Here is a 41,261-nt window from a genome sequence, read left to right on the forward strand (position 1 = left end):
CCCCCCCCCCCCCCGCCCCCCCCGGGCCCCCCCGCCCCCCCCCGGGGGGGGGGCCCCCCCCCCCGGGCGGGGCGCCCCCCCCCCCCCCCCCCCGGGGGGGGCCCCCCCGGCCCCCCCACCCCCGGGTTCGTCTTTCAGTCGGTCGCCGGCACCTGCACGGCGGTCAGCACACCGTCACCGAGGTGCAGGTACGCGCGTCCCGGCTGGGCGGTCTGGCCGACGATGCCCCGGGGGATCCGCATGCCGATGAGCTCGCCGTCGGTGATGCTCTGCGGCGCGATCAGCAGGCCGGCGCGATTTCGCTTGAGCTGCGTCAGCCAGCCGGCCAGGCCGAGGCTCAGCGCCTCCGCGTTGCCCGCGACCACCAGGCCCCACCCGTTTCCGGCCGCGCCCCGGGCCAGGGTGTTCAGGTCGCTGTCGATGTCCGACTGAGCCAGCAACTCGGCGTCGTCGACCACCACCGCCCCGGTCTCCTCCGGGAGGCTCTGCAGCATCTTCCGGAAGTCGGCGGCGGCCACCCCGGCGTCCTGAATGACGGAGCACACGCCCGGCGTCCCCGCCAGATCCCGCAGCGGCGAGCGCCGCGGGGCCACCACCAGCAGGCCGGTACCGCGCTCCAGCAACGACCGGGCCACCGTCAGCAGGGCGGTGCTGCGACCCGAACGCGGCGGTCCGCCGATGGCGAACGTCGGGATGTCGACGAAGTCCGGCCCGATCGGAAGGACCTCGTCACCGCCGACACCGACGAACGCCGTCAAAGCACGGCCGTTCTCCGGAGCGAGCCGCCGAGCCTCCGAGTACGTGATGAGGTCGGGCAGCGCCACGAACCGACGCGGCCGGGCGTACCCGGGCACTCCGGCATCGCGCGCCGTGATCTGCCTGGCCCCCTCGATGAGGGCCGCCGCCTGAGCCTGCCCCGACGTGTCCGGTCCCAGCACGGCGATCTGCGCCTCGGCGTTGTCGGCGAGCCGGATCGCCCGCCCCGGGCCCTGGTCCGGCGGCACGTCCCTGAGGTTGAGGCCGACCAGTGAGTAGTCGGTGCGATCGTTGAGCCGCAGCACCAGTTTCTCCTCGGTGGCGCCGGCGAACCGGCTCGCGCCCAGGACCTTGTCCCCGGCGAGCAGAACGTGGATGCCCACGCCGGCGCCGTCGCGCAGCAGCCGGGCCAGTCGCTCCAAGTAGCTGCCGTTGTCGTAAGTCGCGAAGTCCCGCTCGAACACCTCGAACCGGTCGACGAGCAGCATCAGATGCGGCAACCGCCGCTCCACCGCCGCGCCCCGCCGCTGCTCGGTCAGGTCCGCGACCCCCTGCTCGCCGAACATCGACTGGCGCCGGGTCAGCTCGGTGGTGAACCAGGTCAGCATCCGGTCCAGTCGCTCGAGCTGAAGGCGGTCCACCACGGCGCCGCAGTGCGGCAGCCCGGCCAGTGGCAGGAGGGCGCCGTTGCCGCAGTCGATCGCGTACAGGTGAAGGTCCGCGGTGGAATGCCGGGCCGTCAGCGCGGCCGTGAGCGTGCGCAAGACCTGTGACCGGCCGCTGCGGCTCGACCCGATGAAGAAGGCGTGCCCGGTGCGGTCGACGTCGAACATCAGCGACTCGCGGCTCTGCGCGGCCGGCAGATCGACGATGCCGTAGGCGACCGCTCCCAGGTCACCGGACGCCGCCGGGGCGGGAGCCTGCGGCAGCTCGGCCCACTGCGCCACGTCCGGCAGAGCCGGCAGCCACGGGCTGGGCTGGCGGGGCACACCGGTGCGCTCGGTCGCCGCGACAATCGCCCGGACCAGTTCCTTCAGATCCGTTTCAGCCGGGCCCGCGGAAGCCGCGCCGGAGCCGGGACGCGCGGGGACCGGATCGCCGAGGTCAGCCCAATTCACCTGGGAGACTTCGATGCGTACCTCGTTTGCCCGCTCGCCGAGCACCGGCCGTTTCCCGCCGATGCGCCCGGCTTGGAACGGCAGCAGCGCGGCATACCCGAGACGGGCGTACGCCCGGCCCGGCGTACGCGGTGACAGCTCGCCCGCATCGGGCGCGTCGATGATGTCCCGGCTCTCGCCCTGATCCGTGGTGCGCAGCGCGATCCGCAGGTTGGTGTTGGCCCGGATGTCCGCGGTGACCGCGCCCGACGGCCGCTGCGTCGCCAGCACCAGGTGGATGCCGAGCGACCGGCCGCGCTGCGCGATGTTGACCAGACCGGCGACGAAGTCCGGCAGCTCCCGCACCATCGAGGCGAACTCGTCGATCACCAGCACCAGCCGCGGCATCGGCGGCATGCTCGAGTCCCGGGCCCGGCTTTCCTGGTAGCGCACGATGTCGGAGGCGCCGGCCCGGGCGAGCACGTGCTCGCGCCGGCGCAGTTCCGCGCCGAGCGAGGTCAGTGCCCGCTCCACCAGGTGCGTGTCCAGGTCGGTCACCATGCCCACGGTGTGCGGCAGGTCGGCGCACTCGGCGAAGGCACTGCCGCCTTTGTAGTCCACCAGCACGAACGTCATCTCGTCGGGCCGGTTCGCCACCGCCAGAGTGGCTACGAGGGTCTGCAACAGCTCCGACTTGCCCGCACCGGTCGTTCCCGCGATCAGCGCATGTGGCCCGTCCCGGACCAGGTCGATCGCAAAGGCGCCGTCCATCCCGACGCCGAGGATCGCCTTGGTGCTACGCGGCCGTGCCGCCCAGCCGGCCTCGATCCCCTCGGGCCTCGGCGGTTCCAGGCTGAGCACGTCGAGCAGGCGCGCCGATTGTGGCAGGACCACCTCGTCGCCGTCACCGGTGACGCTCAAGGGGGACAGCCCGCGCGCGACCCGCTCGTACCATCCAGGATTCGGCTCGTCCGCGCGGATACCGGCGATCTGCGCCGCGCGGGCAGTACGGACGGACGCCGCTCCGGCCCCGGCGACCACCACGGCCCGGCATTCCTCGGGCAGCAGCCGCTCCTCCACCTCGAGGCAAAGGACATAGACACCGACGGCCGGACCGTCCCGCAGCACCGTGACCGCGCCGGGCAGGGAGCGCAGACGTCGCGCCCCGTCGAACACGACCAGCACGTCCGGTTCTCCGGTGCCCGCTCCGCGCTGCCCGGCCTCCGCGCGCCCCGCGCCGGCCCGCGATGCGATCAGGCGATTGAGCTCGGCGATACGCCGCGACACCGACTCCATGGTGGTGCCGATCAGCGCGTACGCCTCCTCGCCCTCGGCCCGTACGTGCGGCAGCCAGCGCAACCACGACCAGCGGCGCTCACCTGACGAGTCGGTGAGCACCCTGATCCGCAGATCGTCCGGACTGTGCAGGGCCGCTGCCTGCGCCAAAAGCCACGGCGCGAGGCGGTACAGGCTGTCCCCCGCCACCCCCGCCACCCCGCTCTCACGTACGTCGACGGCGACCGGGACCTGGCCGAGCTCGGGGATGGTGGTCCGCCGGTGCTCGTCCTCGGCCGGGTCCTCGACCCGCACCGCTGACGGCACCGAGCTGGTGCCGACCCGCAGGGTGAGGAAGTCGTCGTCCGCCCAGCGGCGTTCCCACAAGCGTTCGCCGGGCAGCGTGGCGATACGCCCGATGAACGCGGGGTCGGGGTACGCGTACCGGCGGGCACGCTGTTCCTCGAGGACGGCCTCGTCGATCTCTGCCCGCATCCGGGCGAGCTTCTCCTCGTAAGCCTCCATCTGCTCGTCGAAGGTCTGCTGTTTACGGCGCTTGGTGCCGAACAGCGTGAACAGCGCGGCGACGGGGGACGCCAGGGCGAGGAAGATGAACCGCCAGTTGCCGGTGGCGATGATGCCGACCAGCGCGCCGATCGCCGGAGCCAACAGCAGCGACGCCAGCGGGAAGGTGCTCTTCTCCGGCTTGGCCGGTTCGGTCGGCAGCCGGAACTGGCCACCCGGGATCTGCGGGAAGAACCGCGGAGGACGGTTGAACTCCCAGGTGAAGCCGTCAGCGGCCCGGTTCAGCGGGGCCCGCGCCGGCACCCCGACAGCCAGTTCCAGCAGCGTGCCGCCGATCGCCAGTTGCCGGCCCGCCGGCCAGTCCGCGACGCCGTCCAGCACCGTCCCGTCCATCTCCATGGCCGACAGGGCGGTGACCTCGACCTTGCGGTCGGCGGTGACCAGCAGCCGCGCGGCAACCGCGGGAACGTCCCCGGCCAGACGTACCCGGCAGCGGGGTGAGCTCCCGACGTCGTACTCGCCCGGCGGCAGCAGCACGATGCCGCCGGCACTCGGCCCGCCGACCAGCCGAACCTCGACCGCGCCGACCTGACCGGCCGGCGGCCGGGACGGACGGTTCAGGCCGAGTTCGGCGCCGGGACCGAGCCGGGCGTCCGCCAGCGACAACCGCGGGTCGAGGGGGGTGACACCGTGAAACAGCGTTCCCGGGCGGTGGCCCAGAGCGCTCGCCACCTCGGCGGTGAAAGCGCCGACGGAGACACCCGGCTCCGCGTCCACCACCAGAAGCTCCGCCGACGGCGACACGTCGGACGTCAAGCTGACGTTGAGACGCACGTTCGTTTTCTCCTTTCCTCTACAGGCGGCACGCCCGGCGCAGGTCAGCTCCGGGCGTGTCCGATGTGGCGCCGGCTGATCAGCCGAGGCGGGAGCCGAGGTCCTGGTCGGTCGAGGAGAACGCCTCGCCGACCGAGCGGACGTAGTTGCCGATTCCCTGCAGGCCCTGGTTCACCTGGTCGAACCCGCGGGCGAACTCGTCGAAGAACGGCTGGAACTTCTGCTGCGCGGCCGGGGTGCGATAGCCCTGAGCAAGCAGGTTCTGCACCTTGCTGCGAACTTCGGTCAGCTTGTCCTGAAGCTGGGTGAAGTCGTTGAGCAGGGCAGCCGAGGTCTGGGCCGTCTCGTCGCTGTTGACCGCGAAGTCGGGCATGGTGGAACTCCTTCGTCTCTTTCATGGGACACGCCGGCGGGCTGCCGACGCGGGTTATCTAAGGGACTTGCGGGGGAAACCTTGCGGCCCTTCACCGGCGAACCTTTCGCCGGCGGCGAGCACAGCGCCTGCCTTGGCCGCCGCTCCGAGCAAGGCGGCGCCCGGGTCGTCGTCCTCCCCGTCCTCCACCGCGGCCTTGGTGGCCTCCTCGGCGCCGGCGGCCAGCGCGTCCTGCGCCGCGTCGGCCGCGCGCTCCCGGATCTCGTCCGCAGACGTCGAAGCCTCGGACTCCGCCTCGATGACGATCTTCTCGATGTGCAACTCGCCGTCGTCGGGCGCGCCGTCCGCGCCACCGTCCGCCGGGGTGGCGGGAGCACTGCCAGCCGGGACCGCGGCAGCACTGCCAGCCGGGGCCGCGGGAGCACTGCCAGCCGGGACCGCGGCAGCACTGCCAGCCGGGACCGCGGCAGCGGGTGCGGCACTGGCGGAGTCACGGCTGGAGGAGCCGGCCGGGGGACTGCCGTCAGCCGAGCCGAGGACGGGAGGGGGCTGCTGACCCGCGGGTCGCGCAGTGCCGGCCCCTGGTGTTGCCTGCGCGCCGCCGGAACTGCTGGACGCCGCGGGCGACGCCGGCACCGACGTGACGGCAGGGTCGCCTGGAGCCGGGGCGTCGGATTGTTGCGTCACGCCCGAGGACGCCAGCGGGTTCGTGCCCTGCTGCACGCCCGCCACGCCGGACCCAGGGGTTCCCGCGCCGGCAGAGCCCGCACCTGTCGCGCTGCTGGCGGGTTGCGCAGCGTTCGTGCTGCTGGTGGGGTCGGCAGTGAGTGTTGTACTGCTGGGGTCGGCACTCGGCGCATTGCTCGGCGGCTCGGGCGATGCAGCGCCGGCGCCGGCCGGCGTGTCCCCGGGGGCGCCGGACGAATCCGATGTGGGGCCGCTGGTCGCCGGCGTGTCGCCACCGCCCAGGCCTGCCGGTGCCGGTGCCGATCCGGCCGCTTCCGGGGCCGTGCCACCGGCGCCGACCGGAGCGTCAGGCCGGTCCGTACGCTCGAACTTGATGTCGGTGTCCGGCGCGTCGAAGGACTTGCGGAATCCGTCGATCCCACCGTTCACGGCGGCGCCCGCCGCCGCGCCGGCGAAGATGGATGCGGCGTTGAAGCCGTCGGCGTCCTTGTTGGCGGCTTTGTTGAGCCCGACGGTGGCGACCTCCTCGACGACGCCCTGGGTGAACTCTTTCGTCGTGTTGCGGGCGAAGGTGACGGCGCCGGTCCGCGCCGTGGTGGCGCCCTTGATCAGCTTGGCGTTGTCGGCCAGCTCGCCGAAGGCCTTTCCGGAGCCGCGGACGGTGACGGCGAGCTGGGGCGCGGCCTTGCCGGCGAACTTGACGACCGGGCCGAACAACACGGCGGCCGGGACCAGGCTCACCAGGCCCACGAGCAACGTGCCTAACTCGAAATTCCCGTTCGCGGCCTGGACGACGGCCGTGACGACCACCGACACCGCGGCGAGCACCAGGCCGACGACCGGCAGAACCACCGCGACGACGGCGATCAGGATGTCGACGATCAGCCGAGCGATCGGGTTGTTCCGGAAGAAGTCGCCGATGCGCTGGAAGAAGTTGCGCCGGGGCGGCGGCTTGATCGCCTGGGCGGCGGCGTCGTCGAGCTCTCGGTTGCAGCGTGCCGAGGCCGCCTCACGCAACCGCCGGGCGTCCTCGGCGAGCCGGCGAGCGGCGAGAGTCTGTGATTGTGCTTCGAGAACGTCGTTGGCTTGCCGAAGGATCGCGGTGCGTTCCTCGACGGTGGCGGTGGCTGCGGCGCGGGGTACGGGGGCACGCGCGATCGAGGCGACCGATCCCGCCTGGTCCATCGCCGTGTCGATGCGGGTCTGCTGGTCGCGCAGGATCCGGGCGTAGGTCCGATACGCCTGCGCCGCGGTATCGAACGAGTTGACCGTCCGCTGGAGCTTGCCCGGAAGACTGTCGAGCATGTCGCGCAACTTGGTCATGGAATCGCCGCGGGCCCGTGACAGCGAGCCACCGCGGCCGAGCACCCGGAGCGCGGTCTGCGCGTCGTCCCGGATCTCCTCGTATTCCCGGGCCAGTTGGTCGATCTGGTCCGGGTCACCGGGGGTGGGATCCGTGCTCATGCCGAGGATGCCGAATCCTGACGTGTGCCGCCTGGTCACGAGTTTCCTTTCGAACGGGACGACAAGGGGATCAGGACGCGGCGGCCAGCTCGGCGCGGAGGGCCCGGACCGCGTAGTGAGCCCGCGACTTCACGGTTCCGGGCGGAATGCCGATCGACTGCGCCGCTTCCTTGACGGTGCTGCAGCGGTAGTACAGCTCGAAGAGCACGTGCCGGTGTTCCGCGGTGAGGCGGCGCAGAGCGGGCATCAGCACAGCATTGGTGACCACGGCGTCGGCATGGTCCTGGATCGGTCGTTGCAGGCTGTCCCACACCTCGTCGGTCACGGGATGGGCGCGGCGCCCTCGCATCTGGTCGACCGCGACGTTGTGCGCAACCGTCAGCAGCCAGCCACGGACCGATCCTTCGCCGTTGGTCAGCGACTGCCGATGGCGCCAGGCGCGCAGCAACGTCTCCTGGAGGACGTCGTCCGCCATGCCACGGTTGCCGGTCAGACGGCGGGCATACGCACGGACCGGTTCACGGTGGCGCGCAACCAATTCCGCGTATTCGTCCTCGGATGCCATCGCCTCGCTCGGAGTGCGATCCCGTGCGCGGCTGCCCGCGGGCCGGCATGCCGAGGCTGAACCGGCTGTGACGGGCGGAGGTGTCACGTTGTGCCGGTTCGGAACGCTTGTGCGTGGGCTCAGCTCACAGGCTCGCCGGGCCGGCGCCTGTCGTTCACGGTTTGCCGTACTGCCGGCTTCGGCAGCAGGTCTGGAGTCCACACTCACCCGCGGTGACCTTCCCTCGATCAGGGCCCGCTGATCGAACCCGCCACAGACTGAGGGACACCACGTCGGCGATGCTTCGGGAAGATCTGAGGAAATTCTGAGGATGCGTTCCTGACCCGGCGCGAAGCGATGCAGTGGCGGGCGGCAGCGGGCATCTGCGTGAAGACCTCGACCGCCGAAGGGCTACAGTAGTTGCACTAGGAGTGCATAATGCTGTCGCGGCAACGATCAGTGAGCTACCAGTCGATCACCCACCTTCGCACCGAGGCCCTGAGCGAGGCAGTGCTCCAGCCGACAGTTCCCTGGGGCCACCGCACCTGACGCTGCTCGCACCGCTCAGGCCAGCTGCGCCCACACCACTTTGCCGCTCGGGGTCTCCCGGCTGCCCCACGCACGGCTGAGCGCCGCTACGAGCATCAGCCCGCGTCCGCCGGGCTGATGCGGCTCCGGCCGCCGCACCCGCGGCATCCGCCGGCTGGTGTCGAGCACTTCGATGGTCACCGTTCCCAGGTGGCTGACGAGGACGAGTTCGCCACCGGCAGCCGTGTGCTGAACGACGTTGTCGACGAGCTCAGTCACGATCAGCAGCAAGTCGTCGATGAGCTCAGGGGTGTGCTCGCCGGCGAGCAATTCGTGGGCGGCGCGCCGAAGGCCGGCACCATCGTTGCTATTGCTGAACGACAGCCGGAGACGTTTCATGACGCAGGCCCCCGCCCCTCCGAAGCACGTGTCCGCGTCAACGCCAAGAGAGCCCCTGTCACGCCTCTTGACGACATCGAGCACGGTCCGGTCTGCTCTGACCACCGCTCAAGCACTGCATGACCCTTCCGACCGGACATGGCATTCATCTCGCAGTCGTACGACAGCCCTGTGACAAAGGAACACCACGCTGAGGTGGGTGGCCTCACCGCTTGGCCGGTATCCGATCCGTCGCAGAAACGTCACGAAGTGGCGGTTCGATCTCCATGTCCGGGCGCGACGTTCGAGGGGTGAGAGCCGGAACCGGACGCTCCTGAGGAGAACATCGTGCTTGTCATCTCGAACAAGGCCGTCGCCACAATTCGCCGCCTGCTCGCCCGGCCGGGCGTACCGGAAGACTGCGGCCTGCGCATCCAGAAGGCAGCCGACCCCAGGAGACTGCGCATCCTTCTCGTCTCCGCTCCCACCGCCGGCGATTTCATCCACGACGCGGAAGGCGCGCGGCTCTACGTCGCCGAGGAGGTTGCCGGTCGCGTCCAGGATCAGACGCTCGACGCCACGCGCAGCGAGGCGGGGCGGGTGCAATTCGTTCTTGACCACGTGTCCGCTCCGCGGATGCGGCGGGACGATAACCAACTGGACCTGTCATCGGACGGCGCATTGCTTTCCGTGTGACTGCGTTCGAACCGAGCCGAACATCACTTCGTCGACGGGCCTCATGGCTCGTCGTCAGGTGCCGGGGACACGGCGTTCCCGGTCTGAGCCCCGGCGCCGCCACCACCGGCAAGGCGGACGGCGATCACGACAGCGACGACCACGATCGGAACGGCGACCAACGCGCCGCGCCAGCCCCACACGACCATCAGGACGGACAGTCCGGCCCACGCGATCGCGGCCACGACGACCAAAGCCACCTGGGCCGCCTTGTTCCACGCGAGGGGGGTGCGGGTCGCCTCGCCGAAAGAAGGATCCCCGGCAACCAGGTGGGTGACAATCTCGTCGAACTTGGGGTCGCGGCGCTCGCCCTCCACTTTCCTGCTCACCATCCTCCGACCGGCTGAACCACTTCGTAGCTGTGCTTCAGAATCACGGCGCTGTGCTTCAGAATCACGGCGCGACAGTCAGCCGGTTACAGACGTCGTAGACCTCCGGAACCGCCCAGGCTACGACGCCGGCGGCCAGCCGCACCTCTTCCGACTCCACCTCGCCGAGCAGAATGACCACTCGATTCTGGACTACCACTTCCAGCCGGCGCCCGCGCACCTCCATGCCGCATGCCAGCGCGGCGGCAACGCTGTCGACGATGCGGATGTCGGCCTCGATGAGCTCTCGAGAAGGCAGCGTAGGGGCTTCGTCCTCGTCGTACGAGGACCAGTCGTCGGGGTCGGAGCCGTACGGTGTCACCGGATCATCACCGTCCGCCGCCCGTAGCGGGAAGGGCCGCCGTGCGCAGCCACGTGACGGCCGACTCGCAGTCCTCGAACGAGGAGAACCGGCTGTCCCCGCCGAGCGCCGCCCTGAGGGAACGGGACGGCGCCACCAGACACAGCCGGGTGCCGCGGCCGTGACCACGTCGACGAGCCCGCATGAGCACATCCAGTCCGGCCGGTGCGATCTCAGGAGCGGCCGACACGTCCAGGACCACCCCGGGGTGATGATCGACAGCCCACGTCAGACTGTCTCGCAGTCCCCGGGCGATCGTGGCGTCGATGTCGCCGCGCAACGTCAGGATCGCCACGTCGCCGGACTCGGCCAACGCGATCCGGCTGCGGTGGGACTCACTGTGCGAGACCTTGTGCACTACGTTCCTCTCGGCGCGCCTCCTGCTTACCGGACCAGAGTGGCGGAGTCGCACAGCAACTACCTCACCAGCGCATGACGGTCCTATGACAGTGCGGGCATTTGCCGTCCCGTCATGGGCTCGGTGTGCTGGTGAGGGTCCAGGCAGTCGTGGCGGTGGCGCTCGAGGCCCCGTCGGCCGGCGACGAGATGTCGCGGGACTGTCATGCGACCGCGCCGTCGATGCGAAACAAGGAGCGGATCTTGGTGGAGGAAGAAGCCGACGGAGTATTCGACTGAAAGAGCGTCGACAATGACAGTGCTGGCCGGGCGGTACCGCCTGGGCGCGGTGATCGCGCGAGGCGGGATGGCCGTGGTGCACCACGCCGACGACGACGTGCTCAAACGGCCAGTGGCGGTGAAGACGCTGGACCGTGGCAGCGCGATGGATGACATGCGGCGCACGGCGGTGCGCCGGGAGGCCCTGACGGCCGCCGGTCTCGTCCACCCGAACATCGTCCGCCTCCTCGACTACGGCGAGTCCAACGCGGACGCGGACACCGCGAGGTTGCCGTTCCTGGTCATGGAGCTCGTTGCCGGCGGGACCCTCTCAGCCCGGCTGGCCGAGGGCGGGGCGATGCCGGTGCGTGAGGCTGCCCGGGTGTGTGCGCAGATCGCCGCCGGCCTTGCCGCCGCGCACAACAACGGGCTGGTGCATCACGACGTCAAACCCGGCAACATCATGATGGCCCGGGCCGGGGCCAAACTGGCGGACTTCGGTATGGCGCGCCGGGCCGGCGAGACGACGATCGACCGCAGCGGGTATGTCTGGGGCACGCCGGCATACCTGGCGCCGGAGCAGTTCTACGACCAGCCGACCACCCCCGCCGTGGATGTCTATGCCCTCGGGCTCGTGATGCGCGCCTGCCTGACCGGCCAACCGGCATGGCCGGGCAGGACCGTCGAGCAGGTCCTGCTCGCACGCGCCTGCACCCCGGTTCCCCGGCTGCCGGACGGCAACCGGGTACCGGACGGGCTCGTCCGCCTCTACCAGAGTTGTCTGGCCCGGGTGCCGGCCGATCGCCCCTCGGCGCGTCGCGTCGCGCGACTACTCACCGACGCTGCCGAAGGCCGGCCGCTGCCACACCGCCACAAGTCCTTCATAGGCCGGGCTCTCACGCGGACCGGCCCATGGAATCAGCATCGATCACAGAAGTCGTAACGGGCACGTCTCCCCCGCCTGGGCGAGCTCTCTGTGGGCGATGCAGACGGAATCGGCGATGTCGGCTGCCGCGTCATTGCTCAGAATCGCCGCGGCCGTCGTCCAAGGCTCGGAACCGGTGGGCCGGACGGGCTTCGGGAGTGGCTCGAGAACATCCGCCAGGCCAGCCAGCAATGATAGCGGGGGGTGCACCGTGCTCGAACCGGTGACCCCGTTCCCCGCCGTCTCATGTGTGCCGCGTCTCGCCGTACCGTAAATGCCTGACGACGGCCGGCTCCGGCGACAGCGCACTGAGCGCTTGCGGCACGGAGTCGAAGACGGTGACAGCTTGCCGGCTGGCTCGGAGCCGGCGTCGCAGCAACAACGGTGGCGCCGCGAACACCAGGGCGCCGCCGTGACGCTGGGCGGCGCCGCTGCCGGCCAGCAAAGTCCGCAGGCCGAGGGATTCCACCGTTCCTGCCCGCGACAGATCCACAATGATCCACGCGCACTGCGTCAACGCTGCCTGCAGCGCCACTCGCAGTTCGGGAACTGTGGACACTTCCACATCGCCGGTGATTCGCAGCAGGCATGCCCCGTCAAGACCGAGCAGTGTCACCCGTTTGCTTACCGGAACAATCGTCACGCGGGCCCTCCCCTTCGCACCCGAGACGCACCGCGCCAAGCGATCTGGGCGGTGTCTGGTGCACGCCCAGCCTCACGCCCGGACATGGCAACGAACACGCGACGGTATGACGGATGGATGACACGCGCCGATTTGTGCTCCTGGTCGGCCGGCAGAAGCGCGACGACGAGGAGGCCGGCCGCGCCGAGCTGATCCACTCGGCGCCGGTGGGCCGCCGCGCTGCACTGGCCGCCGCGTTCGCCCTCACCGGGCCGGCCTGCCGGTCAGCGGGTCAGAGGGGTGGAGGGCGGCACGCCTGGCGGCCATCGCGCCCATTGTCACGACGCCGACGGCGGCGAAGAAGAGCTGCATGGCGACGCTGGATCCGCCGCCGGACGGCTCGGCGCCGACGGCGCGCACCGCGAGACTGCCGGCCAGGGCAGCGACCACACCGATCACCATGGGGAGCCAGACCGGCACGTTTCGCCAGCGCGGCACCAGGCGGCCGGCGAGGCCGACCACCGTGCCGGCGACCACGGCCGAGATCAAACCTGCGAGCACGAGCTGTCTCCCAACGCGATACCCCTGTGACACTTCGGCTCGTTCGACATACCTCAGCCTCGATCTCCGCCATGGCGAGGTTCCGGCGAGCCGACAACAGTTTCATGACGAGCCGGTAGTACGCCTGCCGAGTGCTGGACATCCAGGGTGACGGGTTCCGGCGGCAACTGACACCGAACTGTCACGGCAAGGTGCGGCGACTTTCACATCGGGGCGCAAACGTGGCGCCGAGTGACCGAGTCATGAGCCCTCAGGAGGAAATCGTGCTGTTCGCCCTTTCGAGAGGAGCTGTCCTCGCCGTCCGCCACCTGGCCGCGATGCGGGACGCCCCGCCCGGTGCGAGCCTGCGCATCTCGCCCGGCTCAACGGCGGAAGCCCTCCGTCTGTCCCTGGCCGGGCGACCCCATCCCGGCGACCGAGTGCATGATGCCGACGAGCAGCTGCAGGTCTTCGTCGCCGAGGAGGCCGAGTCCCTGCTGAAGGGCAGGACTCTCGATGCCCGGATCGACGAGGCCGGACAGGTGCAGTTCTCGCTCCTGCCGCCGGAGCAGTGACCCGCCGGACGGTACGGCCGGGTTACAGCGTGGCGAACGGCAGGCGACCGGTGTGATCGATTCCCGGAGGCAAAGCGGGCGATCCGGATGTCATCCGACTGTCACGAACCAGGGGATGTTCCGCCGATTTCGACCAGCACTCTGGAATCCTCACCGCAGGCGAAGGACACCGCTCATGACCATCAGCAGCCTGATCACCGCCCTGGCCGTCGGGACAACCTTCGGCCTCGGCGGGTGGTGGCTCATCCCGGCCGGCCGCAGCGTCCCGTTCTGGGTACCGCTGGCCGTGGCCGTCAGCGCCGCGATGCTGGCCACCGTCGTCGTCCGCCTCGCCGGCATCGACACCTCCGGCGTGACTGCCGTCGAGGTGGTCGTGCAGATGGTCTTCGCCGGCACCGGCGTCGGACTGGTGGCGGCGACCGCCGACCGGCGGTTCGACGGCGCCGGCCGATCCCGGTGACGGTCGTGCCGGCGGGCGACCGCACCGCCCTGGTCATCTGCGACCAGTGCGGCAGAGAGGACACCACCGTCGACGCGACGTCCGACGGTGAACTGGTGTGGCCGATGGTCGCCCAGCTCGGCTGGACCGGCTCGGCATTCTCCACCGGACCGCATCGGTGCCCGGGGTGCAGCTCCGGCACGCCTCCTCCGCCCGAGCCGACGGCCCGGCCCCGCACCCACGGCGCCTCGTACGACGTGCGGACCCTCGGCCCCGCCGCCGTCATCACGCCGTTGACCGATTTCGACGCCGACCTCGCCGAGTCTCTGCGCGACGATCTGATGGCGGCCGCCGCCACCCACCCGCACGTGCTCGTGGATCTGCACGCCGTCGAGTTTCTCGACTCCACCGCTCTCGGGCTGCTGGTACGCGGGCGGCAGGAGGCTCGGCAGCACGGAGCGACCTTCGACCTGTCGGAGCCGTCCCGCTTCGTTCTGACGGTGCTGCACACCATGCGGCTGGAGGGTGTCTTCCGGATCTTTCCCGACCAGCAGGCGGCGCTGGAGGTGCTCGGCGCACCGCATCCCGATTCACCAGCGCTGTCCGATCGTCCTGCCGACTGACGGCCCTCCGCCGCCGAGACGGGTGGCGGTCCATCAGTCACGCTTCTTCCCGGACCTGTCGACGGCCTCGGTCACCTCAACGGCGGGTGTGCTGGGCGGCGGAGTCCGCCGATGTCCGCGTCGTCGTGCCGCTGAGCAGCCGGGCCGAGTTGACCAGGCCCACGAGGCTGAACGCCTGCGGTGTGTTGCCGAGCTGACGCCCGGAGGCCGGGTCGTACTCCTCGGCCAGCATGCCGACGTCGTTGCGCAAGCCCAGCAGCTGGTCGAACAGCCGCTCGGCGTCATCGCGGCGGCCACCGGCGTACAACGCGTCCACCAGCCAGAACGTGCACGCCAGGAAGGCGCCCTCGGTGCCCGGCAGACCGTCCACATTGTCGTGCTCCGGTCGATAGCGCAGCACGAAGCCGCCCTGGCACAGGTCCCGCTGGACGGCCTCCACCGTGCCGACAACGCGCGGATCGGTGCCGGGCAGGAAGCCGACCCGCGGGATGAGCAGGAGTGCGGCGTCCAGCGCCGCGGAGCCGTACGACTGGGTGAAGGTGTTGCGGTCGGTGTCGAAGCCCTGGGCACAGACCTCGGCGTGAATCTCGGCACGCAACGTCCGCCACCGGTCCGCCGGACCGTCCAGGCCGTGGTGGTCGACCGCGGTGACAGCCCGGTCGAAGCCGGCCCACGCCATGATCTTGGAGTGCACGAACTGCCGCCGTTCTCCGCGGACCTCCCACAGGCTGTTGTCCGGCTGCCGCCAATTTCCCTCGAGGAAGTCGAGCAATGCCCGTTGCAGGTCCCATCCGGCGTCCGTGGCGGCGATGCCGGCTTCCCTGGTCAGGTGCAGGCCGTCCAGCACCTCGCCCCACACGTCCAGCTGCAACTGCCCGGCAGCGGCGTTGCCGACCCGGACCGGCTGGGCGCCCTCGTAGCCACTGAGCCAGTCGAGCGTGTATTCGGGCAGCCTGCGGGTGCCGTCGAGTCCGTACATGATCTGCAGGTCGGCCGGATCGCCGGCAACCGCCCGGAGCAGCCACTCCCGCCAGGCTTTGGCCTCGGCGACATAGCCGGTGCCGAGCAGCGCCTGCAGGGTGAACGTGGCGTCGCGTAGCCAGCAGTACCGGTAGTCCCAGTTGCGCGAACCGCCCAGTTGCTCGGGCAGGGAGGTCGTCGCAGCGGCGAGGAGACCGCCGGTCGGGGCGTACGTCAGGGCCTTGAGCAGGATCAGCGATCGCCGGACCGCGTCGGGCCACCGGCCGTCGTAGTCGCAGCGGCCGATCCAATCTTCCCAGTACCGCTGGGTCCGGCTCAGCGCCGGGAAGGGATCGACCGGTTGGGGCTGCGGCAGGTGCGAGAGCTGATGCGTGAGGACGAACGGGACCCGCTCCCCCTCCCGAACGGTGAAGTCCGCGACTGTGGCCCGATCCCGGCCGTCCAGCGTGACGTCGGTGCGCAACCAGACCGCGTCAGGACCCGCGATCGCCGCCAGATCGCGGTCACTCGTACGGACCCACGGCACGACGCGGCCGTAGTCGAAGCGCAGGACCAGGTCCATATGGATCGGCACGGCGCCGGACACGCCTTCGACGATGCGGACGAGGTCGGCGGCTTCGCCCCGTGGCGGCATGAAGTCGATGACCCGGACGATGCCGTCGGCGGTTCGCCACTCCGTCTCCAGCACCAGCGTGTCACCGCGATAGCGCCGGCTCGTGGACGCGCCGGCGCCGACCGGCGCGATGCGCCAGCGACCCGCCGACTCGTCGGCGAGCAGGGCCGCGAAGCAGGCGGCCGAGTCGAACCGGGGCAGGCACAGCCAGTCGATGGAGCCGTCCCGGCCGACCAGCGCGGCCGACTGCAGGTCTCCGATGAGCGCGTAGTCCTCGATCAGTCCGGTCATGGCGACTCCTCCGCTCAGGCGGTCAGGTCGAGGACGACCTTGATGTCGTCGGATCGTGCTTCGAGGGCCTCGGCGAAGCTGTCCAGCGGCAGCCGCCGGGTGATCAGCCGGGACAACCAGCCGATGTCGGCCTTGGCCAGGGCGTCGGCTGCGGCGGCGTAGTGGCTCAGGTTGGCGTTGACCGAGCCGACGACGACGTCGTTCTCCAGCACCATGTCGCGGTTGGCCGCGCCGACGTCCACCGAGATCTTGCGGCCGACCGGTGAGACCCCGGTGAGACAGACGATCCCGTACGAGGCGGTGCTCGCCATCGCTTCGAACACGAGCGGCGAGACCCCGGTCGCCTCGAGGATCACATCGGGTTCGGCCCGCGCCGTCGCGTCGTCGATGCCGGAGGAGTGGTACTGCGCGCCCAGGGCTCTGACCGCTTCCGGTTTGGGCCCGTCGGTGGCGAGATCCAGCACATGCACCTCGAGCCCCCGCTGCGCCCCGAGCAGCGCGGCCAGCAGACCGATCGGGCCGGCCCCGGTGACCAGGACCCGCTCGGGCTGGAACCAGGACCGGGCGCCCACCTTCTCGATCTGTTCCCAGGCCTTGGCGACCACGGTGGCGGGTTCCATCAGCACGCCGACGGCGGCCAGCCGCGGGTCGAGCTTCACCGCGTAGCCGGTATCGACCGTCCACAGCTCGCTGCCGTACCCGTCGATCTCTTTGATGCCACGCTCGGTGTACCGGCCGTTGCGGCACATGTCGAACTCGCCGTGGGCACACGCCCCGCACGGGACCGGGTCCGGGCGGCGCACCACGCCGACGACCAGGTCACCGGGCGCGAAGCTGCTGTCCGGCGGAGCCGTGTGCACGCGTCCCAGCGATTCGTGGCCGAGAACGAGCCGATCGCGGCCGGGCGGCGCCCACCCGTACTCACCGGCGGCAATCTCGCGATCCGTGCCGCAGATGCCCAACGCCAATCCTTCGACCAGCATCTCGCCCGAGCCCGGCTCGGGGTCGGGCACCTCGAGGACTTCGGCCGATCCCGCCTTGAGCGGCTGTACGGTCAACGCTCGCATGGCGGTCTCCTCCTCAAGACGGGCGGACCTGCTCGTCGCTACCCGGCCGGGGAAGGCCCAAACGTGCCGAGGCGCCTTCCATGTCCCGCGGTGCAGTTCGCGGAAGGATTTCGAATCAGCTGTCGCCCTCCGAGCGCGGGGAACCGGACGACCATGACGCCGCGTCCCAGGGGGATGACGAAAACTTTCGCGTCGTTTGCGCTACTGCTGACCATCGTCGTCGCTGGGATCAGCGGCTGCGCCACGCCGAAGATCAGTCCGCCGATCGCTCGCCACACGAGTCCCGCTGCCGCCGGCCCTTCCGCTACCGGCGATGTCCTGCCGCTGGATTTCTCCCGTACGGGAGGCTTGGCCGGCGTCGACGAGCAGCTGCACGTCGAGATCGACGGAACGGTCACCAGCTCGCACCAGAACCGGTTTCGACTCGGCGCCGACCGGCTCGCCGAACTCAAGCAGGTGCTGGCCGACCCCGTCCTGAAAGCCCCGGTCTCCAGGTCCGCTTCCGGGCCCGTCTGCTCCGACGGGTACATCTACCGCGTTCACACACCGTCATGGTCGAGAACCGCCGACGACTGCTCGCCGGACCAGCCTGCGTTCGACCGGGTCGTGCAGCTGCTTCTGCCCCTCGTGCACAGCAACCCCGACGAAACACCTCGACCATCGCGCTCGTCTCGCTGAAGCCGTTGGCCGACGAAGGCTCCGACCCAGGTACCGAGCCGTCACCGCAATGACACGGGACGGTGCAGCAGCCGCACAACTGCCGTCGCACCCTGAACAGGAGAGGCCGCCGGCAGGGGCCTCGTCGTTCTTCCGACCAGCAGACAGGCGGTTCAGCAATGAGTGACAACGCAGGCACGGACGTCACCCGCACCGGCAGCATTCATCTGGGAGTCGCCCAACGAACCATCGGTACATACGACGACTACCCGTCGGCATGCCGGGCGGTCGAGCGGTTGCGGGACGGCGACTTCTCCGTCGAACAGACGACCATCATGGCCGCCGGCCTGCACACGGTGGACCGGGAGCAAGGGCAGGTGTCGACGCCCGACGTCACCCGGCGCGGCGCCGTCTCCGGGATGTTGATCGGCGCGGCGGTCGGCTACATGCTCGGACTGTTCGACTTGACCGAGACCTCGTTGGCCCTGCCGTGGTTGATTGTCAACGCCGCGATTCTGGGCGCGGTGCTCGGCGCCGCGGTCGCGCTGCTCGGCTACGTCATCACGCAAGGCCGCCGCTCTTTCGTGGCGAATCAGCCCGTCCGCGCCGATCGCTACCACATCGTCGTGGACGCTGACTTCGCCGATCGCGCGGTCCGTCTCCTACGCGACGCCAAAGCGACACAGGCGACATCCGACACCACGATTTCCGCCAGGAGATCTCCCGCCTGAAGATCGCTGCTCGGGTGTCAGGTGGGCTGGTGGACGACTTCTGGAGCGTCGGTGTCCAGCGGCACCGCCGGGCCCGGCACCAGCCCCAACTGCACCGCGGGCCGGGAGCTGACGGCGGTGAACAGCCAGTCGGCCACAGTGCGCAGCCGGTTGGCAGGCAGCGCGGTCAGGTGGTAGCCGCGGGTGACGATCCGCGCCGGAAGCCCGGAGAGCGGCACGTGCAGCGGGTTCGCCGCCGCTTGCCAACCGCCGAGGTCCACCACGAACCCCAGGTCACGATGCCGGTACGGCTTGCGCTCACCCACGCCGTACGAGGCGGCGATGTTGTGGCCGGCCAGCCGGCCCTGGCGAACGGCGTGCTGGGCGGTCATCGGCGTGGGACGGCCGGGGTTCGCGGGGTCGGGCACCGCGGCGGCGTCCCCGCACGCCAGAATCTCGGGATGTCCGGGCACGGCGAGATATTCGTCGACCTGCAAGCGGCCCTTGGTCAGGGGCAGGCCGGTGCTCTGCGCCAGCGGGTCGGGACGCACGCCGACGCACCAGACGAGCGTGTGCGACGCGACGAAACGGTCGTCGGTGAGCTTGACCCCGGTGGCGGTAGCCTCGGCCACCGACGTACCCATGTTCACCTCGATGCCCCGGTCGCGCAGCACCCGCTCGGCAGTGGCCGACAACCGTTCATCCATACCCGGCAACACATGGTCGGCGGTGTCCAGCAGCAGCCACTGCGGCCGGACCCCGGCCAGGCGCGGATGCCGGCTCAGCACGTCATGGGTCAGCAACTGGATCTGGGCGACGACCTCCGTACCCGTGTAGCCCGCCCCGACCACCACGAACGTGAGCCGGGCCGCCCGCTCGTCCGGGTCCTCGGCCGCGTCGGCCATCTCGATCTGCCGGACGACGTGGTCGCGCAGGTGCAGCGCCTCGGGGATGCCCCGGAAGCCGCGGGCATTCTCCGCCACACCGGGAATGGGTAGCAGCTTGTTGACGCTGCCCGCCGCAAGCACCAGCCGGTGATAGCCGATCGTCCTCTGCTCGCCCTCCGGCCCGGTGTAGGAAACCGTCCTCGCGGCGGCGTCGACGCCGCCGGCCTGTCCCAGCACGAGCCGAGCACCTGGCAGGGCGTCGGTGAGCGGCACGGTGACCCGGCGCGGGTCCAGCACTCCCCCGGCGACCTCGGGCAGCAGCGGAAGGTAGAGGAAGTAGTCGGTGGGATTGAGCAGGACCACCTCAGCGGCTCCGCGCGCCTTGCGCAGCAGGGTCCGGGCCGCTGCGAAACCGGCGAACCCGGCGCCGACGATGACAATGCGCGCACGCGACATTTCGCACCTCGATCTCGTGGTCGTCTCCTCGAGGTCGCCTACCCGATCAGGGCAAGCGAAAACTGGCGGCTATGTGATCCTCCGGCACCGAACCGCATTCGTCCGGTTAGCGCCACGGATGTATGGGTAGGCGCGTGCTCCACGGGCCGGACTCGGGTCGCGGACCGGACGGAAATGTCGCGGACCGGAAGGAATGCACGTGCAGGCGCTGGGAGTCGTGATCGCCATGGCGGGTGTGGCGGCGTCCGTCGTGGTCGTCGTCTATCTCGTGCACCGGCTCACCGCGGTCGCCGCGGAACCGCTGCGAGCCGGGCCCTTCCTGTCCGGGGAACGCCCGGCGCAGCATGCGGTCTCGCGTTTTCACGTGCGCTGGTACGCGCTGACGATGCTGTTCCTGGCCTTCGACGTCGAAATGCTGTTCATGTACCCGTGGGCGCTGGTCGTCGCGCAGGCCGGTGCCAAGGCAGTGGTCGAGATGTTCGCGTTCCTCGGCGTGCTGATGGCCGGCGTGGTCTACGCCTGGCGGGAGGGTGCGCTGCGATGGTCCTGAGCGCACGGTTGGCGCGATGGGCGGCCCGCCGCCCTCATGCGATGCTCGCCGTGGCGCCAGGAGCGACGGCGGCGCGGCTCGCGGTCGAACGCGAGCTGACAGCGCTCGGCGGCGTGGTCGCGGTCAGTGCGGCCGACGCCGATCTGCTGATCATCATCGGCGAACCGGGGGCGGAGCTGGCCGACGCGCACGAGGATGTGTGGCGGCAGCTGCCCGGTCCCCGTGCGCGCGCGCACGTCGTGCGGCCGGACGAGGCACGGACCGTTCTGGCCGCGGCGACGACCCAGCTGTGTGACCCACGGCAGGCGCAGCAGGCAGGGCAACGACACGACGAGTGGCAAACCACGGACCTGGGCGGCGCCCACGGCGACGATGGCATGCAGATGCCGGGCGGTCTGATGATGGCCGATCGCAGCCCCGACCGCGACGGACTCGGGCTGGACGCGCTGCGAGTGTCCTGGGGGCCGGTGCTGGTGGACTGGCCGGCCGGCCTCGTGATGAACCTGACCCTGCAGGGTGACCTCGTCCAGCAGGCCGAGGCCCGCGTGCTGCCCGCGGCAGGCTCGCCGGCAGAGTCGTTCTGGGATGCCGGTGCGAGCGCGCAGCGGCATGCGGCCGCGCACCTGGATTCACTGGGACGACTGCTCTCGGTGGCGGGCTGGCAGGGTATGGCGCATCGGGGGTACGCCGACTGCGCGACGACATCTTGGCGGACGCCGCGGCCGGCGGGTCGCTGGCCGAACTGAACCGGATCGGGCGGCGGATGCGGCGCTCGCGGACGCTGCGATGGGCCACGGACGGGCTCGGCGTTCTCACCGAGGATGTGATCCGGCAGGCGGGTTTGAGCGGTCCGGCAGCGCGCTCGGCCGCTGCGGGAGTGGATCGCCGGATGCATCGCCGGCGTCGCGCTGGCCGCCTCCCTGATCGCCGGCGCGACGGCCGCGGCGATGCCGGCCCAGATGGTCTACGCCCATTCGTACGCCATCGACACCGCCACCTCCACCGCGCGCGTCGTCGTGCCCGCGGCTGCCCTGCTGATCATCGCCTTGTCCTGGGCGCGGGTGGCGGGCGACCGCCGGCAGAGCGAGTTCTTCGTCCTCGTCCTGCTCGCGTCGCTCGGCGCGGTGCTGCTGTCCGGCGCATCCGACCTGCTCGTGCTCGCCGTGGCTTACCTGCTCGCCACCATCCCCCTGTACGGACTCGCCGGCTGGGCCCGCGACAGCAACGGCGCCGAGGCAGCGCTCAAGCTCTACCTGATGGGCGCCCTCACCGGCGTCGTCATGCTGGCCGGAGTCACTCTGCTGTACGCGGGGGCGGGCGCGACCCGTTATGACGAAATGCTGCCCGGACTGCCGGCGGCGCCCAGAGGCCTCGTCGCGGTCGGCGTGGTGACCCTGCTGGCCGGGTTGCTCTTCAAGGCCGGCGCCGTGCCGGTGCACTTCTGGGTGCCCGATGCCGTCCAAGGATCCACCACCGGCGCGGCGGCGCTGCTGACCACCGTGCCGAAGATCGGCGCTCTCATCGCCGCCTACCGCGTGCTGACCGTCGTCCCCGCTGACAGTCACTGGCCGGTCCTGCTGGCGATTGTCGCCGCGGCCACCATGACACTGGGCAACCTCGCCGCCTTCACCCAGACCGTCCCGCAGCGACTGCTCGCCTATTCCACCATCAGCCAGGTCGGATACCTGCTCATGGCCGTCGCGGTCGCCGGCGACACCGGCCGGGCGCTGCCGGCCCTGCTCCTTTACCTCACCGGCTATGCGGTCACCAACATCGGCGCGTTCGCCGTCGTCGCCGCCCTGCCCGGGCGGAGAACCCTGGACGATTATCAAGCGCTCGCCCGGCGGCAGCCCTGGCTGACCGCGGCCCTCGTCATTTGCCTGCTCGGCCTGGTCGGCACGCCACCGACAGCCGTATTCGTCGGCAAACTCACCGTCTTCTCCGCGGCCTGGGACGGCGGCATGGGCTGGCTCGTCGTGCTCGCCGCCGCCAATACGGTGGCGAGCCTGTTCTACTACCTGCGCTGGTTACGTCCCGCCTTCACCGGCCGGGCCGGCCACTTCACCACTGAGCAAGACCGGACACGACCGGCGACCGTGGTAGCGGTGGCCACCGCAGCTGTGACGGTGGCACTCGGTGCAGCCGCCGGCCCTCTGATCGATGCCGTCAGCAACGGCGTCACTGTCTCGGCGCCGTAGCAGGACATCGGAGGACTCGACGTGCCCCGGCCCGGCTCGAAGCGCCGGGTGCCGCCGCGACTCGGTCGATGCCGTGCGTGTGCCCGGCCAGGGTGCTGCATCTGCCCGTTCGGCCCGGTCGATGCGCGCCGATACCTTCCGGGCGCGCATTCCTGCCGATGCTGCTGTCGGCCGAGCTCACCATCGGAACGGTGGGCGGCCGGGGAGCCTCACCGTCACGTGAGTACCGTCGCACGGGGCATGCCGTTACCCCTCCGTCCGGACAACGCCTGTCGGCCCGGCCACATGACATCACGACTGCTTGACGGTTCTCCCAGACACCGTACGAGGACCATGGGAAAGGCTCAGCCCGTCATCGGAGAAGACCGGCTCAAGGCCCACCAGTCAGGGATGTCATTTCACCCGTCGCGCGAGTGTCCGCCGGCTGTGTGCTGCTCGTCCTCGTGCGTGGTGCGAGCAATCGCGAGCAGGCTCCCGCCCACACCGATCACCGCCAATGCCAGATCGACACTCCACCGGCCCTCCCGCTGCCAGTACACGTCGTCGAGTTCGAGCAGCAACGCGAACTCGTCCACGACCAGGGCGAGGCCGATCCCGTACGCCAACCCCAACCAGGGCCGCCACCGCCCGGCCATCTCCAGGAAGCTGCAAAATCCCACGATCATCAGAAGCAGGATTCCCCACACGTAGTGGTGCAGGTGAACTCCGCCCACGTGCACGTCGCCAAACCCGATACCGGCATGAATGACGAACGTCAGTGCCCGCAGCACCACGAACGCGGTAACGAAACCGAGCCACGCCAGCACCAATGCACGCCGCGTCGGCCCGCACGGAGCAGTACAGCCAGCAGCCCGCGTCCTCCACCGGCCGCCCTGGCCACCACCGCGACACCGATCCCGAGAGTCGCCGCGACGAACGCCACGATAAGCAACGGCGACGGGTCCCACACGACGGTTGCCAGCACCACGACGACCGCCGTGACCCCCACGAGGATGACGGTGCGGATCACGACGTCGAGGCCGGCAAGGTGTGATTCGATGCGTTCATCGCACGACCGTCGGAGCCGGGCAAGGCCCTCACATCACGAACGGCCGGGCCGGGTACATGTATCCCGGCGCCCAGTACGGCGAGTAGCCGTAGTAGCCGTACAGATTTCCGTAGTACTCCTGCTCGTCGACCAGTTCAGGCTCATAGCGCGGCGCGTCGGCGACCTCCTTGCGGACCGGTCGATCCGGACCTCGTCGCCGGTGACATCCGTGATCGCGTCGATCGGGATGAACGACGGCGTAGCGCCGATGCCCAGCAAGCCACCGTGCTCGACCCGCAGGAACCGGATCTTCTCCTGCTCGGTGTCGATCAGCAGATCGTCGACCTTACCGATGTCCTCACCCGTACGGTCCCGCACCGTGCGGCCACGGATGTCCCGGTCAGGGTCGGCAATGGTCTTGTCGGAGTCCTTCATCCTCACCAGCGTGCCCGGAAGGTCGGTCATCATCTCTCCTTCATATCGGGAAAGGGATGGGTTTCCCGGCTGGGAAAGAGGCAAACCCGTCCCGCGCATGCCTGCGGTACCAACGATCGACGCAGACACGCCCGTCTCGTTGCAGCCAATCCCGCCCCCTGGAGGAGGTTGGTGAGCGGATCACCGGGGTAGCACGTCCGATGCGGAAGACCAAACGCGGGCGCAGGTTCCTGACTGCTCTTACGGCCGGTCTGTTGCTTGCCGCCTGCAGCCCCGACCCAGATATCTCGACGTATGACGCCGACGGCATGGGGCCCGACGTTCGGGTAGGACAGATTCGCCTGCAAAGCGTGCGCATCGAGGCGCCTGCGAACACTCGCTACGAAGCAGGCGCCGACGCGAAAGTGTGGCTGACGCTGTACAACGACGGCCGGCAGACCGACACTCTGACAGCGGTGTCCAGCCCGCCGTGTCCAGGTCGACGCAGCGGTGCAACCGACCGTCCCTCGAGCCGAACCGAGCCGGCGGTGCGTGTCCACACCGGCAAGCCCGGCACCGTCGCGCTGACCACACGGCAGCTTCTTCCGTACCGCCGCAAAGCCGCGGGCCGACCTCCGGTTCGGCGGTGGGGCCTCCGTTCGACCCAGAAGGATCTGGCATGGACGACATCCGAGTTACCGGTAGCACGCCGGCCCCGCCCTTCGTGGCTGGGCCGAACGGCAGGCGCGTCTCGTGATCGGCGGACCGCCCTGGCCGTTGCTACCCAGTGTCATCGCGCTGGTCGTGGCACTGAGCGTCATCATCACGGCGGGCCGATCGCTGGCCACGACAGCGGACAAGCTGGCCGACCGCACCGGGATGGGAGAGGCCGTCGCCGGTGCACTGCTACTCGGGGCGGTGACCTCGTTGCCGGGCATCGGCACGACCCTGGTCGGCTCGCTGCAGGGTGATGCCCAATTCGCCCTGGCGAACCCGTTGGGCGGAATCGCAGTCCAGACAGTGTGGCTGGCCATCGCTGACCTGATGTACCGACGGTCCAATATCGAGCACGCCGCGGCATCACTGGAGAATGTGCTGCAGTCTCTGGTCCTGATCGCCCTGCTGTGCATCCCGGTAGTCGCCTACGCCACCCCCACGCTGCGTATCGGCTGGGTCCACCCCGCCAGCCTGGCCATCCCCCTGTTCTATCTGTACGGGCTGCGCCTGCTGCGACGTCTGCGCCACGAACCGATGTGGCAGGCCAAGCAGACTTCCGACACCCGCCAGGACGAACCGGACGACACCACGGAAGACGACACCAGCACCGCCCGGCTGTGGTGGCGGCTGGCCGCTCTGGCTGCCCTCGTGGCTGGCACCGGATACCTCATCGGTCAAGGCGGGCTCGGCGTGGTGGCAGCGACCGGACTACCCGGTGGACTGGTCGGATTCACTCTCACCACGGCAATCACCTCACTCCCCGAGTTGGTGACGCTCATCGCAGCGGTACGCATCGGTGCGCTCAACCTCGGCATCGGCAACATCATCGGTGGCAACGCCTTCGATGCGCTGATGATCTTCCTGGCGGACGTCACGTACCTCCACGGCCCGGTCTACTCCGCTGCCTCCTCGGCCGGCCTGCTGCTCGCCGGCGCCACCATACTCATGACCGTGGCACTGGCTGCCGGGCTGATCATGCGAGACCGCCGGGGCATCGGGTTCGAGGGCGTGACGATCCCCATCGTCTACGCAACCGCAGTGGTGCTGTTGCTGGTGAGAGCCGCGTAGCCCGAACTGGGCTGCCGAGCGCGGCAGTTCTTCGCCCAAGGAGCGCTGCCATCGCCATTGCCGCCCGTAGCCGGCAAGCCCCAGACCCGGCTCATGGTCGGCGCCTCAACCGGCGGCGTCGGACTGTGCAGACTCGAAGGGGAAACACCCACCCCGGCTGGAAATGTCCGTGCTGTATCTGGATCAGGCGCACACCCTGCAGGCGCACGACATAATCGCCCTCGGCGGCACAGGCGAGGCCCAAGTTACCGTCGAACGCCACCTCGCCGACGAACAGCTGGCCAATAGCGCTGATCGGGCGTCACCCGGCCCGCCCGCGCCATCGGGCTCAGCTATTGAGGAGTCACCGTCGACCGAGGGGTCACCGCCGACGTCGCCATCAACTCGGTGAGGGACGCGCTACCGCACGGTCGCGACGTAGAGCGCTCCGAGGCCGGCCGGCGCGTCGTGGTCACGCAGCTGTGATGTGCTCGCGGAAACGCCGCCATACGCAAAGGGAAGTCTGGAGTCACAAAGCCACCAGGTACGGTGAGGAGAAGGGGAGACGTCGCATGTACTTCTGGAGTTTCCCGGACTGGTATGACGCAACGCCCTTCCACTGGTGCACCACGGACGACGCTTCGACCGAGCGAACCGACCAGCCACTCACCGTCGATCAACGCCTGACGAGGGAAGTCGCGCAGGCGTTGCTCAGCGATCCGGCCGTCACCAGCGGCCTCGTCGACCTGCGCGTACACAACGGCGTCGCGATCTTGGACGGCACCATTGATTCCGAGGACGCACGCGCGGCAGCGGTCGCAACTGCCGAATCCGTGTCCGGGATACGAGACGTCTGCAACGCGCTAGTCCTCGACTGATACAGCCCGACATCACCCGCGGCGTTGTCCGTCTGCGGGGTGTCATGGATTCGTACCCGAGCCGACCGAGAACAGCGACCAAGTGCGACCCCTTGCTGAAGCGATTCGTGTCGCCACAGACCCATTGAGGGTCGCCACAGACCCATTGAGGGTCGCCGCCGACCGTGCTGTGACCAGGCTGAGGCAACCCGCAGTGGAATCGCCACGACCCACGCCGGTTGCCCGGCACGGCGAATGCGCTGCGCTCCCGCCTCGCCGCGTTCGGCCATCTTTCACGGGAGCTCCGACGGCAAAGGCGGCATTCGCCCGAGCGCGCAGGCTCACCGGCTTCATGGCTGCAGCTTGTAACCGAGACCGCGCACGGTCACCAGGTGCTGCGGCTTGCCCGGCGTGTCTTCGATCTTTTGGCGCAGGCGACCCACGTGCACGTCGACCAGCCGTTCATCGCCGATCTCGTATCCCCACACCCGCTCGAGCAACTGTTGGCGAGACAGCACTTGGCCGGCGTGGTCGGCCAGCTCACACAACAGCTGGAACTCCGTCCGGGTCACCAGCACCGGCTCGGAATGCAGGCGCACTTCACCGGCCAGCGGAAGCACCTCCAAATCGCCGAAGGCGTGCACATCCAGCGCCGGCCCGGTCACAGCTCGCGCCCGACGACGCAAAGCTCGCAGCCGGGCCGCGAGTTCTTTGACCGCGACCGGTTTGACGATGTAGTCGTCGGCACCGGCCTCCAGCGCCGCCACAATGTCGTGAGTGTCGCCCTTGGCGCTGACCACCACAATAGGGACATCATCAAAGCGGCGAATCTGCCGAATACACTCGAAACCGTCCATATCGGGCAGCATAAGATCCACCAGCACTGTCTCCGCCGGTTGCCGACGCTGCTCAGCAATACCTTCCTCAGCAGTGGCCACACCGTGAGCTGTGTATCCCTCGTCCTCCAACGCCATAGCCAGCGACAGTCGGATCCGGTCGTCGTCTTCGATGAGCAGCACACCGCTCATAGCCGACTGATGCCCCGCCGAGCGCACCGCGGCACATCGGCACACCGCGACAACAAAGGTCTCATGGGTTCGTCATACCCAACATCGCGCCGGTCATCCAGCCGATGCGCAGATCGCGGCACGTCTCTCGTCGCACGGCCTGAACAACCGACACGTACTGGCAGGTCAGCCGGTTGCGGTGCGGGAGACGCTCAGACGCGAGACACCGGCGCTGAGCTCGATCTCGTACCGGTCTCCGGAGCCCGTCCAGTCGCCCGAGGTCAGCACCGTCCCGGCGGCGACGCCGGTACGGTGATCGTCGTCCACCGTCACGGTGCCCGCTCCCCCACCCACGCGGACCTGCGCCGGGTAGCTCCCTGCCAGATGCACCTTCAGATCACTGGCACCCCCAGCCAGACTCACCTGCACCCGGCCTTCCGGCGGTGGCAGCCTGACCTCGGCCAGGCTCGTCCCGGCGACGATCTCGACCGCGGTCGCCTTGCCTTCCGTCAGATCGACGACTTCCTCCTTGGCGCCGCCCTCCAAGCGGATCCGCCAGCGGACCCTGGCGCTCAATTCGGCAGTGACCACCGCCGGACCGCTACCTGGCGCGTCGGCCACGGTAGTGGTGATCGTGTCTTGATCGAGGTGAACCTTGGGCACGACCTTCGCATCGTCCGGCGTGGCGACCCGATACAGGTCACCGCCGAGGTCAGCAGCGCGTACCCGGACCACGTCGGCGCCCGAGGCCATGACGAACGTCGCCTCGTCACGGTCCTCCGCCGCGCCTCCGGCCAGGACGTGGTCGGCGCCGCCGCGGTCCCGGTCGTCGCTACACGCGGGAAGCACCAGAAGCAGCACCACGAGGAACGCCGCCCGCCACGAGCGCATGACCGTCACCGGTTCACCTCCGGAAACCGGCCGCCGTTGTCGATCAGGCGCTGCGCCACACCGACACGGACATCCGCCCGCCCCGTGTCACCATCACTGCTGTCCATGGTCGCCTCCGTCAGGCTTCAGGTGCCGTCCCCGGTACCCGGTCGCGGCGTGGCCCCACCTGTGCCGGCGGATCGTCACGTAATCGACACACTGCTACGTCCTTGAACGGTGCCTGGAATGGGTCAGCCGGTTCCGGCGTCTCGCGCCGATACGACCGAAAAGGCTCCCACGTCACCGCATCCTGGCACCTGGCCCTCGCTCCGGGTAGAGGGCTCGGGTCGATGGTCCGGGTTGCTCATGCGGCGGTGAGGGACCGGGTCATGTCCAGACCGATTCCGGCCAGGATGAGATCCGGTCTTCAGGCGAGTAGTGCCGTTGTCGCCACGATCCGTTGCGCCGTGCCTGCCATCGCGGTCGCGGCAGTATCGGCCGCAATGGATATGCGTTCAGCTCGACCTTCGACGGTGCTCGATTGCGTCGAGGCGTTTCCGCCCAGGTACGCCGGGAAAGCCTGAATAGTCGTCCAGCGTCAGCACGTCGTGCTGACTTACCGGAGGAGATCGCATGGTCGGTCAATCGCTGTTGCACCGTCGTCTCACGTTCCCGGTGCTCGTGGCGGTGATCGCTGTCGCCGGCTGCAGCACGACCAGCGGATCGGGTGCAGCGGCACCGAGCGCCGCACCTTCCACCGGAGTGCCGGCGTCGCCGTCGAGCGACGCGCCACGCACCATCCCGGCTTCGGCGTTCTTCGATATGCCGGCCGACATGCGACGGGAACGCCGGGAAGCCGAAGGGGCCGCTGCGGTGCCGGAGCTGTGTGACCAGGAACTGGCGCCGAGTAGCGGTGTGTTGGCCAGCGCGGCCGTGATGAACCTTTATGAGCAACCGGACGCACCTGCAGGGTCCGTGCCGCACGGCGTGCTCTATCAGACCATCAGATCGTACGAAGGCGACGGCGCCGCCGAGTTCATGGAGCGAGCACGGAACGGCTTGGCCGCGTGCGATTCCTATCAGAAGAACGAGTACACGGTCGAGGTGCGCACCAAGGCGCTGTCCGGCGTCGCCGATGAGGCCTTGACCGTCGATCTGGTCCGGCCGCAACTTGACCTGCCGGGAAATCCGACCGGTGGCGAGCAGACCAACCGGATCGTTGTCATGCGGTTCGGCGCCGTGGTGACCATCCTTTACGACAGTGAGTACGAACGCAGCAGCAGCATCCCCGGGCTCGTCGACATTTTCGTCGACGAAGCCGCGGACGCTGTCCGCGCTTGGCTGGATTGATCCCCGGGAAGCGGGTAGCCGAGTGAGATGCCGCTCGGTCCTCAGCCGCGTGGCCGTCGCGGCACCGCCGGTCACGCGTACAGCGCCCTCGACCCACGCCTGGCGCTGCCCGCCTTCGGTCTGGTCGTTTCCGTTGTGTTGGTCGTGGGTCGCTTCACCCACCGATAGGCCCCGGACGGTCAGCCGACCCGCCATTGCCGGGCGTCGGCTTCCCGGAATATGAGGCCGTTGCCCGGGCTTGTCCGGTCGAGGGTGGCGGTCCCACCCCCGGCGCTGACCGTGCCGTCGAACAGCATCCGTTCGATGCGGACGTGGTCGTGGAACCATTCCAGGTGCCGCAGGTTCGAGGTGGCGGCTGCGACGGCCAGGTGCTGATGGGGTGCGCAGTGACCGGAGACTTGGAGGCCGTCGGCTGCGGCGACGGCGGCGGCACGCTGGAACTCGGTGATGCCGCCGCAGCGGGTGACGTCGATCTGCAGGCAGTCCACGTAGGGGGCCATCCGCTGGAAGTAGACCAGGTCCCAGCCGTACTCCCCGGCCGCCACGTCGGGCAGTACGGCGTCGCGGATCCGGCCGAGGCCGTCGAGGTCGTCGGAACTGACCGGTTCCTCGTACCAGCGAACGTCGAGATCCGCCGCCGCCCGCATCACCCGGATCGCCTGCTTGCGTTGGTAACCGCCGTTGGCATCGACGAACAACTCGGCATCACCGATCGTCTTGCGGGCGGCTGCCATCCGGACGAGATCCCGCTCGGCCTCGGTGCCCCACGACTCCCCGATCTTGATTTTGACCCTGGGTATGCCTTCGTCGTGGACCCAGCGGGACAGCTGAGCGTGCTGCTGGTCGGGGTCGTAGGTGGTGAATCCGCCACTGCCGTAGACCGGGACGGCGGCTCGTACCGCTCCGAGCAACCGGGCCAGGGGCAGACCGTGGCGGCGGGCTTTGAGGTCCCACAGCGCATTGTCCGCAGCCGACAGTGCCAGGCTGCCGATGCCGGGACGGCCGGCGTTACGCAGCCGGCGCTGCATCGCCGACCAGGCCGCCGGAACATCATCCGCATCGACATCGATGACAACATCGGCGAGCATCCCGGTCACCACCTGGGCGGTGGCGACCGGGCCGTAGGTCCAACCGATGCCGGTCGTGTGGTGGTCGCCGGCTTCGACGAGCACCAACGTGGTGCTCGTCCAAGCGAAGGTGCCGTCGCCTTCCGGGACGTCGGCGGGAATGGTGTAAGCAGACGCCGTCAGCGCAACCATCGCCGCAGTCCCCATCCCAGCCCGGCGACGACGGCGCCCGTCACCACCGCGCTGCCCAGGACCCGCGCCGGGCGTGAGGGCGCCGGCGGACGGTCGGCCCAGCGCTGTTCCGGCAGTCCACGACCGTCGTCGCCGTCCAGACCGGCTCGTAGCAGCTCCGCGAGGTGGACGCCGCGGCGTCCACCGGCGTCGCTCTGCTGCACCTGGGTGCGACAGCTGAACCCGTCGGCCAGGATCACATCGGCCGGGTCGGCGTCGCGGATCGCGGGGAGCAGCACCCGTTCGGCGCACGCTTCGGACACCTCGTAGTGACCTTGCTCGAAGCCGAAGTTGCCGGCCAGCCCGCAACAGCCGGAGTCGAGCACGCCGGCATCGACGCCGGCGTCGGACAGCAGTTTCGTGTCGGCGTCGTACCCCATCACGGCGTGGTGGTGACAGTGCGTCTGAATGTGCGCCGTGCGGTTGACCTGGGGTGGCTGCCAGCCCGGCGTGTGAACGGTGAGCAGTTCGGCGAGGGTGACGGTCTGCCGACGCAGCCGTCGCACATCCTCGTCGTGCGGAAACAGCTCTGCCGCGTCGCTGCGGAACACCGCCGTGCAGCTCGGTTCGAGCCCGAGCACCAGTGTGCCGGCCCGCAGGTACGGGCGTAACACGTCGACCGTACGCATCAGCACCCGTTTGGCCATGCCGAGCTGCCCGGTGGAGATCTACGTCAGCCCGCAGCAGACCCGCTGAGCGGGAACCACGACCCGCCAGCCGGCGTCCTCGATGACCTCGACCGCGGCTTGGGCGATGCCGGGGTCCAGATGGTTGGTGAACGTGTCCGGCCACAGAACTACCTCACCGCGTTCACGCTGCCCCGCAGAGTCCGGCCGGCGAACCACTGCTGGAAGGTCTGCGGCGCGAACACCGGCACCTCCCGGCGGACATCCACCCCGGCCGCTTTCTTGCCCAGCCAGGCCAGGCCCGGGGCATGTGACAGGGCGTTGACCAGACGCGGAGCCGTTGCGGCGACCACCGCGGCGGCGACCGGCAGCCACCCCATCGAGTAGTGCGCCCGCGGACGCACCCGGCCCGCATAGTGGTGGGAGAGGAATTCCGCCTTGTAGGTGGCCATATCGACATCGACCGGGCAGTCGGCCTTGCAGCCCTTGCACGCCAGGCACAGATCCAGCGCGTCCTTGACCGAGTCGGAGCGCCAGCCGTCGGCTCATGTGCCGGTGCTGGCGATCACCGGCATGCAGGAGACGAATCACCCGAAGGTGATCACCGCCACCCGCTCGACGGGGTTAAGCGATCGTCAGACGCCGCCCATCGGCGTCTTGACAGCATCGCAGACGTCGCGGATCCCCGGCAGCGTCCAGGCTCGCCGCCGCGCGGCCTCTCTGGCTTCCTCCGACTCCAGTTCGCCCTGCAGGATCACCACGCCGTTCTGCACGATGATCTCCAAGCGGGAACCGCGAACGAGCGGGTCGGACGAGAGGTTCTCGGCGGCCAGGTCGGCGAGCCGATCGTCGGCGTTCAGACCGGCGACCCAGGCGGTGACGTCGAAATCGGCGTCCTGGCCGTCGTCGGGACCCGTGAACGGATGCAAAGGACCCACCTCTCTCCGAAGGAGCACAGCCGTCTCGTCCCGCCGGACAGGGCGTATCCGCTCCGCTCGCGTCGTCTCGGACCACCGTGTCGGCCCACTGTGGCGGCCGTTCAGCAGCGGTATGACAGTTGGGTGACAAGTCCCAGGAGAAGCGCCATCGGCGCGAGGGCCCGTTCAGGCGCCGTCCCGGGCCGAGCTCACGTCGATGTCCCGCAGTGCGGTGCGATTGCCGGCCTGTTGCTGTGGAATGACGCTGAACGTGCCGTCGGTCTCGAGCACCACCGCGGCAACCGCGTCGAGGTCACCGATGCCCTGCGAGCGAATCGCCTGAAAGACCTCGTTGTCGGTGACCCGCTGGCCGCGTAACGCGTCGGTCAGCAACTCTCCATCGCGGAGCAGCAACGTCGGCGTTGACTTGATCGCCGCTCGCAGGAACGGCCACCGCACGGACAGCCACGTGGCGGCGAATTGCAGGCACACCAACAGGATCAGAGCCGTAGCGCCCTCCGACAACGACACATCGCGGGACAGCACGATGGTGGCCAGAGTTGATCCGAGCGCGACGGTGACGACCAGGTCGAAGGCATTCATCTTGGCCAGGGTGCGTTTGCCGGACACTCGCAGCACAGTGATCAGCACGATGTAGATGAGCACACCGATCAAGCCGATCCGCCACAAGTCCGACGCGCTGTCGAAGAACATGGACTCGCACTTACCCGCTTCCTGCCGCCGCACCCCATCCGCCTATAGCATTTCGCTGCGCTGCTACCACCTTCCGGTGAGGGCGTCGCGGACGCGCTGAGCGCCGGCCCGGAGGTTCTCCTTGTCGTGGGTGTCGAAGGCCTGCTGATCGACGGTGGCGACGAGGCGTTCGAGCTGGGTCGCGACGGCGGCGAGTTCGGCCGGGCGGGCGGCGCTCCAGGCGATCTCACGCAGCATGGCGGCGAGCCGGGACAGGACGACCGGGTCCGTGGCGCCGTAGCGGCGCGGCTGAGCCATCGCCAGTTCCAGCAACTCGGCGAAGCCGGGCCGGTGGAGCACCACCCTGACGTGCCCGTCCTGGTCGCACAGCAGGCGCGGACCGAGGTTCCGCCGGGCGAGCTCACACATCAGCACCGCGACGTGTCCCAAGCCGTGCACCGCGGTCGTGGGGTCGTTGATGCCGGGCGACAAGGCTTTGACCACGACGTCGACCAGTTGCCGAAGGCCGAAGGCGACGTCCTGCGCCGCCGTGCGTTCGAAGCCGGTTGTCACCGCTCGGTGGAGGCTCATGGTCAGCGCTTCACGTTCCGGTTCCAGCAGTGCGCGACGATCCTGGAGGGGCCAAGCCTGGGCGATGGGCGTGCCCGTCACCACAGATTCACCGGGCTGCCGGTTCACGACCACAATCGCGCCGTTGTCCACAGCGGCGGAGAGCAACGCTTTTTCATCGACGAAGTTCAGGAAGCCGGACTCGCTTGCGCACAGCGGAACGGCGTACTCCGGTACGGCCGGGACGGTCACGCTGGCGGCCTCGTCGCTCAGGACCCGCTTCAGTGTCGCGTTCGTCTCGGTATGAACCTGCCGCATGATCCATTCGACACGGATCTGCCGGGACAGATGCGCCAGGAACGCGACCAGCGTCAGCACGCTGACCAAGGTGAACGCGTACGCCACAGTGACGGAGATCTGCGGCACGAACGCCGTCTGCTCCGACAGCGAGGCGCGTACGGTGCGAAGGACCGTCAAGGCGTAGGTGAACGTACCGAGCAGAAGACCGAGGCTCAGGTGGACCACGCGGTCACGGGTGAAGGTGCGCAGCAGCCGCGGCGAGAATTGGCTGCTGGCCAGCTGCAGAGTCACAACGGTCAGCGAGAAGGTCAGGGTGGTAGCCGTGATCAGCGAGCCGGCAACAGCGGACAACACCGTCCGCGCCGCCTCGGGTCCGCCGCTGAAAAGGTAGGTCGTGACCGACGCCGACAACTCGTCGTCGATGCGGGCGTCGAGACGGGGCAGTACGACACCGAGCACCACGGCGGCGGTGACGAAGAGCGACGGAAGGGGCCACAGCTGGGTGCGCCAAGCCTCACCGAGCGCGCTCCACCGCTGCGGGATCACCGTAGACCGGCCGAGCTGCTGTGGCGGTAGGTCACGTCTTCCCCTCGATCGGCTTGGTCTCAGCATGCCCATGGCGCTCGTGACGAAACGGCAACACGTGCGAACTGCGTGACGCACACGACGCACGAGCGCCCGGGCACGGCGGCCGTCAGCCCAATCGCCGCCCCAGCGATGCGGTCACCCGGTCCAGATAGATCGCCAGGACCACCACCGCGAGACCGCCCTCGACACCCCGGCCGATGTCGAGCTGAGTGATGGCCCGCACCACCACGGCGCCGAGTCCGCCGCCTCCGACCAGTCCGGCGACCACGACCATGGACAGCGCGAGCATGATGGCCTGGTTGACTCCTGCCATGATCGACGGGATGGCCAGGGGCAGTTGGACATCGCGCAGGATCTGCCGGGGGCGTGCGCCGAAGGCAGCCGCGGCCTCGACGGTCTCGGCATCCACCTGCCGGATGCCCAGATCCGTGAGGCGAACGGTCGGCGGCACCGCGAAAATGGTGGTGGCCACGACGCCCGGAACCACGCCGATGCCGAAGAAGAAGACCGCCGGCAGCAGATAGACGAAGACCGGCATGGTCTGCATGAAGTCCAGCACCGGCCGGACGAACGTGCGCAGGCGGTCGTTGCGGGCCGTCAGGATGCCCAGCGGGATGCCGAGCACGACTGCGACCGCAGTGGCGACCAGCACCACGGCCAGACTTTGGAGCATGGGCGTCCACAGGTCCATCGCCTGCACCAGCAGAAGACCGGCCGTCGCCACCGGCAGCACGAGCCACCGGCGTACCGCAAGCCATGCGATCGCCACCAGGATGGCGGTGAGCAGCAGAGGATGTGGCAGAACCAGGACGTGATACATGCCGTTGAGCAGGTGCCGCAGAATCTCGGCGACGGCGTCGAACAAGCCCGCGAAGTGGGTGCGGAGCCAGTCGATAGCTGTGGTCACCCACACGTCGATCGGAACGTCAGGCACCATGTCCGGTCCCGTCCCCGCGAAGGTCGGCGACGAAGGCCGCCACGTAGTCGTCGGCCGGCGCGGCCAGGATCTCCTCACCGGTGCCGGACTGCACGACCCGGCCATCCCGCATGATCATGATGCGGGTGCCGAGACGCAGCGCCTCCACCAGATCGTGCGTGACGAAGACGATCGTCCGGCGCTGTTCGGCCTGCAGCGAGATCAGCAACTCCTGCATCTCCCGGCGGATCAGTGGGTCCAAGGCCGAGAACGGCTCGTCCATCAGCAGCACTTCGGGCTCCGTGGCCAGCGCCCGGGCCAGGCCCACCCGTTGACGCTGGCCGCCGGAGAGCTCCGACGGACGGGCGTCACCACGATCCCGCAAGCCGACCTGCTCCAGGGCGGCGTCGGCGCGCGCCAACTGCTCTGTCTTGGACACCTTCCGCACTCGCAGCCCATAGGCCGCGTTCTCCCGGACACTGCGGTGCTCGAAGAGACCGAAGTGCTGGAAGACCATCCCGATCGTACGGTTTCGCAGCCCGCGCAACGCAGCGCCTTCCATGTCGCGTACCGGCCGGCCGTCGACGCTGATCTTGCCCGCGGTGGGCTCGATGAGCCGATTCAGCATGCGCAGCACCGTGGACTTGCCCGACCCGGACAGCCCCATCACGACGAAGACTTCGCCACGCGGGACGGTGAAGTTGACGTCGTCGGCGGCGAGGAAGCCGCCTGCTGCCGCAACAACCTCTCGTCTGGCGGCCGCGTCCGGACTTGATGTGCCGAGCAGGCCCGTTGCCTCGGCGTCGCGCAATCCGTACACCTTGGTGAGCCCGGACACTTCGATCATGATTCGAGGACCGCGTCCGCCGCCGGCTCACCGCTGGCCGTGGTCACACCGACCAACCAGGTCCGGACGGTGTCGGGGTTGGCGCTGATCCAGGCCGCCGCGATGTCCTCGGGCTTCTGCTTGTCCTTGTCGACCTGATCGATCCAGCGGGACGCCGTCGCGGTGTCCACGGCGATCTGCGACAGGAAGGCCTTGAGGTTGGCGTCCTCACCGGCGAGGCCGGAGCGCGTCAGCACCCTGATCTGTCCGGCGCCGGGCCAGACCTTCTCGGGGTCCTCCAGGAAGTTCAGCTTCCACTGGATGGTCATCCAGTGGGGACTCCAGCCGAGAAAAGCCACCGGCTGCTTCTTCGCCGCCCGCCGCTCCACTTCGGCGAGCATGGCCTCGGTGCTGCTGGCGGTCAGCTTCCAGTCACCGAGACCGTACGCGTCGGCCTTGATGGCGTTCCGGATCGTCGTGTTGCCCGGGGAACCGGGCTCGATGCCGAGGATCTCCCGGCCGAACTTGTCGCCGTGGGCGTCGAGGTCGGCGAGGGACGTTATGCCCAGCTGCTCGGTGACGTACCCGGGCACCGCGGGTGCGTACTCGGTGCCCGTGAGTATCGTGCCCGTCACCTCCACCCGGCCGGCGTCGAGGATCGGCTGGAAGGTCTCCTTCTGACTGGGCCACCAGTTGCCCAGATAGGCGTCCGCCTGCCCGGTGGAGAGGGCCTCGGCGGCCAGCGGCACAGACACCTCCTGAGTGCTTGTCCGGTAGCCCAGCTTGTCGAGGATCTGCATGGCGATACGGGTCTCGACCACCAGGTCGGCCCACGGCTGCTGAACGAAGCGAGCGACGTGCTCGCCCTCGGTTGTGCCCGCGAAGTCATCGCCCGTCTCGCCGCTGCACCCGGCGACGGCGCCACTCAGAAGCAGGGTCGCAGCCAGACCCGCAAGCGTTCTTCTCAACATGACTCTTCCACTCTCAGGGGATTCGATGATGACGACCGGCGCACCGCGTCTCAGACAGCAGGTGCTTCGGGTGCCAGGCGCTGCAGACTCGTTGAGAGGCCGGTGCAGCCGTCTGGAAGACACGACGCACGGTTGCAGCAGCGGTCGTCTCTCGGCTTTCGTCGAACCCATGACATCACGCCGGATCACCGGGTCGATGCCCAGTAGATCATCTAACCTCCTTCCATTACCGACATGGAAGTACATATTGCCGCCGCCAGGTGGACGAAGTTGCCGCGAAAGATCGACAACAGTCATGAAAACGTCACATCTCGCCACGGGTGGGCACGGCCCCTTGCGCAGGAGGAAGGCGTTCGCCCCGTCCGCCACCGGCTACGGCGATATCGTTCCGGCGTCGAACACGGCCCGGACGGGGGCTCGATCCTGAATCGTCAGCCGGCACATCCCGGACATCCAGGCAACGCGAGGGCTCGCCGGCGCCACTCGGCCGTCAGCGCCGTGCCCCGCCGAGTCTCCGGCGCAGAACGCCATGCCAGGCCGGGATGTCGGACTCGTCATCGAAGGCACGAGCGACCACCACGTCGGTCGAGGAGTGCAGCAGGATCGACAACACGATGGTGAGCGCGACCAGATGGAAGATCTCGTCCGCCGCGATGACCGCGGAATCGAGCACCAGCAGTCCGTAAACCACCGAGGCGAAGCCCTTGGGCCCGAACCACATAGCCGCGGCCTGCTCCCGCAGATCAAATCCGGAGCGCAGGAAGGACAACCACAGCGCCAGGGGCCGGGCCACGAAGATGGCGAGGAACGCGAACACCCACCCCTGCCACGAAATCTCGCCGAGGAACTGCGGGGAGATCAACGCGCCGAAGACCAGCAGGGCGGCCAGCTTGAACAGCTCGGCGATGTTCTCGCCGAAGTGCTCGAACGCGGCCCGCTGCCGCGGGCCGAAAGTGGCCACGGTGATGCCCGCCGAGAACGCCGCCAGGAACAGGTTCGCATGGGTGGCCTGCGCCACCGCGAGCACGAGCAGTCCGATCGCCAGGCCGTTGAGCGGCTCGTAGGCCGCCGAGGCGGAGAAGAAGCGGCTACGCTCCAGCAGGATCGCCACGACCGGGATCAGCACGCCGACGGCGATGCCGAGCGACACCTCCAGCCCCAGCTCCCCCAGGTGCAGATCATCGGATCCGGCCGCGACGGCCAGGAACACGATGACGAACGGCAGCGCCAGCCCGTCGTTCACGCCGGACTCGACGTTGAGGAGATGGCGCAGCCGGGCGGGCACCTTGTCGTTACCCACCAGCGCCGAGGCGAAGACGGGATCCGTCGGGGCCAGGATCGCCCCGATCAGCAGCGACTCCGCCCAGCCCAGCCCGGCCACGAAGTGGGCGAGCACGGCCGTGACCAGTAGCGTCAACGGCAGGCCCCAGCCCAGCGCTCGGCCGGGCAGCCGCCAGGCCGAGCGCAGATCGGCCCAGCCGACTCGCATGCCGTCGGTGAAGAGCACGGCGAACAGAGCCAGCTCGGCGAGAGTGCTCACGATCGGCGAGCCGGCATCGATCTCAAGAACGTCGGTCACACCGGGGCCGAGAAGGAAGCCGGCGGCCAGAAACAGCACGGCGGTGGAGAGGATCGTCCGCTTCGCGAGCGCGGACACCAGCACGCCCAGCAGCAGGACGACGGCGAAGGTCAGAAGTAGCACAAGCGCTCCGGCTTCAGGGGTCGGTCGAACAACTGCCGACCAGACTTCCCGGCGCACCGGTGCTCACCCTAGCGGTAGGTAGGCCTCCGCCAAAGCGTTTGCATGCCGGCCGTCGCTGTCGCGTCCAAGAGGTCAGTTCCCCCGAGGACTGGAGGTGGTCACGCCGGGTCTGCTTGTGAGAGGGGAGGCCTGAGTGCCCGGATCGGGTGAAGCCGACTCCACATCCGGCGCTGAAGGGGCCGGGGATGCCGGCTCTCCCGGAGCGTCTCCGGCCGCGAGGTGGCGCCGGATCGTGACCTCCGCTGTGCCGCTGCCACCGACGGTGATCTCGTCGTACGCCTGCAGGGCGGGAGTCCGGTCGAGGTAGAGGACAGACATCTCGAGCGGTGTGGGCTCCTCGCCCTCAAGTCCACGCAGCCCTGCGCCACCGGTCGACCCGCCGACCATCAGTCGCGTTTCGGGACGTTCGAGAACGGGTGGCATGAAGCTGACTTCGCGGGCGTGGCGGTGGCCGGCGAGCACGAGCGGCACGGTGCCGTTCAGTGGGCCGGCGCTCGCCGGATCGTGCACGAGCGCGATGTCGACCGGTGTTCCGGCGGCGGCAATGGTGGCGGCGAGCTGAGATCCGGAGGCGTTCAGTTGCTCGGGAACACTCCCGCCCTTGCGGTCGGCTTCCTTGTCCGGAGTGAACCGGGGATCCCCGATGCCGGCGATCCTCAGTCCGGCGACCGTGACGCTCTGGTTGTCCAGTACGACCGCGTTGGGCTCAGCGGCGACCGCCGCGGCGGTGACGGCAGAGTCGTGATTGCCGCGAACGTAGACGTAGGGAACGTCGAGGGAGCCGATGGAGTCGGCGAAGGACGACTCGAGCTGGCTGCCCCAGTCGTTGATGTCGCCGGTGTCGACGACGACATCGATGTCGTACTGCTTGACCACTGCGGAGATCACTGCCCACGCGGCCGGATTGAGGTGCAGATCGGAGACGTGCAGCACCCGGATGGTGTCGGGGCTGGCTTCGTAGACAGGAAGGGAGGAGAACGTCGAGTAGACCTTGCTGATGTTGTTGACCATACGTTGGAGCTGATCGCGGTACTCGGAGAACTGGTCGGCGATGCGGCGGGCGTCACCGATCACGGCCGGCGCGTTGGCCAGCAGCCCGTTGTAGGTGGGCTCTTCGATCGAGCTCGGTTTGAACGTGATCGCGGCGGCCGCACCCGTCGCGGTCAGGGTCACCGCGGCGATGCCGAGGCTCGCCAGGACGCGGCGCCAGTTGCGGAAGACGAGGGCTGACAGCAGCAGACTGCCGAGCAGCCCGGCAACGATCGATCGCTCCACCAGCAGGATGACGCCATGCCGCAGGTCAGCGGCGGCGGTCTGACTCGCAGCGGCCAACCCGTTCGCATCGCTGGCGAGAGCGAAGGTGCGGTCCTGATCAAGAGTGTCCAGACGCACGGTCAGATGGGCCGGACCGTCATGGCTGTCCAGCCCGAGCGAACCCAGCGGCGGAATCTGCACGTCGGTGTCGCCGGAGACCGACGGCGTGAGTGAGAACCGCGCGGCGAACGGTCCCACATCGGCTTGGGTGTCGCCGGCCACGAGCAGGCCGGCGAAAATACCTCCCACCGCCACCACGATCATGGTCGCGACGAGACCAGTCCGCCGGACCATCCGGTTTCCGGTGCCACGACGCCAGGCGTTCTTGGCTGCTTCGCCGGCGCCGCGGAGGCCACGGCCGGAGCCCGACGTGATGCGAGTGCCGCGACGTCCGGTGACGGCTCCTTCGTCATTCACACGATTCCCCTGCCGCTCGATGCGCGGATCCTCGCATCAGCCCCGGACGGCTGTCCACCGGCGCCGGGCCGGCTCAGGCCGGGCCGGCTCAGGCCGGGCC

Annotated in this window: 40 protein-coding genes and 1 pseudogene; 14 read left to right on the plus strand and 27 right to left on the minus strand. The window is 69.2% G+C overall.

Annotated elements, in window-relative coordinates; all coding sequences use genetic code 11:
* Positions 1–134 precede the first annotated feature (134 nt).
* The 5 genes from LXN57_RS40265 to LXN57_RS40285 form a co-directional block, all read right to left on the minus strand.
* A complete protein-coding gene (locus LXN57_RS40265; RefSeq protein WP_251803570.1) occupies positions 135–4,487 on the minus strand; it encodes an FtsK/SpoIIIE domain-containing protein in 4,353 nt (1,450 codons plus the stop codon).
* Positions 4,488–4,566: 79 nt separating this feature from the next.
* Positions 4,567–4,860 carry a WXG100 family type VII secretion target gene (locus LXN57_RS40270; protein WP_251803571.1) on the minus strand — a complete coding sequence of 98 codons (294 nt, stop codon included), beginning with the start codon at positions 4,858–4,860 and terminating at the stop codon, positions 4,567–4,569.
* 54 nt (positions 4,861–4,914) lie between these two features.
* On the minus strand, positions 4,915–7,011 hold the full coding sequence (locus LXN57_RS40275; RefSeq protein ID WP_251803572.1) for a hypothetical protein: 2,097 nt from the start codon (positions 7,009–7,011) through the stop codon (positions 4,915–4,917).
* Positions 7,012–7,081: 70 nt separating this feature from the next.
* Complete coding sequence (locus LXN57_RS40280; RefSeq protein WP_251803573.1) at positions 7,082–7,576, minus strand: sigma-70 family RNA polymerase sigma factor; 495 nt, start codon at positions 7,574–7,576, stop codon at positions 7,082–7,084.
* Between the two features lie 543 nt (positions 7,577–8,119).
* Positions 8,120–8,482: an ATP-binding protein gene (locus tag LXN57_RS40285; protein ID WP_251803574.1), complete on the minus strand. Its 363-nt coding sequence runs from the start codon at positions 8,480–8,482 to the stop codon at positions 8,120–8,122.
* Between the two features lie 327 nt (positions 8,483–8,809).
* On the opposite strand from LXN57_RS40285, the gene LXN57_RS40290 reads away from it, so the two are divergent.
* The gene (locus LXN57_RS40290; protein WP_251803575.1) at positions 8,810–9,157 is read left to right on the plus strand and encodes an adhesin; all 348 of its coding nucleotides are present in this window, start codon (positions 8,810–8,812) and stop codon (positions 9,155–9,157) included.
* A 41-nt stretch (positions 9,158–9,198) separates the two neighbouring features.
* Here the strand turns inward: LXN57_RS40290 and LXN57_RS40295 are convergent, their stop codons facing one another.
* The 3 genes from LXN57_RS40295 to LXN57_RS40305 all read right to left on the minus strand — a co-directional run bounded on the left by LXN57_RS40295 (position 9,199) and on the right by LXN57_RS40305 (position 10,283).
* Positions 9,199–9,525 (minus strand): hypothetical protein, encoded by a 327-nt coding sequence (locus LXN57_RS40295; protein WP_251803576.1) that lies wholly within the window; start codon positions 9,523–9,525, stop codon positions 9,199–9,201.
* 64 nt (positions 9,526–9,589) lie between these two features.
* Positions 9,590–9,886 (minus strand): BON domain-containing protein, encoded by a 297-nt coding sequence (locus LXN57_RS40300; RefSeq protein WP_251803577.1) that lies wholly within the window; start codon positions 9,884–9,886, stop codon positions 9,590–9,592.
* A 7-nt stretch (positions 9,887–9,893) separates the two neighbouring features.
* Positions 9,894–10,283 (minus strand): STAS domain-containing protein, encoded by a 390-nt coding sequence (locus LXN57_RS40305; protein ID WP_251803578.1) that lies wholly within the window; start codon positions 10,281–10,283, stop codon positions 9,894–9,896.
* Between the two features lie 131 nt (positions 10,284–10,414).
* Here LXN57_RS40305 and LXN57_RS40310 point away from each other — a divergent pair, with 131 nt between their 5' ends.
* Both LXN57_RS40310 and LXN57_RS40315 read left to right on the plus strand, forming a co-directional pair.
* The gene (locus LXN57_RS40310; protein WP_251803579.1) at positions 10,415–10,561 is read left to right on the plus strand and encodes a hypothetical protein; all 147 of its coding nucleotides are present in this window, start codon (positions 10,415–10,417) and stop codon (positions 10,559–10,561) included.
* 13 nt (positions 10,562–10,574) lie between these two features.
* Entirely contained in the window at positions 10,575–11,483 is a 909-nt protein-coding gene (locus LXN57_RS40315) for a serine/threonine-protein kinase (protein WP_285904726.1), read from the plus strand.
* Positions 11,484–11,709: 226 nt separating this feature from the next.
* Here LXN57_RS40315 and LXN57_RS40320 read toward each other — a convergent pair whose 3' ends face one another.
* Together LXN57_RS40320 and LXN57_RS40325 are read right to left on the minus strand one after the other, a co-directional pair.
* Positions 11,710–12,108, minus strand: a complete 399-nt coding sequence (locus tag LXN57_RS40320) for an STAS domain-containing protein (RefSeq protein ID WP_251803581.1) — start codon at positions 12,106–12,108, stop codon at positions 11,710–11,712.
* Between the two features lie 243 nt (positions 12,109–12,351).
* Complete coding sequence (locus LXN57_RS40325) at positions 12,352–12,648, minus strand: GlsB/YeaQ/YmgE family stress response membrane protein (RefSeq protein ID WP_251803582.1); 297 nt, start codon at positions 12,646–12,648, stop codon at positions 12,352–12,354.
* Between the two features lie 242 nt (positions 12,649–12,890).
* Here LXN57_RS40325 and LXN57_RS40330 point away from each other — a divergent pair, with 242 nt between their 5' ends.
* The 3 genes from LXN57_RS40330 to LXN57_RS40340 all read left to right on the plus strand — a co-directional run bounded on the left by LXN57_RS40330 (position 12,891) and on the right by LXN57_RS40340 (position 14,264).
* A complete protein-coding gene (locus LXN57_RS40330) occupies positions 12,891–13,202 on the plus strand; it encodes a hypothetical protein (RefSeq protein ID WP_251803583.1) in 312 nt (103 codons plus the stop codon).
* Between the two features lie 175 nt (positions 13,203–13,377).
* Entirely contained in the window at positions 13,378–13,662 is a 285-nt protein-coding gene (locus tag LXN57_RS40335; RefSeq protein WP_251803584.1) for a hypothetical protein, read from the plus strand.
* 5 nt (positions 13,663–13,667) lie between these two features.
* A complete protein-coding gene (locus LXN57_RS40340; RefSeq protein WP_251803585.1) occupies positions 13,668–14,264 on the plus strand; it encodes an STAS domain-containing protein in 597 nt (198 codons plus the stop codon).
* A gap of 76 nt (positions 14,265–14,340) precedes the next feature.
* On the opposite strand, the gene LXN57_RS40345 is transcribed toward LXN57_RS40340, so the two are convergent.
* Positions 14,341–16,149, minus strand: a complete 1,809-nt coding sequence (locus tag LXN57_RS40345; protein ID WP_251803586.1) for a glycoside hydrolase family 15 protein — start codon at positions 16,147–16,149, stop codon at positions 14,341–14,343.
* Positions 16,150–16,163: 14 nt separating this feature from the next.
* A complete protein-coding gene (locus tag LXN57_RS40350; RefSeq protein ID WP_251803587.1) occupies positions 16,164–17,216 on the minus strand; it encodes a glucose 1-dehydrogenase in 1,053 nt (350 codons plus the stop codon).
* Between the two features lie 90 nt (positions 17,217–17,306).
* Between LXN57_RS40350 and LXN57_RS40355 the strand changes: the two genes are divergently transcribed.
* Together LXN57_RS40355 and LXN57_RS40360 are read left to right on the plus strand one after the other, a co-directional pair.
* Positions 17,307–17,894 carry a hypothetical protein gene (locus LXN57_RS40355; protein WP_251803588.1) on the plus strand — a complete coding sequence of 196 codons (588 nt, stop codon included), beginning with the start codon at positions 17,307–17,309 and terminating at the stop codon, positions 17,892–17,894.
* 158 nt (positions 17,895–18,052) lie between these two features.
* Entirely contained in the window at positions 18,053–18,604 is a 552-nt protein-coding gene (locus LXN57_RS40360; RefSeq protein WP_251803589.1) for a general stress protein, read from the plus strand.
* Between the two features lie 17 nt (positions 18,605–18,621).
* Here LXN57_RS40360 and LXN57_RS40365 read toward each other — a convergent pair whose 3' ends face one another.
* Complete coding sequence (locus LXN57_RS40365; protein ID WP_251803590.1) at positions 18,622–19,926, minus strand: NAD(P)/FAD-dependent oxidoreductase; 1,305 nt, start codon at positions 19,924–19,926, stop codon at positions 18,622–18,624.
* A 226-nt stretch (positions 19,927–20,152) separates the two neighbouring features.
* On the opposite strand from LXN57_RS40365, the gene LXN57_RS40370 reads away from it, so the two are divergent.
* From LXN57_RS40370 to LXN57_RS40380, 3 genes are all read left to right on the plus strand, one after another.
* Positions 20,153–20,476, plus strand: a complete 324-nt coding sequence (locus tag LXN57_RS40370) for an NADH-quinone oxidoreductase subunit A (protein WP_251803609.1) — start codon at positions 20,153–20,155, stop codon at positions 20,474–20,476.
* Positions 20,477–20,517: 41 nt separating this feature from the next.
* On the plus strand, positions 20,518–21,222 hold the full coding sequence (locus tag LXN57_RS40375) for a hypothetical protein (RefSeq protein ID WP_251803591.1): 705 nt from the start codon (positions 20,518–20,520) through the stop codon (positions 21,220–21,222).
* 201 nt (positions 21,223–21,423) lie between these two features.
* A complete protein-coding gene (locus LXN57_RS40380; protein WP_251803592.1) occupies positions 21,424–22,674 on the plus strand; it encodes an NADH-quinone oxidoreductase subunit N in 1,251 nt (416 codons plus the stop codon).
* A gap of 398 nt (positions 22,675–23,072) precedes the next feature.
* Here LXN57_RS40380 and LXN57_RS40385 read toward each other — a convergent pair whose 3' ends face one another.
* Together LXN57_RS40385 and LXN57_RS40390 are read right to left on the minus strand one after the other, a co-directional pair.
* The gene (locus LXN57_RS40385) at positions 23,073–23,480 is read right to left on the minus strand and encodes a hypothetical protein (RefSeq protein ID WP_251803593.1); all 408 of its coding nucleotides are present in this window, start codon (positions 23,478–23,480) and stop codon (positions 23,073–23,075) included.
* 275 nt (positions 23,481–23,755) lie between these two features.
* On the minus strand, positions 23,756–24,166 hold the full coding sequence (locus LXN57_RS40390; protein WP_251803594.1) for a PRC-barrel domain-containing protein: 411 nt from the start codon (positions 24,164–24,166) through the stop codon (positions 23,756–23,758).
* Between the two features lie 702 nt (positions 24,167–24,868).
* Between LXN57_RS40390 and LXN57_RS40395 the strand changes: the two genes are divergently transcribed.
* Both LXN57_RS40395 and LXN57_RS40405 read left to right on the plus strand, forming a co-directional pair.
* The gene (locus tag LXN57_RS40395) at positions 24,869–25,900 is read left to right on the plus strand and encodes a sodium:calcium antiporter (protein WP_251803595.1); all 1,032 of its coding nucleotides are present in this window, start codon (positions 24,869–24,871) and stop codon (positions 25,898–25,900) included.
* A gap of 551 nt (positions 25,901–26,451) precedes the next feature.
* Complete coding sequence (locus LXN57_RS40405) at positions 26,452–26,757, plus strand: BON domain-containing protein (protein ID WP_251803596.1); 306 nt, start codon at positions 26,452–26,454, stop codon at positions 26,755–26,757.
* A 329-nt stretch (positions 26,758–27,086) separates the two neighbouring features.
* Here the strand turns inward: LXN57_RS40405 and LXN57_RS40410 are convergent, their stop codons facing one another.
* Positions 27,087–27,764: a response regulator transcription factor gene (locus tag LXN57_RS40410; protein ID WP_251803597.1), complete on the minus strand. Its 678-nt coding sequence runs from the start codon at positions 27,762–27,764 to the stop codon at positions 27,087–27,089.
* Between the two features lie 165 nt (positions 27,765–27,929).
* Positions 27,930–28,607: a hypothetical protein gene (locus LXN57_RS40415; RefSeq protein ID WP_251803598.1), complete on the minus strand. Its 678-nt coding sequence runs from the start codon at positions 28,605–28,607 to the stop codon at positions 27,930–27,932.
* A gap of 639 nt (positions 28,608–29,246) precedes the next feature.
* Here LXN57_RS40415 and LXN57_RS40420 point away from each other — a divergent pair.
* The gene (locus LXN57_RS40420; RefSeq protein ID WP_251803599.1) at positions 29,247–29,963 is read left to right on the plus strand and encodes a hypothetical protein; all 717 of its coding nucleotides are present in this window, start codon (positions 29,247–29,249) and stop codon (positions 29,961–29,963) included.
* A 179-nt stretch (positions 29,964–30,142) separates the two neighbouring features.
* Here LXN57_RS40420 and LXN57_RS40425 read toward each other — a convergent pair whose 3' ends face one another.
* The 10 genes and pseudogenes from LXN57_RS40425 to LXN57_RS40470 form a co-directional block, all read right to left on the minus strand.
* Complete coding sequence (locus tag LXN57_RS40425; RefSeq protein ID WP_251803600.1) at positions 30,143–31,222, minus strand: enolase C-terminal domain-like protein; 1,080 nt, start codon at positions 31,220–31,222, stop codon at positions 30,143–30,145.
* Positions 31,210–32,429, minus strand: a pseudogene (locus LXN57_RS40430) ((Fe-S)-binding protein); the annotation flags it as partial. The pseudogene LXN57_RS40430 and the gene LXN57_RS40425, both read right to left, overlap by 13 nt.
* A 93-nt stretch (positions 32,430–32,522) precedes the next feature.
* Positions 32,523–32,816 (minus strand): BON domain-containing protein, encoded by a 294-nt coding sequence (locus tag LXN57_RS40435; RefSeq protein ID WP_251803601.1) that lies wholly within the window; start codon positions 32,814–32,816, stop codon positions 32,523–32,525.
* Between the two features lie 174 nt (positions 32,817–32,990).
* Positions 32,991–33,518 (minus strand): DUF421 domain-containing protein, encoded by a 528-nt coding sequence (locus LXN57_RS40440; RefSeq protein ID WP_251803602.1) that lies wholly within the window; start codon positions 33,516–33,518, stop codon positions 32,991–32,993.
* A gap of 63 nt (positions 33,519–33,581) precedes the next feature.
* Entirely contained in the window at positions 33,582–34,913 is a 1,332-nt protein-coding gene (locus LXN57_RS40445) for a DUF2254 domain-containing protein (RefSeq protein ID WP_251803603.1), read from the minus strand.
* A gap of 148 nt (positions 34,914–35,061) precedes the next feature.
* On the minus strand, positions 35,062–35,892 hold the full coding sequence (locus LXN57_RS40450; protein ID WP_251803604.1) for an ABC transporter permease: 831 nt from the start codon (positions 35,890–35,892) through the stop codon (positions 35,062–35,064).
* Positions 35,882–36,682, minus strand: a complete 801-nt coding sequence (locus LXN57_RS40455; RefSeq protein WP_251803605.1) for an ATP-binding cassette domain-containing protein — start codon at positions 36,680–36,682, stop codon at positions 35,882–35,884. The genes LXN57_RS40450 and LXN57_RS40455 overlap by 11 nt, the downstream gene beginning before the upstream one ends.
* 32 nt (positions 36,683–36,714) lie before the next feature.
* Positions 36,715–37,668 carry an ABC transporter substrate-binding protein gene (locus LXN57_RS40460; protein WP_251803606.1) on the minus strand — a complete coding sequence of 318 codons (954 nt, stop codon included), beginning with the start codon at positions 37,666–37,668 and terminating at the stop codon, positions 36,715–36,717.
* Between the two features lie 490 nt (positions 37,669–38,158).
* The gene (locus LXN57_RS40465) at positions 38,159–39,370 is read right to left on the minus strand and encodes a cation:proton antiporter (protein ID WP_251803607.1); all 1,212 of its coding nucleotides are present in this window, start codon (positions 39,368–39,370) and stop codon (positions 38,159–38,161) included.
* A 132-nt stretch (positions 39,371–39,502) separates the two neighbouring features.
* Positions 39,503–41,038, minus strand: coding sequence for a metallophosphoesterase family protein (locus LXN57_RS40470; RefSeq protein WP_438872970.1), 1,536 nt, complete (start codon positions 41,036–41,038; stop codon positions 39,503–39,505).
* Between the last annotated feature and the right edge of the window lie 223 nt (positions 41,039–41,261).

Source organism: Paractinoplanes hotanensis (assembly GCF_023717965.1).
Classification (GTDB): domain Bacteria; phylum Actinomycetota; class Actinomycetes; order Mycobacteriales; family Micromonosporaceae; genus Actinoplanes; species Actinoplanes polyasparticus.

Bases quoted from the DNA above. Each gene is read 5' to 3' on its own strand.
- LXN57_RS40270 (WP_251803571.1), bottom strand. From the start codon at position 4,860: ATGCCCGACTTCGCGGTCAACAGCGACGAGACGGCCCAGACCTCGGCT.
- LXN57_RS40275 (WP_251803572.1), bottom strand. From the start codon at position 7,011: ATGAGCACGGATCCCACCCCCGGTGACCCGGACCAGATCGACCAACTG.
- LXN57_RS40280 (WP_251803573.1), bottom strand. From the start codon at position 7,576: ATGGCATCCGAGGACGAATACGCGGAATTGGTTGCGCGCCACCGTGAA.
- LXN57_RS40285 (WP_251803574.1), bottom strand. From the start codon at position 8,482: ATGAAACGTCTCCGGCTGTCGTTCAGCAATAGCAACGATGGTGCCGGC.
- LXN57_RS40315 (WP_285904726.1), top strand. From the start codon at position 10,575: ATGACAGTGCTGGCCGGGCGGTACCGCCTGGGCGCGGTGATCGCGCGA.
- LXN57_RS40330 (WP_251803583.1), top strand. From the start codon at position 12,891: ATGAGCCCTCAGGAGGAAATCGTGCTGTTCGCCCTTTCGAGAGGAGCT.
- LXN57_RS40335 (WP_251803584.1), top strand. From the start codon at position 13,378: ATGACCATCAGCAGCCTGATCACCGCCCTGGCCGTCGGGACAACCTTC.
- LXN57_RS40345 (WP_251803586.1), bottom strand. From the start codon at position 16,149: ATGACCGGACTGATCGAGGACTACGCGCTCATCGGAGACCTGCAGTCG.
- LXN57_RS40350 (WP_251803587.1), bottom strand. From the start codon at position 17,216: ATGCGAGCGTTGACCGTACAGCCGCTCAAGGCGGGATCGGCCGAAGTC.
- LXN57_RS40360 (WP_251803589.1), top strand. From the start codon at position 18,053: ATGAGTGACAACGCAGGCACGGACGTCACCCGCACCGGCAGCATTCAT.
- LXN57_RS40365 (WP_251803590.1), bottom strand. From the start codon at position 19,926: ATGTCGCGTGCGCGCATTGTCATCGTCGGCGCCGGGTTCGCCGGTTTC.
- LXN57_RS40370 (WP_251803609.1), top strand. From the start codon at position 20,153: ATGGCGGGTGTGGCGGCGTCCGTCGTGGTCGTCGTCTATCTCGTGCAC.
- LXN57_RS40375 (WP_251803591.1), top strand. From the start codon at position 20,518: ATGCTCGCCGTGGCGCCAGGAGCGACGGCGGCGCGGCTCGCGGTCGAA.
- LXN57_RS40380 (WP_251803592.1), top strand. From the start codon at position 21,424: ATGCCGGCCCAGATGGTCTACGCCCATTCGTACGCCATCGACACCGCC.
- LXN57_RS40390 (WP_251803594.1), bottom strand. From the start codon at position 24,166: ATGACCGACCTTCCGGGCACGCTGGTGAGGATGAAGGACTCCGACAAG.
- LXN57_RS40405 (WP_251803596.1), top strand. From the start codon at position 26,452: ATGTACTTCTGGAGTTTCCCGGACTGGTATGACGCAACGCCCTTCCAC.
- LXN57_RS40410 (WP_251803597.1), bottom strand. From the start codon at position 27,764: ATGAGCGGTGTGCTGCTCATCGAAGACGACGACCGGATCCGACTGTCG.
- LXN57_RS40420 (WP_251803599.1), top strand. From the start codon at position 29,247: ATGGTCGGTCAATCGCTGTTGCACCGTCGTCTCACGTTCCCGGTGCTC.
- LXN57_RS40425 (WP_251803600.1), bottom strand. From the start codon at position 31,222: ATGGTTGCGCTGACGGCGTCTGCTTACACCATTCCCGCCGACGTCCCG.
- LXN57_RS40440 (WP_251803602.1), bottom strand. From the start codon at position 33,518: ATGTTCTTCGACAGCGCGTCGGACTTGTGGCGGATCGGCTTGATCGGT.
- LXN57_RS40450 (WP_251803604.1), bottom strand. From the start codon at position 35,892: ATGGTGCCTGACGTTCCGATCGACGTGTGGGTGACCACAGCTATCGAC.
- LXN57_RS40460 (WP_251803606.1), bottom strand. From the start codon at position 37,668: ATGTTGAGAAGAACGCTTGCGGGTCTGGCTGCGACCCTGCTTCTGAGT.
- LXN57_RS40470 (WP_438872970.1), bottom strand. From the start codon at position 41,038: ATGGTCCGGCGGACTGGTCTCGTCGCGACCATGATCGTGGTGGCGGTG.